This is a genomic window from Pseudonocardia kunmingensis, from assembly GCF_006716445.1.
Classification (GTDB): domain Bacteria; phylum Actinomycetota; class Actinomycetes; order Mycobacteriales; family Pseudonocardiaceae; genus Pseudonocardia; species Pseudonocardia kunmingensis.
In genome coordinates, this window is sequence record NZ_VFPA01000008.1 from 1 (window position 1) to 57,671 (window position 57,671).

Below are 57,671 nucleotides of genomic sequence, written 5' to 3' on the forward strand. Positions count from 1 at the left end.
CGCCGCGGCGTCCTGCCGATGGACGGGTCGGCCTACCGCAGGCTCGACCGCGTCGACACGGTCGTGCTGGACAGCGACGTGCTGTGCGCGGGGCCACCGGTGGTCGTCACGGCCACCGCCGAGGCCGAGGGGTGGGACGAGGACCGCGTGTGGTCCGCCGCAGCACGACTGCTCGACGGTTCCGAGGGCGCCGAGGGCTCCGGGGGTGACGGGCTGCGACTCGCCGATGCACGTCCGCCGTCGTCGGACGTGCCCGGCGGGACCCGGCACCGGGTGCTCGACCGGGGCGTCGCCGTCGGCACCGTGACGGTGGCACGCGAGCTCGACCCGCTGGCCGAGCCGCTGCTCGACGCGGCGCGCGAGGCCGGACACCGGGTGGTGCTCACCGAGCACGTCGGCGTGCGGGAGCTCGCCGCCCTCGCCGACGAGGTCGTGGCACCCGGTGAGGCGTTGGCCGGGACCGTGCGCCGCCTGCAGGCCGCGGGACACGGGGTGCTCGCGGTGTCCGCGCTCGACGGTCCCGGCCTGCTCGCCGCGGACGTCGGGATCGCTCCGATATGCCCGGACCGGCCGCCCGCGTGGGGCGCCGATCTCGTGACCGGGCCCGGCCTCGGCGAGGCCTGGCGGGTGGTCACCGCGACCGCCGCCGCCCGTGCGCTCAGCCGTCGGGTGGTGAACACCGGGCTGACCGGCAACGCGCTCGGCGCGCTGCTCGCCGCAGTCGGCCACCCGCGGTACGGCCAGCGCGGCGCGACCACCCCTGGCAAGACGGCCACGGCGGTGACGCTGGCGATCGGCTCCTGGACCGCGCTGCGACTGGACGCGCGGCCACTCCCGGCGCCGAGCACGCACACCGCCTGGCACGCGATGGAGCCCGAGCAGGTGCTCCGGCGGCTGGCCGACGCCCCGCCGGAGCCGGCCGGCCGGAGACCGTCGCCGCTGCGCCGGTTCGTCGAGCTGCCGGGTGTCGGGCTGCCGGCCCGGTACCTCGGCACCGTCGCCGCCGAGCTGGCCGACCCGCTCACCCCGGTGCTGGGCACCGGGGCGGCCGCGACCGCGCTGCTCGGCGAGGCCACCGACGCGGTCCTCGTCGGCGGCGTGACGGTCGCCAACGCTCTGCTCAGCGGCCTGCAACGGCTCCGAGCAGAGACAGCCATCGAGTCGCTGCTGCTCGAGCAGGAGATCGTCGCCCACCGGCTGACCGACGGCGGGCGGGAGGACGTGCCCGCCACCCGACTGCGGGTCGGCGACGTGCTGGTCGTGGAGCCGGGCGACGTGGTGCCGGCCGACGCCCGGCTGCTGGAGGCGTTCGATCTCGAAGTCGACGAGTCCGTCCTGACCGGCGAGTCGCTGCCGGTCGCGAAGTCGCTACCGGCCACGCGCGGCGCCGAGCTCGCCGACCGCACCTGCATGCTCTTCGAGGGCACCACGATCGTCGCCGGCACGGGCCGCGTCGTGGTGGTGGCCGTCGGTCGGGACACCCAGGCCGGCCGCGCCGCAGCGGCCGCCGCCGGTGCCGCGCCGCCGCCGGGCATCCAGACCCGCCTCGGCGAGTTGACCCGCGCGGTCCTGCCGCTCACCCTCGCCGGCGGCGCCGCGGTGACCGCGCTCGGCGTGCTGTGGCGGCGGCCGCTGCGCGAAGCGGTCGCCTCGGGCGTCGCGGTGGCTGTCGCCGCCGTGCCCGAGGGCCTGCCGCTGGTGGCGACCGTCGCGCAGCTCGCCGCCGCCCGCCGGCTGTCCCGGCGCGGCGTCATCGTGCGCAGCGCCCGGGTGCTGGAGGCGCTGGGACGCGTCGACACCGTCTGCTTCGACAAGACCGGCACGCTCACCGAGAACCGGCTCCGGGTGGTCCGCGTCGTCCCGCTCGGCGATGGTCTGGGCGACGAGGAGCTCCTGCACCTCGCGGCCGCCGCCGCGAGCAGCGAGGACGAGCGGGCACACGAGACCGACCGGGCGGTCGCCGAAGCCGCGGCCGCACGCGGTGTGGTCTGTGCTGAGGAGCCCGATGCGGCGCTGCCGTTCACCGGGGGGCGGGGCTTCTCCGCGGCAGCGCGGGCGGGTCGGCTCCTGGTCAAGGGCTCCCCGGAGGTGGTGCTGGCCCGGTGCGCCGACACCGGCTGCGCCGCCGAGACCGTGCGGACCCTCGCCGCCGACGGGCTGCGGGTGCTCGCGGTGGCCGACCGAGATCTGCCGGCGGACGGTGGTGTTCCCGGCGACCTCGACGACGCCGCGCAGGAGCTCACCCTCCGGGGGATGATCGCCCTCGCCGACACGGTCCGACCCTCCGCGGTGGACGCGGTCACCCGGCTGGGCGCCGCCGGCGTGCGGGTCCTCGTCGTCACCGGCGACCACCCGCAGACCGCCGCTGCCATCGCCGCTCAGGCCGGCGTCCCTGACGCCGACCGCGTGATCACCGGCTCCCGGTTCGCCCGGGCCGGTGACGCCGAACGTATGCGGCTGGTGCAGGAAGCGGCGGTCTTCGCCCGGGTCTCCCCGGAGCAGAAGGTGTCGATCGTCGCGTCGCTGCGCCGAGCTGGGGCGACGCTGGCGATGACCGGTGACGGTGTCAACGACGCTGCGGCGATCCGGCTGGCCGACGTCGGTATCGGCATGACCGGCCCGGAGTCCCCGGCCGCCCGTCGCTCGGCGGATCTGGTACTCACCGATCCGGATCTGACGCGGCTCGTCGACGCGATCGGCGAGGGCCGCGCCATGTGGTCGCGGGTGCGGGATGCGGTCTCGGTGCTCGTGGGCGGCAACGCGGGCGAGGTGGCTTTCACCGTCCTGGGCACCGCCCTCGGTGGGCGCGCACCGCTCGGCACCCGCCAACTGCTCCTTGTCAACCTGCTCACCGACATGTTCCCGGCACTGGCGGTGGCGGTCGCCGCGCCGCGGCGGCATTCGGCGAACGCCGACGCGCAGGCGAGTGGGCCGCTGGACGGCCATCCGCTGGAGACCGAACTGCTGGCCGGCCCGCAGCACGGTTTCCGAGCCGCGGTCCGGCAGACGATGCTGGTGCGGGGGGCCGCGACGGCGGCCGGGGCGAGCGGTGCGTGGGCCGTCGGCCGCCTCACCGGCACCCGAGGCCGGGCCGGCACGATGGGCCTTGCCGCGCTCATCACCACCCAGCTCGGCCAGACCGCGTGGGCCGGCCGCCGCAGCCCGCTCGTGCTCGTCACCGCAGCCGGTTCCCTCGCCGTGCTGGCGGTCGTGGTGCAGACCCCGGGTGTCAACCGGTTCTTCGGCTGCACCGCCCTGGACCCGCTGTCCTGGCTCGTGGTGCTCGGCTGGGCGGCCGCCGCCACCGCAGGTGCCGAGCTGGTGCCCCGGCTGCTCGATCCGGAACGAGCGCCGCCTGCGGACCGGTGAGGATCCACCATCAACTGCGGGAGCAGAGCGCGGGGGAGTGTGTGAGCTCCCCGGCCCGGTCGGTTCGTGCCCCCTATTGCCAGATGCCGATCAGGACACCGAGGGAGAGCAGCTTGGCGAGCCAGTCGCCGGCGTGGATCGCTGCGGGTTTCCAGGGTGTGTGTTCGTGCACGGTGGCGCCGACCCAGAGCGTGGCCGGGAACCCGATCCACAGGACCGGCCCCAGCAGCAGCTCACCGGCCCAGGTGTCTGCCATCGGCCGCGGCGATGACCGTCGTCCGCTGAGCGCCGATCAAGGACCGTTCGACCTGGCCCGCGGGCCGTCGGCCGTGCGGATGGGTCGGTGGCGCATACGCGGTGCGCTCGCGGGGGATGAATCGATGTGAGGGTCGATCACGAGTTGGAGCTGCCCCATCCGGCGACACCTGATACGGCCGCACCCGATGTGGCGGTGTCCGGGACGGTGTTGCAGGGCCGGTACGTGCTGGGGCCGGTGATCGGGGTCGGCTCGTCGGCGGTGGTGCGTCGTGCTCGCGACCTGCAGTCGCGGGCGATGGTTGCGGTGAAGCAGTTTCGCCCCGGGGCCTCGGTGCAGGATGTGCGCCGGCAGGCCCAGGAGTTGTCGGTGTTGGGCCGGCTGCGCCATCCAGGGCTGGTGCGGCTGCGGGACGCGGGCACTGAGCACGGGTCGTCATGGGTGGTGACCGACCTGGCGGAGGGGCCGAGTCTGGCGGAGCGGATCCGCGTCGGCCCGGTGTTGCCCCCTCGGCTTGTGTGTCGGCTCGGCTCAGAGCTGGCAGACGCGCTCGCGTACGTGCACATGCGCGGAGTGGTGCACCGCGACGTCAAGCCGGCGAACGTGCTGCTCGACCAGGGTCGGGCGCGACTGGCGGATTTCGGTATCGCGGTCGCGGTCGACCGCACCGCCACGACGGCGAACGGGGCGATCGTCGGTACGGCTGCCTACCTGTCGCCGGAGCAGGTCCGTGGGGAAGGTGTCGGGCCCGCCGTCGATGTCTATGCGTTGGGGCTTGTGCTGTTGGAGGCGTTGACCGGGCGCCGCGAGTATCCGGGCCCGATGGTGGAGTCGGCGTTGGCGCGGCTGCATCGGTCACCGCTGGTCCCCGAGGCCGTTCCGGCCACTCCTGGCTGTCTGATCCGGGCCATGACCGCCGACGATCCCGATCAGCGTCCCGCTGCCGCTGAGATCGCCGAGGAGCTGACGGCCCCACCGGCGGTCACACCGGCGGGCCGTCATCGCCGGCACCGCTATCGTCCGCAGCGGCGTCGGCGAGGCTCGGTCGTCGATCAGCTCCGCGGAATCACCTTCGGTGCCGCCGGCTCCGGATCGGGAATCGACCCGGGGCGCACAAAGGTTGCGAGGCGGGACCCGGTGTGACGTCAATGATGTGATCGCCGTGAACGGGTATTTCTTGCGTGCGGGCTCAGGCCGCTGAACACGGACGCGGGCGTCTGTCCGCTTCTCCGTGGACATGTCTCGCGGATACCCGTATCGCTGGCCGTCCGGACGCTGGCAGAGATGTGAGCCTGGAACGGCCCCGGGTACCCGACGGGCATGCAGCAACACGAACTGGTAGCGGCCGTGGCCGACGGCGTCGGCGCCGGCAAGCACGACGCCGAGCGTGGGGTCCGCTGCACGCTGCAGGTGCTCGGCCGGCGGCTTGCCGGCGGGCAGACCCGCAACCTGGCCGCGCAGCTGCCCTCCGACCTGGCCACCGTGCTTCCTGCGGACGGGCCGGGCGAGCGTTTCGACGTCGAGGAGTTCTACCGGCGCGTCGCCGAGGCCGAGGGCGGATCGTGGACGCCGCAGCAGGCGCGCCGGCACGCCCGTGCCACCCTCGCGGCGCTCAAGGCGGGGCTGACCGGGCACGAGTACGACCACCTCGCGGCACAGTTGCCGCCTGACTACGCCGACCTGCTGAGTACCGAATCCGTCCAGCACCACTGAGCGCAACGAGGAGGACCGACATGGCTGCCTGCGAAGTCTGTGGCAACGACTACGACATGGCGTTCGAGGTGCATGCGCAGGGCGCCGTGCACGTCTTCGACAGCTTCGAGTGTGCGATCCACGCCATGGCGCCGGTGTGCGAGCACTGCGGCTGCAGAATCATCGGTCACGGCGTGCAGGCCGGGGGCCGCTTCTTCTGCTGCGCGCACTGCGCGAACGGCGCTGAGCCAGGCGCCGGGTTGCGCGACCGGGTCGACGCGACGACAGGCTGATCGGACGGGAGCCCGTGCGGAGCCGGCGCGACCGGCGGAGCCGAGCTCGCTGCTGAGCTGCGTCCCCGCCCCACCGCGACGCGCCTCCGGACGCTCATCCGGTGGTCAGTAGATCGTCCTCGAGCGCCGCCAGCAGGTCGGTCCTGCGCGCGGGTGGCCGCGGTGCTGCGAGGTCGAGGGTGGCGATGTGCTCGGCGAGATCGCCGTCGTCGAACACCGAGCCGGGCGGCTCGAGCAGGTGCACGGCGCGCATCAGCCGGACCCATACGTGCGCGTCCGCCATCGAGGCCGCGCCGGCGATCGGCATCGGGACGGCGGTCGGCGGGGCCGCGGGCCCGGGCGGGAGGCCGATCGTGGCCCGCCAGCGGTTGGCCCGGGCACGGTCGTGCCGGACGGAGTCCCACCAGTGCGTCTCGGCGACGGCTGCCAAGCCGTGCCCGATCAGTGTGCTCTGGACGGTCCCCGGGTCGGGTTCGACGCGCAGCCCGTCGGCGACGATCTCGGCCTGCGCGAGGGCGAGGGACAGACCGCGCCCGAAGGTGGGATCGGTGATCGCGAGGGCGTCGCCGATCGGATACACCCCGAGCAGAACCGGGCGCCCGTCACGCAGCGGGGAGCGCAGCGTGTTGCGGATCCCGCCCATGACCGCGACGCCGGAGATCGGCGCCACGTGGTCCGGGTCCGCCCACGGTGCGATCGGCGGTACGGTCCGGGCAGCGCGGTCGAACAGGTCGGGATCGCGCAGCCGCTCCAGCGCCCGGTCGTGGGTGTGCCGCGCGATCGCCACGGCGACGGACGCGTTGTCGCAGAGGAAGGCGAACGCGCACACGCCGTCGAGGACCAGGACGGTGGCGTTTCCCCGGGCCATGCGCGGCATCGCCGCGGGGTCGAGGACCCGGAAGAAGCGGGTGTAGTACACGAGCTCCGTGTCCTCGACCCGCTCGACGACCTCCGCGCCCGCCTCGCGCGCCCACCGGGGCAGGGCCGTGCGGCGCCCGGTCGCGTCGAGCACGACGTCGGCGTCGAGGGTGCCGTGCTCGCGGGTCGTCACGCCGTCGGCCTGCGGCGGTGTTCCTGGTCGCCAGCGCAGGCCGGTGACCGTGACGCCCGTTCGCAGATCGACCCCGGGTTGCTCCTCGACGCAGTGGCGCAGCACGCACTGGTAGAGGCTGCGCCGGCAGGCCAGTGGCACGAGGTCGGCCAGCAGCGCGGGGTCGGCCGCGCCGGCGGCGGTGGGCGGTGCGTAGCCGGCCAGCGGGTGCTCGACGGCGCCGCCCGCGAGCAACGCCGCCAGCACATCAGGCATCCGCCGGGCGAGGATCGCGCGGCCGAGCGCCATCGTGCTGTGCGCCTGCCGGGCCTGCGGGACGGTCGGGCGGACCCACTCCTCGGGGGTGGCGGGCGGTGGCGCCGGGTCACGTTCGAGGACTGTCACCTGGTGGCAGGTACGGGTCCTCGGCGGCGTCGAGGTGGTCGTCGCCGGCCAGGCCGTCGATCTCGGCGGCCCGAAGCAACGTGCCCTGCTCGCCACCCTGGTCGCGGCCGACGGGCGCGCCGTCTCGGTGGAACGGCTGATCGACCTGCTCTGGGGCGAGGACCCGCCCGCGAAGGCGCTGGTGTCCCTGCAGTCCTACGTCGCCAGGCTGCGCCGCGTCCTCGAACCAGATCGCGATGCCCGCGCGCCGGCCCGGACCCTCGTCACCCGGGCGCCGGGCTACGCGCTCCTGCTCGACGGCCACGACGTCGACGCCCGGCGGTTCGCCCGGTTGCTCGCCGATGCCCAGGCCTCGAACGCCGATCCGGGGCGGGCGGCGGGGTTGTTGCAGACCGCGCTCGGCCTGTGGCGTGGTGATGCGTACGGCGGGGTCGCCGACACGTGCGCCGCGCTGCGCACCGAGGCTGCGCGCCTGGAGGAGCTGCGGCTCACCGCGGTCGAGGAGCTGTGGGCGGCCCAGGTCGCGCTCGGCAACCACGGCCGGGCCGTCGCCGAGCTCGAGCGTCTCGTCGACGCGCATCCGCTGCGTGAGCGGCTGTGGACGCTGCTGGCCCTGGCCCAGTACCGGTCGGCCCGGCAAGGTGACGCCCTGGCGACCTTACGGCGGGCCCGCCGGCGTCTGGCCGATGAGGTCGGTCTGGACCCGGGTGTCGAGCTGCGACGACTCGAGGAGGCGGTGCTCCGGCAGGACCCCGCGCTCGCCCTCACACCTTCGGCCGGGGTGCACGGACGGCCCGCCGCCGAGTCCGTGGCGCTGGTCGGTCGGGAGGCGGAGCTGGCAGCGGTGTTCCAGGCGCTGGCCGACGCGGGGGCACGGCAGGGACGGGTGGTGCTGGTCAGCGGCGAGCCGGGGATCGGGAAGACCACTCTCGCCCGGGCCGTGGCCGTGCACGCGAGCGCCGCCGGGCTCCGATGCGGCTGGGGCGGTTGGGAGTCCGACGTGGCGCAACCCCTGTGGGGATGGAAACGGGCAGTTCAGCAGCTGTTGGGTGACGCCGGCGTGCTCGAGTACCCCGACGCCGCGAACGTCGACATCGCATCGTCGACGTTCCGGGTGGCCGGCGCCTTGGTCGACGCGCTGCGCACCGGCCCGGCCTCGGTGATCATCCTCGACGACGTCCACTGGGCCGATGCGGACAGCCTGCGCCTGCTGCGTCGCGTCGCCGCCACGATCGTCGATGTGCCCCTCGCGCTCCTGGTCACCCACCGGGACGCCGAGGCCGACATCAGTCCGCCGGTCGCTCACGTGCTCGCCGATCTGGCCAGGCTCGACCCGGTACGGGTGCGGCTGACGGGACTTACCGACGCCGCGACCGCCGCTCAGGTCCGCCACCGCACCGGCATCGACGTCTCGGCCGAGGTCGCCGCCGCGATCCACGAGCGCACCGACGGCAACCCGTTCTTCGTCAACGAGTTCGTACGGCTCCTGGCCGGCGCGGGCGAGCTGTCCGACCCCACGGGCCCGTCCTGGCGGGGCGTGCCGGGCGGGGTGCGCGACGTGGTCAGGCAGCGGCTCGCCCAGCTGCCCGACCAGGCCGGCGAGCTGTTGGCGGCCGCGGCGGTCCTCGGTCGGTCGTTCGACCTGGACGTCGTCGAAGAGGCGGTCGGCACGCCCCAGGACGCGGTCGAGGAAGCGGTCGAGGCGGCTCTGGTGTCCGGCCTGCTCGAAGAGGAATCCGTGGGCCGCTACCGGTTCACGCACGCGCTCGTTCGAGACGCCGTGTACGGCACACTGCCCGCTCCCGCCCGCTCCCGCATGCACGCCCGGGCCGCGCAGGCGCTGGAACGACGGCGGATCGGCCAACTCGCCCGGCACGCGGCCGAGCTGGCCGAGCACTACCGGATGGCGGGAGCGGTACACGCCCGGTCGGCGTGGATCTTCGCGAGCCGCGCGGCTGCCCACGCCGCCGGGCACGCCGCGCACGCGGAGGCGGTGCGGCTTTTCACGATGGCCGCCGAGGCGCAGGTCCAGGACGAGCTGGCCACCCCGCAGGAGCGGGAGGCGGTACTGGTGGGACTGGGTCGGGCGCTGCTGTGGATGTCCCGGCCCATCGAGGCCTGGGCTCCGCTCGCCGAGGCGGCTGCTGCCGCGTTGGCTCGGGCTGATGCCGTCGCGGCGGCACGGGCCCTGCTGCCGATCACCGAGCGCACGATCTGGACCTGGCGCGACTACGGCCGTCCCGACGAGGAGGCCATCCGGCTGTGGGAGGACGTGCTGGCCGGCCTTCCCGAGACCGAACCGCTGCTGCGGGCGCACGTGCGCGCAGCGCTGGCCGTCGAGCTGCTGTACGTGCCGGGGTCAGCGGCGCGCTCGACGCGCCTGGTCGATCAGGCCGTTGTGGCGGCGCGCAGGGCCGACTCGCCGCACGATCTGCTCCGCATCCTGCAGCTGGCGCACCTCGTGCTGGTGCGACCCGATCTGCTCGACCGCAGGATCGCGATCGCCGACGAGCTCGTCACCCACGCGGCCCGGCTGGACGACGCGGCCGAGCTGGCGGCCGCGCTCTGCAAGCGGGCCGTCGACCGGGCCGAGTCCGGACGCTGGGAACAGGCGTGCACGGATCTGTGCCGCGCGAAGCGGCTGGCCGAGCGACACCAGATCGTGCCGGTTCTGCTCATCGCCGGTTGGGGCCTCGCCCTCGCCATCCAGGCGACCGGGGACTTCGCCGGCGCCGAGGCGGCCATCGAGCAGATCGAGACGCTGCAGTCCACCGTCTCCATGGGCGCGGTCGGCGTCGGGCTGCTCCAACGGGCCACGATCCGGATCGTCCAGGGCAGGCTGGCAGAGCTGGAACCCGAGCTCCGGGCCGCCGTCGAGCAGCGGCCCGCACTCCGGGACCTGCACGCACTGGCGTTGATATCGGGCTCACGCGAGGACGAGGCGCGAGAGCTCCTCGGCGACTGGCCCGAGCAGCCCCCACTGTTGTGGGACTACTTCTGGATCTCCCTCACCGCGATCCGCGCGCAAGTGTGGCTCGCGTTCGGAGACCCACAGGCCGTCGCAGACCTGCGTCGCCGGCTCACCCCCTACGCCCGTCGCCTCGCCGTCGCCGGCATGGCAGGGGGATTCCTCGGAAGCATCAGCCACACCGTCGGCAGGCTCGCACTCGCCGACGGCGACCGCGACGCGGCCGCCCACTACCTGCAACTCGCCCTCGACACACACCGTGGCCTCGGATTCCCGCGTCTCGCCGCCCTCACCGAGGAGGTACTGCCCCTAACCGCCGAGGGTCATGGGCGCGGCTGAGCAAGGCGAGCGAAGAGGTTCTGGGCTCGCTGGGCGATTCGTGCGATCTCGTCGTCGGTAGGCGTGTGGTTCTGGTCGAACATCTGCATTTGCAGGGCAGGGCCGGTGAGGCCGCTGGCGGCGACCTGCTCGTGGGTGATGGGTTGGACGACGTAGTGGATGTGGCCGGGGACCGCGCCCGCATGCGACCAGAGGCAGGTGTAGACCTGCTCGGCGTCGACCAGCGTGCGCGCGACGTGTGCGGTGAGCCTGAGCAGCGGGCCGAGCTCGATGGTTTCTTCGTCATCGAGGTCGGCGATCGAGATGACGTGGCGTTCTGGTTTGACGATCAGAGTGCCGAGTCCGAGCGGACCAACGCAGTGCTCGACGATCCACCGCGAGGTGCGGTGCAACCTTCCGCCGGGCAGCGGGTCGCGTCCGGTGAGGAGCCCGCAGGCAAGGCAAGACATGAAGCAAGGCTCTCAGTCTTGCCGGAAGGATCCTCTCCGACAGCCCTTCCCGGGCAGCGTCGGCTGCTTCGGTGAGGTCCGTGGTGACCGATCGGCCGACGCCGGCATGCCCGAGCCCCAGCTGATAGCGCGTGAGGGATCCCGAGCTGCGATGGGGTCCGGTGAGAGCTACCGGGAGAAGACCGGGCTGCGGTGAATCGCCCAACCCCGAGAGGGGATCTCGACATGGTGGTTCTCGGTGGTCGCGGTGCCCAGCACCGGCTGTGATCGTTCCTCGTCGGGTGGGAACCGAACGGTCTGCATCGTGGGGTTGACTCGGACGCGGAACGAACGACCGTCGCCGGCGACCACGTAGCTGACCGCCCCGGCGCGTGTGCTGATGTCCTCGAGCGCGCCGGTGGTCAGCCATGTGTTCGCGCGCCGGAACGCGCCGAGCCGCCGCACGGTTGCAAGCAGATCATGCGCGAGGCCGTCGAGTCGCTCCACGTCCGAAGGAGACATTGCGGGTCGCAGAAGGCTGTCCGGGCCTCCGCGAACCCACGTCGAGGTTGTGGCGACCTCGTCGCCGTAGTAGATGCCGGGGATGCCGGGCAGGGTGAGCAGGAGGCAGAAGGCGGCGGGCAGCAGCGAGGGCGCGATGACGTCGGCGAGGCGGGGAAAGTCATGGTTGCCGAGGAACGTGTGTGGTGAGCTGCGCGAGCAGCAGTTGTGCCGGTGCAGCCGCAGCGTCTCCACGATCCGGCCGGTAGATCCGCCCGCGAGCCACTCGCGAACCCCGTGCATCAAGGCGTACTCGGTGGTGCTGGACAGCGTCGTGCGGTTGACCACCGCCGGGTGGTCGTCGTCGAAGACCTGCCCGAGGAACGCCGATGCCACGCGATGAGGCGGCGGCGCAGAGCGCGTCCAGATCCGCTACCCCGCCGAGCCGGTCGTCGATCTCCCGGTGGCTCACCGTGTCGTAGCCGTGGGCCACCGATGCGAATACGGGTCCGAGCAGCAGCCCGTCCGCGCCCAGCGACTCCATGTGCGGCAGCCACTGGGCCACTTCCCGCAGCGATCGTCGTCGGGTCCGGTCGGTGCCGCTCTGATCGGCGTCGAGGAGGCCGAGCGGGAAGGCGTGCCACACCAGAGTCGGTTCACTCGGTCCGGTCACGCGCCCCGCCTTCCCCGGTTGTGGTTCCTTCCCCAGTTGTGGTCACTGTGCCACCCGCTGTCGTGGTCGGCTCGGGATGGATGGGGGAGCGTGCCGGCGGGCGGGTGCAGGCCAGCGCGAGCAGGGACTGGTCACCGTGGTGCCGGGTGACGATCTGCAGCCCCACGGGGGCGCCGTCGCGGGTGAACCCGGCCGGCATGCTGAGGGCCGGGTGCCCGGAGAGGTTGAACGCCCAGGTGAGGGCGACGCTCATGTGCTCGCCGGGCCCGTCGTGCCCGTGTGGTGGCCCGGGAGTGGTGGGGGTGAGCAGCAGGTCGGCGTGCGCGAACAGGCACTCGAGGCGGCGGTTGTTGTCGGCGCGCATCTGGTCGGCGTGGACACGGTCGGCCGGTCGGGCCGCGGGATCGCGCAGGGTGGTCCAGGCTGTCGCCGGGTCGGCCAGCCCGACGGGTAGCTCGCTCCACCGGAGCTGGGCTCGGGCGACGAGCTGCTCGGCGGCGGCGCGGGCGATGACCACGACCTCCTCATCCAGCTGCGGGTCGGCGTAGCCGAGGTCGGCCGACCAGACCGCGGTGCGCGCCGGCGGGGTGGCCGGTAGCCGGCCGAGGACGGCCTCGGCCCAGACGAGCAGGTCGTGCGGGTGTCGGGCCAGCGGTGCCGCCACGGCCAGTCCGGTGGGCTCGGCGTCCGGGAGCAGGCCTGTGGTGGGTTTGTAGCCGAAGATGGCGCACCATGCGGCCGGGATCCGCGATGAACCGGCACCATCGCTGCCGGTCGCCAACGGCACCACCCCCGCGGCGACGGCGGCCGCGGAACCGGCGGACGATCCGCCCGGCGACAGGTCGGGGCGCCACGGGTTGCGGGTCGGGCCCCGGTCGGTGTGTCCCCAGGTCTGCGGGCCCGGCCCGCGCGGGGTCGAGGTGGCGCCGATGGCCACGGCGCCGGCGGCGGACAGGCGCCGGGACTGCAGAGCGCGGGTGTCGGCGCGGCCCTTCACCGCGATCGGCACGCCGGCCAGCGGTCCCACCGGCTGTCCGGCACCGATCCGCTCATCGATCGCCGCGGCTGCCGCACGGGCCTCTGCTGCGGTGACGTGGGTGAACGCGCGCAGCCAGCCGTCGGTGGCGGCGAGTCGGTCCAGGGCCGCCTCGATCAAGGCGGATGCGGTGACCTGGCCCGTCACCACCGCGTGGCGCTGTTCGCTCGCGGAGCGGGTGGCCCAGGACCGGGGCGCGATGCGGGACGTGACGGGCTGGATCCTTCCGCTGGGCAAGGCAGGATGTCCGGGAGAAGATGAAGGGTAGGGGATCCGCCCACGCGCCAACGACGCGTGACTATGCGCCGGACCGGCGCTCGACAAGGTGGATCCGTCACCTTCAGCGGCCTGTCAGCGCCGGCCCGCCGCGGGTCCGGCGATGCGAGCGGCCCGAGTACCGCCGTGATGCGGCCGCCGAGCCCTGTCCGCCGACGGCATCGACGATCCCTACCTCCGCATGACGGCGCTGGAGGCCCTTGCCGATGCCGAGGTGGGTCTCGGCCGGTACGGGCCTGCCGTCGACGCCTACGACCAGGCCGTTCGCCTCGCCGGCGACTACGGGAACACGACCACCCGCACGAGCGCGCTCACCGGCCTCGCGCGAACCCACGCCACGGCGGGACGGCCTGCGCACGCGGCGAGCTGCTACGAGCAGGCGCTGGAACTGCTGCCCCGGCCCGACCCCGCCGGACGGGCGGAATCCCTCGTCGAGGAGCTGACCACGGTGCTGCACGCCCTGGGCCGGCTCGACCTCGCCGAGGCCTACCGCGCCCACGGACATTGACGATCCGCTGTGCCGCAGCGGTCGACCGCGGCCGTACCCTGCACGCCGACGACATGGAGGTGGCGGATGGCCCGCAAGCGTGACCGCAAGGAGGTCGATCTCGCCGTCGAGGCGATCGGCGGCCTGCTGATCGAGGCCGTGCAGGCCACGATCACCGACCGGGTGCCCGGCCCGGCGCGGGAGTGCGCCGAGGAGTTCGCCGCGATCGATGACGGGGTGGCCCCCGACGACGAGGGTGGGCCCACGGGGCTGATGGCCACGCTGACGCTGGTCCGGTGGCTCAGCTCGGCCCGGGAGGAACTCCTGGACCGGCCCGCTCGGGTGGACGAGGTGCTCGCCTGGATCGAGGACGCGCTGGGACGGCGGTACCGGGCGCGGGCTCGCTACACCTCCGGGATGCTGGAGAGCGAGGCCGGCGTCCGCGAGAGCATGGAGTACGTCGATGCGTTGCAGGAGGACTTCCTGCCGTCGTTGATCTGGCTGGTCGCCGGTGTGGTCGCGGTCTACCACGAGGGCGATGTCGGGTGGCTCCGCCGGCTGCACGGGCCGGATCAGGTGCTGAGCCGGGCCCCGCTGGGTCTGTGATCGCCCCGCGCCGGCCACCCGCGGATGCCATGCCGAAACCAGGTGTGCGACCGGGTTGAGCCGGCGGTCGCGATGTGATCAGGGCCGCTGCTGGTCGCCCGTCAGCGGCACGGCGGTGACGTCGGCGAAGGCGTTGAAGCCTGCAGCCCCGCACGGCTGCTCCGCGGTCTCCATGCCGTAGCTGAACACCCCGGCCAGCCACGGCTGCCCGGACCGGTCCCGCACGACGGCGGGGCTGCCGCTGTCGCCGATGCAGCCCTGCACCGGATGCGTGGGTGGCGGGGTGCGCGGGTCGCGGGTGCAGAGCACCGACGGCCCGTGGATGGTGGCCGGAGTGAGTGCCGCGCAGTCCGCGTCCGGGCGCACGGCCAGCTCGCCGCGTTGCAGGACGTCGCTGGTCCCGGACCCCGGTGCCGTGATCCCGTGGCCGTAGAAGACCAGGTGCTCGCCCACCGCCGGGGGTGAGGTCAGCACGCGCAGCGGCGGCACGCCGGGCACGGGCGCGTCGAGCCGCACGGCGGCGAGGTCGTTCTTCGCGCTGGAGAGCTCCGGCCGGTCGGGGGCGACGGGCGAGGCGAGCAGCCCGTAGCCGTGCGCGGGTTGCACGGACCGGATGCCGCGCACCACTCCCGGGTCGGAGGACAGGACCGCGGCGCCGATGTGCACCTCGCCGGTCGCCGGGTCGACGCCGTCGAGGCAGTGCGCGGCGGTGAGCACGACATCCGGGCTCACCAGCGCGCCACCACACGATGATCGCTCCAGCAGCGGCCCGGGGCCGCGCAACGCGAACGTCGCGATCCAGGGGGCGTCGTCCGGGTCGGACACCGGCGTGCCACCCGACATCGCCGCCGCCGGGCCCGCGCTCCCGAGCAACGTCCCGATCAACAGGCTCCCGATCGACAGCACCCCGACCGTGATCCGGCTCCCGGCTCCCACGCCGACTCCTCTCATGCCTTCCGAACGGGACCGATCGTGCGGCTCGGGACCCGGTGGGTGCCTCGGCCGCGCGGCTGATCCGCCCTGATCGGCATCGCCCGGAAGTACGAGTCGGGTCAGCAACCCTCCCTCGAGGCGGGGGCGTTGTCGTCGGTGGCGAGGTCGGCGATCTCCTCGGGGGTACTCGTCGACGACGAGGTGCCCGGCCGCGGCGATGACGCGAAGCTCCACACCGAACGTGCGCCGCACGACGGGAGCCACCGTTCGTGGGCGACCGACCACCTGTCGAGCTGGTCGGCACACCAGCCCGCGATGGCCTCGCGCCCCGGCTCCGACCGTGAGACCCCCACGAGCTGGCGCACCACACGCAGGACGTGCCCACTCTCCTCGGATCGTCGGTCGTCTTCGAGGTCACCGCGCCGGGTCGAGGGTGCGGACCGGCGCGCTCGTCAGGGGAGTCGCATGGTCCTGAGCTGCCGGCGGGAGGTGATGCCGAGCTTGCGGAAGATGTTGCGCAGGTGGGCGTCGATCGTGCGCGGGCTCAGGAACAGCTGGGCGCCGATCTCCTTCGAGGTGGCACCGGTCGCGGCCAGGCGGGCGATGTGCCGCTCGTGAGCGGTGAGCGCATCGGCCGGCTGGACGGTCCGCTTGCGCGGTTGCTCGCCGGTCGCGCGCAGCTCGCGGGCGGCGCGCGCGGCGAACGCCTCCATCCCCATGCCCGACAGCAGATCGTGCGCGGTGCGTAGCTGCTCCCGCGCATCCTGGCGCCGACCTTCACGGCGCAGCCACTCGCCGTAGACCAGGTGAGCACGAGCGCGGTCGGTCACGATCCGGGAGCCCCCGAGCCGCCGGATCGCCTCGCGGTACAGGTCCTCGGCGGCCGTCCCGGTGCTCATCAGAGCGCGCGAGCGTGCCTCGATCCCCAGCGCCCACGGGGTGCCGCTGGCACGAGTGCGCGAGCCGAGCCGCTCCAGCGCGGCGGCCGCGCGGGCCGGTTCGTCGGTCCGGACGGCCGCCTCGATCAGCTCGGGCAACGCCATGCTGCTGTGCACCAGCTCGTCGAACTCGCACGGCCCCGCGGCGGCGGCGAGCGCGACGCGGTAGTTGCCCAGGCCGTTGTGCAGCACCGACAGCGCGTACTGGGCCAGGGTCACCACCATGCCGTCGCCCCGTCCCGTCGCCTCCCGGACCGCGGCGGCGCACAGCTCGGAGGCCTCGGCCTGCCGGCCGCGCCAGGCGGCGAGCATGAGCTCGGCATGGGGCAGCGGCGCGGCCCCGGTCGCCTCCGTGATCGCTGCGGACTCGGTGACCAGTGCGGCGGCCCGGGCGAGCTCGCCGGCGCGCACGAGGACGGTGGCGTGGAAGTTGATCGCGGTGGAGAGCATGGCCAGCGCGCCCGCTTCGCGAGCGAGCCGGACACGGAGACTGGACAACAGGTGGACGATCTCGTCGTCCCACAGCATCGTCGCGACGCGGCAGGCCAACCACAGCCAGCGGCGGCTGCCGTCCACCGCGCGCGGATCCTGCTCGCGGAGCACCTCCAGGGCCCGCCGCAGAACGGGCACGCTCGCCTCGTACCCGTGCGTGAACCGGGTCACCAGCCCGTCGAGCAGGAGATCGACCAGTCCCGGCGGCGTCGACGCTGCCGGCGCGGCCAGAGCGGCTTCGGCTGCCTCCAGCACGCCGCGACCATGACCGAGCACACCCGCGATGACCGCCGCCTCGAGTGCTTGCAGATGGGTCTCGCGGGCCAGCCCGGCGTCCAGCGGGGTGAGCATCTTGGCGGCGTCCATCAGCATCCCCGGCACCTCGTTGCCGCGCGTCTGGACGAACGCGATCTGCACGCGCAGCAGCTCGGACCGGGCACGTGTCAGCGCGTCCAACGGACCGGCGGTGGCGATCGTCAGCAGCTGCGAGGCGGCCTCGGGCGCCCCGGCGTCGTGCATGGCGTGCGCGGCGGCCAGCGCCCGGCGAGCTCGGTCGGAAGGCTCGGGGGTCAGCGCCGTGGCTCGCTCCAGGAACGCCGCCGCCGCGGCGAACCCGCCGCGGGCCCGGGCCCGGCCCGCCGAGCGCTCCAGCTCCACGGCGACCGTCTCGTCCGTGCCCGACACCGCCTGGGCACGGTGCCAGGCACGGCGGTCGGGGTCGGCCTGCGGATCGGTGACCGCGGCCAACGCGCGGTGTGCGCGGCGGCGGTCCTGTGCCGTGGCGGCCCGGTACACCGCGGAGCGCACCAGCGGATGGGCGAACCGCACCCTGGTGCCGAGTTCGAGAAGTCCGGCCGCCTCCGCAGGTGCGGCTGCCTCGGCGCTGATGCCCAGCGACTCGGCCGCCCGCCACAGCAGCGCCGGGTCGCCGAGCGGCTCGGCCGCCGCGACCAGCAGCAGCAACTGCGTGTGGGCGGGCAGGCTGCCCGAGCGGCGCCGGAAGCTCTCCTCCACCCTGCGCGGCACGCTGAGCGCGTCCGGCAGCCCGAACCCTCCCGCCAGTTCGGCCGGCTCCGCGCCGCGCAGCAGCTCCAGCAGGGCCAGCGGGTTGCCGCGCGCCTCGGCGATGATCCGGTCGCGCACCCCCTCGTCCAGCGGCGCGTGGACGGCGCGGGCCAGCAGCGCCCGCGCGTCCGCCTCGTCGAGTCCCTTCAGGCGCAGCTCGGGCAGCCCGGCGAAGGGCCCGGGGCCGTTCGGGTCGCGCACCGCGAACAGCAGGGCCGCCCGTTCGGCGTCGAGACGCCGGGCCACGAAGGCGAGGGTCTGGGCGGAGACCTTGTCGAGCCACTGCGCGTCGTCGACCAGGCACAGCAGTGGTCGTTCCTCGGCGGTCTCGGCGAGGAGGTTGAGGGTGGCCAGCCCGACCAGGAAGCGGTCAGGGGGGTTGCCGGTGTGGAGGCCGAACGCGACGCCGAGTGCCGTCCGTTGCGGGTCGGGTAGCGCGTGGAGCCGGTCGAGCAGCGGTGCGCAGACCTGGTGCAGGCCCGCGTAGGCGAACTCGATCTCGGACTCCACGCCGACGGCGTGTTCGACCCGGAATCCGGTCGCGGCGTCGCGGGCGTGCCGGAGCAGCGCCGTCTTGCCGATGCCGGCTTCTCCGCGGATCACGAGTGCGCCGCTGCGTCCGCTCCGGACCTGGGCGAGCACCTGCTCGACCGCCTCGCGCTCGGCGCCCCGGCCGAGGAGCAGCATGTGCTTCTCCCGCGGGCGCCAACCACCGTCTGCCAGATCCGCTCCTGTCCGAGTGCGCCGAGTCCCCGACCCGCGACCACACTAGGCGATCGCTGCCGAGGCGAACGCGACCGCCACGAGCACGGTGCGGCCTTCGCGCCGCTCGTGAGGTGCGGACGTTCGGTGACGACGGGCGGCGACGAGGGCGGCGACGGCGTAGGCGACTTCCACCGACGCGAACGTGGCGCCACCGGTGCGAGCGTGATCTCCACCGAAAGCGCCCTGCTTCGTGCCCGAATGAAGCCTCCACACAGATCGACAAGGAGTTCGTACATGACCGGACAGATGAAGGCCGTCGTCGTCTCAGAGGTGAAGGGCCAGTGGGAGCTGCAGGACCGCGACGTGCCGGAGGTGGGGCCGAACGACGTCCTGGTGCGGATCCGGGCGTGCGGGATCTGCGGTACCGACCTGTGGATCACGGACGGCGTGCTCGCGTTCCGGGACTTCCCCCTCGTCCTCGGGCACGAGGCCGCGGGCGAGGTCGTCGCCGTCGGTGCGGGCGTCACGAAGCGCAAGGTCGGTGACCGGGTCGGGGTCTTCATGGCGCAGAAGATGTGCGGGGTCTGCGACTTCTGCCACGAGGAGCACCCGAACAGCTTCGTCACCGCGGCCAACTGCGCCGGCCCCACGCTGACCGGGGTCACCGTCGACGGCGGGCACGCCGAGTACGTCGCGGTCGACGCCGGTGGGACGGTCCTGCTCCCCGACGGGGTGTCCTACGAGCAGGCCGCGCCGATCATCTGCGCCGGCTACACGGTGTGGGCCGGTCTGCGCCGCGCCGAGCCCAAGCCGGGTGCGCGGGTGGCGGTGTCGGGCATCGGCGGGCTGGGGCACCTGGCGGTCCAGTACGCGAAGGCCGCGGGCTTCCACGTCACCGCGCTCACCCACAGCGCGGACAAGCAGGACCTCGCGCGGCAGCTCGGGGCGGACGAGGTCGTGGCCGACGGTGCCGGGCTCAAGGCGGCCGGCGGCGCCGACGTGCTGCTGCACACCAACAGCTCGCACGGGGCCGTCGCGGACGCGATGGGCGGTCTGCGGCCGTGGGGGAAGGTGGTCCTGATGGGCATCGGCACGGACGAGCTGAACCTGCCGGCGCTCGCGTTGACCTCGAACAGCTACCAGGTGATCGGCTCGGCGCACAACACCATCGAGCACCTGGTCGAGGCCCTCGACTTCGTCGCCCGCGGCGAGGTCTCGACCATGATCGAGACCTTCCCCAAGGAGCGCGCCGAGGAGGCCCGCGCCAAGGCCGCCGCAGGCGACGTGCGCTTCAAGGCCGTCATCACCTACTGAGCAGGCGCTGAACACGCCATCAGGGGAACTCCAGGTTCCGCAGCTGCCGGCGGGAGGTGATGCCGAGCTTGCGGAAGATGTTGCGCAGGTGCGCGTCGATCGTGCGCGGGCTCAGGAAGAGCTGCGCTCCGATCTCCCTCGTCGTCGCCCCGGTGGCGACCAACCGCGCGATCTGCAGCTCGTGCGCGGTCAGCGCAGCGGCCGGCTGAGCGGTCCGCTTGCGCGGCTGCTCGCCGGTGGCGCGCAGCTCACGGGCGGCGCGCGCGGCGAACGCCTCCATCCCCATGCCCGACAGCTGGTCGTGCGCGGTGCGCAACTGCTCGCGCGCCTCCTGGCGCCGGCCTTCGCGGCGCAGCCATTCGCCATAGACCAGGTGGGCGCGGGCGAGGTCGGTAGCCATCCGGCACCGGCCCAGCCGCTCGATCGCCTCGTGGTACAGCTCCTCGGCTGCCCGCCCTGTGCTGACCAGAGCCCGCGAGCGCGCCTCCAGCCCGAGCGCCCACTGCGAGCCGCTGGCGCGGGTTCGCGAGCCGAGCCGCTCCAGTGCGGCGGCCGCACGCTCCCGCTCGCCACTGCGGACAGCGGCCTCGATGAGCTCGGGCAGCGCCAGGTTGCTGTGCTCCAGCTCGTCGTACTCGCACGGCTGCGCCGCGGCGGCGAGCGCGGTGCCGTAGCCGCCGAGGCCGTTGTGCAGCACCGCCAGCGCGTACTGGGCGAAGGTGACCGCCGGGCGCTCCTCCCGCCTGGTCGCCTCCTGGACGATGGCCCCGTACAGCTCGGAGGTCTCGGCCGCCCGGCCGCGCCAGGCGGAGAGCAGCAGCCTTGCGCCAAGGCCGTTGTGCAGCACCGCCAGCGTGGACTGGGCGGGGGTGACCGCTGCGCCCTCGCCCCGCCCCGTCGCGTCCCGGACGATGGACGCGTACAGCTTGGAGGTCTCGGCCGCCCGGCCGCGCCAGGCGGGGAGCAGGAGCCGGGCGTCGGGCAGCGGCGCGTCGCCGGTCGCCAGCGTGATCGCGGTGGCCTCGGCGGCCAGCTCGGCGGCCCGGGCGAGCTCGCCGGTGTGCACGAGGATGGCGGCGAGGTAGGTGAGCGCGGCGGGCAGCCTGGCCAGCGCGCCGGCCTCGCGGGCGAGCCGGACGTGGCGCCTGGCCAGCGCGTAGACCTGCTCGTCGTCCCACAGCGCGACCGCGACGCGGCAGGCCAGCCACAGCCAGCGGCGGCTGTCGCCCTCGTCCACCGCCGTGATGCGGGGATCGTGATCGGAGCTGTCGACCGCCTCCAGCGCCCGACGCAGGACGGGCACGCTCGCCTCGTACCCGCGCAGGGACCTCGTCACCAGCCCGTCCAGCAGGAGATCCGCGACCCGTGGCGGCGTCGACGGTGCGGGTGCGGCCCGGGCGGCTGCGGCGACCTCCGCCACCCCGAGGCGGTGGGTCGTCGGCCCGGGCAGGAGGGACGCCTCGACCGCCTGCAGGTACGTCTCGCGAGCCAGCGTGGCGTCCAACGGGGTGAGCGTCCTGGCGGCGTCCAGCAACATGCCGGGCACCTCGCTGCCCCGCGTCAGATGGAGCGCGACCTGGGCGCGCAGCAGCTCGACCCGGGCGCGTTGCAGCGCGTCGAGCGGTCCGGCCGCCGCGACCGTCAACAGTTCCAGGGCCGAGGCGGGCGCGCCGGCCTCGTGCTCGGCGTGCGCCGCGGCCAGTGCCCGGCGCGCCCGGCCGGCCGGGTCGGGCGTCAGCCGCACCGCTCGTTCCAGGAACGCGGCCGCCGCGGCGAACCCGCCGCGCGCTCGCGCCCGCCCGGCCGAGCGTTCCAGCTCCGCCGCGACCGTCTCGTCGGTCTCCAGCACCGCCTGCCCGCGGTGCCAGGCACGGCGGTCGGGGGCGGCCCGCGGGTCGGTCGCGTCCGCCAGTGCGCGGTGCGCGCGGCGGCGGTCCGGCGGTGCGGCGGACCGGTAGACGGCCGAGCGCACCAGCGGATGGTGGAACCGCACCCCGTCGCCGATCTCGAGCAGGCCCGCCGCCTCCGCGGGCGCGGCGGCGTCGTCGGGGTCGATCCCGAGGTGCGCGGCGGCGCGCCGCAACAGCGCCGGGTCGCCCAGGGGCTCGGCCGCCGCGACCAGCAGCAGCATCTGCGTGTCGGTGGGCAGGCCGGCCGACCTGCGCTGGAAGGCGTCCTCGAGCCTGCGCGGCACGCTCAGCGCGTCCGGCAGCCCGAACCCGCCCGCCAGGTGTGCCGGCTCCGCGCTCCGGGGCAGCTCCAGCAGCGCCAGGGGGTTGCCGCGCGCTTCGGTGAGGATCCGGTCCCGCACCCTCTCGTCGAGCGGCGACCGGACCGCCCCGGCCAGCAGCGCCCGCGCGTCCGCCTCGCCGAGTGGGTCCAGGAGCAGCTCGGGCAACCCGGTGAAGGGCTCGGCGGGGCTCGGGTCGCGCACCGCGAACACCAGCGCCACCCGCTCGGCGTCGACCCGCCGCGCCACGAAGGCGAGGGTCTGCGCGGACACCTCGTCCAGCCACTGCGCGTCGTCCACCAGGCACAGCAGCGGCTGTTCCTCGGCGACCTCGGCCAGGAGGTTCAAGGCGGCCAGCCCGACCAGGAACCGGTCCGGGGGGTCCCCGGCACGCAGGCCGAACGCCACACCCAGGGCGGCCTGCTGCGGGTCGGGCAGCGCGCCGAGCCGGTCCAGCATCGGAGCGCACAACTGGTGCAGGCCCGCGAACGCGAACTCCATCTCGGACTCCACGCCCACGGCGCGCTCCGCCCGGAACCCGGACGCGGCGACTCGCGTGTGCTCCAGCAGCGCGGTCTTGCCGATGCCGGCCTCCCCGCACACCACGAGTGCGGCGCTGCGCCCGTTCCGCGCCCGGGCGAGCAACCGTTCGAGCGCCTCGCGCTCGTGGCGCCGGCCGAGAAGCATTGCTCTCTCTCCCGTGGCCGTCGGCCGGCGCCGGGGCGGGCGGCTGCCCGCGTCCGTTTCGGCCCGGCTGACCGAACTCTGCGAATTATGATCTTCAGGCGATTCTCCCACCGGTATCCGGCCCGCCCCCGAGCACGGTCGGTTCGCCCCTCGAGCATCGGTCCGGGCCGGCCGAGACTGCCTCGATGTGGTCAGGAGGAGAGCTGCATGGTCCGCAGTTCGTGGCGGGACGTGATGCCGAGCTTGCGGAAGATGTTGCGCAGATGGGCCTCGATGGTGCGCGGGCTCAGGAACAGCTGGGCGCCGATCTCCTTGGAGGTGGCGCCGGTGGCGACCAGGCGGGCGATGTGCAGCTCGTGCTCGGTGAGCCCGGTCGCGGGCCGGTGGGACCGTTCGCGCGGCTGGTCGCCTGCCGCGCGCAACTCGCGGGCGGCCCGGGCGGCGAACCCGTCCGCGCCCATCGCCGTGAGCTGGTCGTGGGCGGTCCGGAGCTGTTCGCGGGCATCGCGACGGCGGTTCTCGCGGCGCAGCCACTCGCCGTAGACCAGGTGGGCGCGGGCGAGATGGGCTGCCATCCGGGTGTGGCCGAGGTGCTCGATCGCCTCGCGATAACCCGCCTCGGCGGCCGGTCCGGCGCTGGTCAGCGCGCGTGACCGGGCTTCGAGACCGAGCGCCCACGGGGTGCCGCTCGCGCGGGCCCGCGGGCTGAGCTCCGCCAGCGCGGCCGCGGCGCGGTCCGGCGCACCGGAGCGGACGGCCGCCTCGATCAGCTCGGGCAGGGCCTTGGTGCTGTGCACAAGCTCTCCGGACGCCCACACCCGCTCCGCGGCGTCGAGCGCGGCGGCGTAGCCGCCCAGCCCGTTGTGCAGGACCGCCAGGTTGGAGTTCGCGATGGTGACCGCCGTGCCCTCGCCCCGCTCGTTCCCGTCCTGGACCGCGGCCGTGTGGAGCGTGGACGCCTCGGCGCGCCTGCCGCGCCAGGCCGCGAGCATGAGCCGGGTGTGGGGCAGCGGTGCGGCTCCGGTCGCTCGCGTGATCGCGTCGGTCTCCGCGATCAGCTCGGAGACCCGGGTGAGCTCGCCGGCGTTCGCCAGCACGGTCGCGTGGAAGGTGAGCGCGAACGGCAGGGTGGCCAGCGCCCCCGCGTCGCGGGCGAGCCGGAGGTGGCGATCGGCGAGGGCCTCGGCGGCAGCGTCGTCCCACAGCGCCATCGCGATGTGGCAGCTCAACCACAGCCAGCGGAGGTCGCCGGCGCCGGGTGCCATGCCGAGGAACGTCTCCAGCGTCCGGCGGAAGCCGGGCACGCCGGCGTCGTAGCCGTGGAGGTAGTAGGTCACCAGGCCGTCGAGCAGGACGTCCACCGGCCGGGGCGGCGCCGGTGGGGCGGGCGCCCTCCGGGCGGCCTCGGCCACCTCACCGATCCCGCGGCCGCAGGTGCGGGCACCGGCCATGATCGACGCTTCGAGCGCCTGGAGGTAGGCCTCGCGGGACAGCGCGGCGTCGAGGGGGGCGAGCCGCTCGGCGGCGGTCAGCAGCATCCCCGGCACGTCGTTCCCCCGCGTGACGTGGAACGCGACCTGGGCGCGCAGCAGATCGACCCGTGCCGCGTGCAGCGCGTCCAGCGGGCCTGCGGCCGCGACCGCCAGGAGGTTCGACGCGGCCTCGGGGTCGCCTGCCTCGTGCGTGGCGGCCGCCGCGGCAAGTGCCCGGCGGGCCCGGCCGGACGGCTCGGGGGAGAGGTCGGCCGCCCGTTCCAGGAAGGCGGCGGCCGAGGAGAGCCCGCCCCGGGTCCGGGCCCGGTCCGCCGAGCGTTCCAGTTCCACGGCGGCCGTCTCGTCGGTGCCCAGCACGCTCTGCGCGTGGTGCCAGGCCCGGCGGTCGGGCTCGGTCCGGGGGTCGGTCGCGGCGGCCAGTGCCTGGTGGGCCCGGCGCCGGTCGGGCGGCGCCGCGGCCCGGTAGACGGCCGAGCGGGCCAGCGGGTGCGGGAACCGGACCTGGGTGCCGATCTCGAGCAGCCCGGCCTCCTCGGCGGGTGCCGCGGCGTCGGCGCCGACGCCGAGGTGGGCGGCGGCGCGCAGCAGCAGCGCGGTGTCACCGGTCGGGTCGGCGGCGGCGGTCAGCAGCAGCAGCCGGGTGGCGGCGGGCAGGCTCTCGGATCGCTGCCGGAAGCTCTCCTCGACCCGGTCCGGGACGCTCACCGCGTCGGGTAGCCCGAAGCCGGCGGCCAGCGCCGCCGTTCGCACCGGCCGGCTGCCGCGGGCCAGTTCCCGCAGGGCGAGGGGGTTGCCGCGGGCCTCGGCGAGGATCCGGTCGTGCACCCGCTCGTCGAGCGGGGCGGGAACCGCCTCGGCGAGCAGCGTCCGCGCGGCGGCGTCGCCGAGCCGGGTCGGGAGCAGGTGCGGCAGGCCGGTGAACGCCTCGGTGCCGGCGGTGCCGGGCGCGGGGTCGCGCCGGGCGAGGATCAGCGCCAGGTGCTCGGCCTCGGCGCGGCGCGCGACGAAGCCGAGGGTCTGCGCGGAGGCCGGGTCCAGCCACTGGGCGTCGTCGACCAGGCACAACAGGGGTTGCTCGGCGGCGGCCTCGGCGAGCAGGCCGAGGGTGGCGAGCCCGACCAGGAACCGGTCCGGCGGGTTGCCGGTGGTCTGTCCGAGCGCCACGCCGAGCGCGGTCCGCTGCGGGTCGGGCAGGGTGGCGAGCTGGTCGAGCAGGGGTGCGCAGAGCTGGTGCAGAGCCGCGAACGCGAACGGCATCTCGGCCTCGACACCGGTCACCTGCAGCACCCGGAACCCGGACGCGGCACCACGGGCGTGCTCCAGGAGCGCGGTCTTGCCGATGCCCGCCTCGCCGTGCACGACCAGCGCGCCGCTGCGGCCGTCCCGGGCCCGGGCGAGCAGCTGGTCGACGGTGGCGCACTCGGTGCTCCGGCCCAAGAGCTGCACGTGTCCTCCCGCGCGAAAGCCTAGCGCCGGCGGTGGAGACCGTGATCGCGGCGAGAGCGCCCCGACCGCAGCGACGGGCTGCCGGCAGGTCGTGCCGGCAGCCCGTCCCGTTCGGCGATCTTCTACAGGGCGATCAGGACGGCCTTGTGCTTCGTGAAGGCGTCCATCACCTCGGGCCCGCCTTCGCCGCCGATTCCGGACTGCTTGAAGCCGGCGAACGGCATCGGTCCGGTGGTCATCTCGTGATGCGTGTTGACCCAGACCGTGCCGGCGTCGATGCCCGCGGCGAGCCGGTGTGCGGTGGCGAGGTCCTTGGTCCACACCGAGGCGGCCAGCCCGTACTCGGTCTGGTTGGCCCTGGCGATCGCGTCGTCGATGTCGGTGAAGCCCATCAGGGCACCGACCGGGCCGAAGATCTCCTCCCGGACCACGCGCATGTCCGGCGTGACGTCGCCGAGCAGGGTCGGGGTGACGAAGAACCCGTGGTCGCCGTACCGCGTGCCACCCGTCAGGGTGCGGGCACCTTCCTGGGCGGCGATGTCGAACCAGGACGTCACGCGCTCGAAGTGCGGCCGGGCGGCGAGCGGCCCCATCATCGTCGCCGGGTCGAGGGGATCGCCCACGACGAACCCGGCCATCGCGGTGATGAGCCGTTCGGTGAACTCCGCGCGGACGCTGTCCGCGACGATGAGGCGGGTCCCCGCGACGCAGGCCTGGCCGCTGCCGGCGAGCAGGGCGACCGCGGCACCGCGGGCCGCCACCTCGAGGTCGGCGTCGGCGAACACCACGACGGGCGACTTGCCACCGAGCTCCAGGGTGAGGCGCTTCAGGTCGGCGCTCGCCACCTCGTGCACGTGCCTGCCGACCGCGGTCGAGCCCGTGAACGCGATCTTGGCCACCCCGGGGTGGCGGACCAGGGACTCGCCCGCCTCGCGCCCCGGGCCCGTGACGACGTTCACCACGCCAGGGGGCAGGTCGGTGTGCTCGTCGAGCAGCTCGGCGAACCGCAGCGTGGTGAGCGACGCCCACTCCGGCGGCTTGAGCACCGCCGTGTTGCCTGCCGCGAGCGCCGGAGCGAGCGTCAACGCGAGCTGCACCATCGGGCCGTTCCAGCCCCAGATGAAGCCGACGACCCCCAGGGGTTCCCGGCGGGTGTAGCCGAGGCGGTTGCCCGGCATCGGGACGGTGTGGCCGCCCAGCATGGTCGGCCATCCGGCGTAGTGCCGGTAGGTCTGGGCGGCCACGGCCATCATCTGGCGCGTCATGGTGATCGGCCCGCCCATGTTGGCGGACTCGATGGTCGCCAGTTCCTCGGCGTGCTCCTCGGCGACGGCGGCGATCTGGAGCAGGATCCGGCCGCGGACGGCGGGGTCGATCCCCGACCACGTCGGGTCGGTGAACGCCTTCTGCGCGGCGCGGACGGCGATGTCGACGTCCTCGGCGCCACCGCGGGGGATGCTCGCGAGCGGTGCCTCGGTGGTCGGGTCGGTGTTCGGCAGGGTCTGCCCGGACACGGCGGGCACACGGCGGCCGCCGATGATCATCTGTCGGTCACCGCTGCGCGCGAACGCGGGGATCGCGCGCCGGGCCGCCTCCGAGATCGGTGGGGTGCCGCCTGCGGTGATGGTGGTTTCGACGGTCATGGTCGTTCCTCTCGGTAGTTCTTCGGGTCGAAGGTCAGTGCGCGTCGGTCGCCGCGGGCGGGGTGGAGGCGGTGAGCCGCCCGGGGCGCACCACGAGCAGCAGGACGGCATTGGCCGCCAGGAGCGCACCGGTGATCACCAGTCCCATCGCGACCGTGCCGGCGCCCAGCACGCCGACCAGCGGGGCGGCGATCGCGCCGACGCCGAACTGCACGGCGCCGAGCAGTGCCGCGGCGGTGCCGGCGGCCTCGCCGTGCCGGGACAGCGCCAGCGCCGGCGCGTTCGGCACCGCGAGACCGGCCGCGGCCAGGACGAGCCACAGCGCGACCACGAGGGCGGGCATCCCGCCGAAGCCGGTGGCGGCGCACAGCAGCACCAGCAGGCCGGCGACCGCGCCACCGGCCACGGCACCGGTCAGGATCTGCGCGGGGGCGAACCGGCGCAGTAGCCGGACGTTGACCTGGGTGGCGCCGACCAGACCGATCGCACCCGCGCCGAAGACCAGCCCGAACTGCTGCTCGGTCAGGCCGTACTGCTCCTGGAACACGAACGACGACCCGGCGATGTAGGCGAAGTTGGCGGACAGGGACAGCCCGGCGACGAGGATCAACCCGACGTAGACGCGGTCGGTCAGCAGCCGCCGGTAGTCGCGGACGGTGCCGCGGACGCTTCCGCCCCGGCGCGCGGTCACCGGCAGGGTCTCGGGCAGCAGCCGCGCGGTGACGAGCAGGATCGCCACCCCGTACACCGCGAGCAGCGCGAAGATGCCCCGCCACGACGTCACGCCGAGCACCAGCCCGCCCACCGTCGGCGCCAGGATCGGGGCGGCGCCCATCACCAGCATCAGGCGCGACAGCAGCCGCGCGGCGGCGTGGCCGACGAACAGGTCACGCACGATCGCCATGGCGACGACCGTCGCCGCGGCGCAGCCGAGGCCCTGCAGCACGCGCAGCACGCCGAGGACGGCGATGTTCGGCGCGATCACGCAGAGCACGGACGCCACGACGTGCAGGGCCATACCGGCCAGCAGGGGAGTGCGGCGGCCAACGGCGTCCGCGACCGGGCCGACGAGGAGCTGTCCCAGGGCCAGCCCGGCCAGCATCCCGGTCAGCGTGAGCTGCACCGAGGCTGCAGTGGTCATCAGCTCGCCGGTGATGGCCGGGAGCGCGGGCAGGTACAGATCGACCGTGAGCGGCCCGCTCGCGGTGAGGAACCCGAGAACGAGCACCAGCCGCAGCCGCTCCCGGGAGGTCATGCGCTCGCCCGCGGTCGACCCGGTCGGGGCCGCCGCCGCGGGGCGCTCGCTCGTTCCGCTTGTCATGCCTCGAGGTTCGCGCCGGCGGCCCGGGTACCGCGTCGGTGAAGAACGCCGAAGTCCGGCTACGTAGGTAGTACCGATGCGTGAGTCGGTCGCGCTGTCGGTGCGTAAGGAAGGACGGGCCGGCGGCGCGGGGTGCGCCGCCGGCCCGTCCGGTTCCGGGGGTAGGGGTGGGTGTCAGCGCCGCCGGTTGGCGGGCTCCAGGGCAGCGGAGAACGACATGTTGTCCGCCTCCGGGTTGAGCGTGACGCCGGGCGGGACGATCTCGTCGATGCGGTCCAGCACCTCGATGGGCAGCGCGACGTCCGCCGCAGGGAGCTGCGACTCGAGGTGCTCCATGGTGCGCGGGCCGATGATCGCGGAGGTGACCGCGGGGTGGCGGACGACGAACGCGATCGCCATCTCGATCAGGGTCAGCCCGGCCTTCTCGGCGAGCACGGCGAGTGCCTCGACCGCGTCGAGCTTGCGCCGGTTGGCCGGCAGCGTCGGGTCGAAGCGGCCGGGGAAGATGTGCGAACGGCCCGTGCCGGGCGCTTCCGTTCCGGCCCGGTAGCGGCCCGTGAGCCAGCCCATCGCCAGCGGGCTGTAGGTGAGCACGCCCATGCCGTAGCGCTGGGCGGTGGGCAGGACGTCCGACTCGACCTCGCGGGTCAGGAGGTTGTACGGCGGCTGCTCGGTGCGGAAGCGTTCGCGGCCGCGTCGCTCCGCCACCCACTGGGCCTCGACGATCTCGGACGCGGGCACCGTGGAGGCGCCGAAGGCGCGGATCTTGCCCTGGGACTGGAGGTCGGAGAGGGCGCCGAGCGTCTCGTCGACGTCCGTCGTGGGGTCGAGGCGGTGGATCTGGTACAGGTCGATCCAGTCGGTGCCCAGCCGTCGCAGGGAGTTCTCGACGGACTGGGTGATCCAGCGGCGGGAGGCGCCGCCGTGGTTGGGCCGGTCGTCCCACGGCAGGCCGACCTTGGTGGCGAGCACGACGTCGTCGCGCCGCCCGCCGGTCAGCGCCTTGCCGAGGATCTCCTCCGACTCGCCGAACGAGTACACGTCGGCGGTGTCGATGAAGTTGATCCCGGCCTCCAGCGCCCGGTGGATGATCCGGATCGACTCGTCGTGGTCGGGGTTGCCCGCGGCGCCGAACATCATCGCGCCGAGGCACAGCTCGCTGACCGAGATGCCGGTGCGTCCCAGTGGCCGGTACTCCATGGCTGCTCCTGTGGTGGGGAAGGGGTGGTCCTGCCCCGAGGGTCGCGCCGGCGGCCCCGGTCCGCGTCGGTGGAATCCACGTCCCTTCGGCTACCTAGTCTGGTTCTGTGAGGTGATCCCGCACGTCCGCCTCCCGACCTGCAGCTGCCGTTCCGCGCGGCCGACGTGTCTGCGGTGCTCGCCGCCTTCCTGGATGTCGTGCGCACGAACTGCCACGAGCCGACACGGCAGTGGAAGGCTGGCCTGTTGCAACGGAGCTTCGGGCCGGCAGGCGGAGAATCGCAACGCCCGCGGGGTGCATAACGGGAACGCGTGTCCCGCTCCGGCGCGCTCAGACGGCGAACCACACGCCGACCATCTCGTCGGACAGCTCCCAGAGCCGGCGGGCGTCGTCCATGTTGCGCATCGGGGGCCAGAACTCGAGCCGGCCCGGCGTCCACGGATGGCTGACCCACCCCTGGTTCGTGAGGGGCGGCGCGGTGACCGCGTGGCGTGGTAGGCGTGGACCTGTGAACTCCGACAGGATCTTCTCGCTGGTGGTGCCGATCATCCGGCCGATCGTGGTCAGGAGGATCGGTGGGACGCGGCGCCGGTACTTCGAGGCGATGCCGCCGCCCACCGGCCGGGTCGTGTTCCTCGGCGACAGCATCACCCAGCAGGGGATCTGGGAGGACCTCTTCCCGGAGCTGCCCACCACGAACCGGGGGATCGGCGGCGAGGCGACGGCGGACCTGCCGGAGCGCCTGGACACCGCGATCCAGCAGCCGCTGGCGGTGTCGCTGCTCATCGGGACGAACGACCTGCACGGTCCGCGCCGCGGTCGCGCCGTCCCCGGCATCGCCGCGCGGATGGAGGAGATCGTGCGGCAGATCCGGGAGCGGGCGCCCGAGGCGGTGCTGCTGGTCAACAGCGTCACGCCGCGGACGTCGTTCTTCGCACCCCGGATCCGGCAGCTCAACGGGCTCTACCGCGAGATCGCGGAGCGCCACGGCGCAGCGTATGTGGACCTCTGGCCGACCCTGGCCGACTCCGCCGGGGGGATCCGCCGCGAGTTCACCACGGACAACCTCCATCTGTCTCCCGCCGGGTACCTCGCGTGGGCGGAGGTGCTCCGCCCCCACCTCAGCCGGTTCGCCGTGCGCTGACGGCCGCCCCCGTGCGGATCGAGGCCACCACACCACCGTCGACGAGCAGGTCGGTGCCGGTGGCGAATCCACGACCTGCCGATCCACGGCTGAGAGACCCCGAAGCGCCCGATGGGGGGATCGACGATCCGTGGCTGACCGCGTCCACCAGCGGTAGGAACGAAGGACGCACCGAGAGCTGGAGGCAGGCCATGATCGACCGGGCCGGACTGGCGGCGTTCCTGCGCCACCGCCGCGAGTCGCTGCAACCCGAGGACGTCGGCCTCCCCCGTGGGCAGCGGCGCCGGACCAGCGGGCTGCGCCGCGAGGAGATCGCCTCCCTCTGCCACATGTCGACCGACTACTACGCCCGGCTCGAGCGCGAACGCGGGCCCCAGCCGTCCGAGCAGATGATCGCCTCGATCGCCCAGGGCCTGCACCTGTCCCTCGACGAGCGCGACCACCTGTTCCGCCTCGCGGGGCACCACCCGCCCGCCCGCGGCGCGGACAGCGAGCACATCAGCCCCGGGATGCTGCGCATCCTCGACCGCCTCGCCGACACCCCCGCCGAGATCGTCACCGAGCTCGGCGAGACCTTGCGCCAGACCCCGCTGGGCGTCGCCCTCACCGGCGACACGACCCGGTACACGGGTCCGGCGCGCAGCAACGGCTACCGCTGGTTCACCGACCCCGCCTCCCGGCGGCTGTACGCGCCCGAGGAGCACCCGTTCCTGTCCCGGATGTACGCCGCGGGCCTGCGCGAGATCGCCGCTGTGCGCGGTCCCGGTTCCCGGGCGGCGTACCTGGCCGACCTGCTCCTCGCGCAGAGCGAGGAGTTCCGGCGCGTGTGGGACGACCAGGAGATCGGGATCCGGCCGCACGACACCAAGCGCTTCGTCCACCCCGAGCTCGGCCGACTGGAGCTGAACTGCCAGCGGCTGTCCGACCCGCAGCAGTCGCACCACCTGATGGTCTACACCGCGGTCCCGGGCAGCGAGAGCTACGACAAGTTGCAGCTGCTCTCGGTCATCGGCACCCAGATGGTCGGCTCGGATGTGGGGGACGGGCCGGTTCCGGGGTCTCCCGGGGGGAGGCCGGCCGGACGGTGATCCCGCTCCCGACGCCCGTGCGTTCCCGTCAGCCGATCAGCTTGTCGAGGGTGATGGGGAGGTCGCGGACCCGGATGCCGGTGGCGTTGAAGACCGCGTTCCCGACCGCGGCGGCGCTGCCGACGGTGCCGAGCTCGCCGAGACCGCGGGCTCCCGCCGAGCTGAACGCGGTGTCGGTGTAGTCGAGCCACGACACGTCGATCGGTGGGATGTCGGCGTTCACGGCCACCAGGTAGTCGCCGAGGTTCCCGGCGGCGAAGCGCCCGCTCTCCTCGAGCGGGTTGCTCTCCAGGAGCGCCCCGCCGATGCCCCAGACGATGCCGCCGACGAACTGGTTGCGCGCCGTGCGGGCGCTGAGCACGCGTCCGACGTCCGAAGACGCTGGTGTACCGGTTGACCCGGATCTCGCCGGTGTAGCGGTTGACCCGCACCTCGCAGAAGTGCGCCCCGAAGCCGTGCGCCGCGAGGCTCTGGTCGTGCGGAGCCGCCGGCGGTGTGACGACCTCCACCGCGGGCTGCCGGGCCACCCCGAGCAGGTCGGCGAACGTGGCGGAGTCGGCGCCCGCCTCGATGCGCCCCTCCCGGTAGGTCAGGCCGGCCGGGTCGCGCCCGTGGAAGGGCGATCCCACCGTCTGGACGGCGAGGTCGGTCAGCGCCGAGATCAGCGCCTGCGCGGCCGACTGGATCGACGGCGCCAGGATGCCGGCGGCGCGGGACCCGACGGCGGGCGCGCCGAGGGGCAGGCCGGAGTCGCCCAGCTCGGCGGTGACGCGTTCGATCGGCACGCCGAGCGCGTCGGAGGCGACGATCGAGACCATGGTGTAGGTCCCGGTGCCGAGGTCGGGGGTGGAGGCCGAGACCACCACCTCCCCGGTGTCGCGCAGCTGCATCCGCACCGTCCCCGGGACCGAGTGGGCGGGGTAGCTCGCGCTGGCCATGCCGGCCCCGATCTGCCACTCGCCCTCGACGCGGGCGCCGGGGACGGAGTTGCGGTCGGCCCATCCGAAGCGCTCGGCCCCGATGCGGTAGCACTCGGCGAGGCGTCGGCTCGTCCACTCCTGCCCGGTGCTGGGCACGGTCGTCGCGTCGTTGCGCAGCCGCAGTTCGAGCGGGTCCACGTCCAGGGCAACGGCGAGCTCGTCCATCGCGGTCTCGAGGGCGAACGCGCCCGGCGCCTCGTTCGGGGCGCGCATCGCCCGCGTGGACGGGGTGTCCATGGGGATCAGCCGCTGGTCGATCGCGAGGTTGCGGGTGCGGTAGAGGGCTGTGGTCGTGTCGGTCGCCGCCCTGAGCGGCCAGTCACCGACCGTGGACATCTCGGCGGCGCTCTCGTGCGAGACCGCGTTGAGCGTGCCGTCGCGGTCGGCGCCGAGCCGGACCCGCTGGGTGATCATCGATCGGTGCCCGCCAAGGATCATGCTCTGCTCCCGGGTGAGGGTGATCCGGACCGGGCGGCCCAGCTCACGGGCGGCCACCGCGGCGAGCGCGGCCTCGCTCCAGGCCGGCACCCGGCCCCCGAAGCCACCGCCGACGAACGTGCTGATCACCCGCACCCGCTCCGGGGGAACCCCGGCGCGTGCCGCGACCATGACCGCGAACAGCGGGGGGATCTGGCAGCCGGAGTAGACGGTGAGGTGGTCGTGCTGCCACACCGCGGTCGTGCCGAGCGGCTCCATGGGCAGGTGGCTCTGCGGCTGCTGGGTCACGGTCGTGTCCACCACCACCGCGCTGGCCCGCAGCGCGGCGTCGATCGAGCTGACGCCGGGCGCGAGCACGGTCGGGTTGGACGGCGGGCCGCCCGGCTGCGGGGCCTGTGCGGGCACACCGGGCAGTCCCGCGGACAGGGAGGTCCGGGCCGGTGCCTCGTCGTAGGAGGCGGTGACCAGCGCGGCGGCGTCCCGGGCCTGCTCAGGAGTCTCGGCCACCACGAGCCCGATGATCTGCCCGCGGAAGCGCACCTCCCGGTCCTGCAACGGAACGTAGCTCTCGCCGAACCCGGGCGGCGCGGGGTAGAGCCGCAGTGGCGCGAACGGGGTGTGGACCGCGACCACGCCCGGCGCCGCGTGGGCAGCGTCGATGTCCATCGAGCGGACCTGGCCGCGGGCGATCGCGCTCACCACGACGTGCCCGTGGAGGGCGCGGTCGACGGGGTGGTCGGCGGTGTAGCGGGCGGCGCCGGTCACCTTGAGGCGGCCGTCGACCCGGGCGACGTCGCTTCCGATCGGAGTGCTCACGGCTGCCCTCCCAGGGCGACGAGGGCGCGGACCAGCGTGCGGCGCAGCAGGGCCGGCTTGAACACGTTGTGCGGGAGCGTGCGGGCGTCCTCGGCCACCGGGGCGACGGCCGCCTCGTAGGTGGCGAGGCCGGCCGGCTGACCGACGAGCGCCCGTTCCACCGCACCGAGGCGCCACGGGCGGGTACCGACCCCGCCCGCGGCGACACGGGCGTCGCGGATCCGGCCGCCGGCGAGGTCGAGCGCGACGGCCACGGAGGTCAGGGCGAACTCGTAGGACTGTCGGTCGCGGATCTTGAGGTACATCGACCGGGTGGCCCACGGCAGCGGCGGCACGGTCATGCCGGTGAGCAGCTCACCGTCCCGCAGGTCGTTCTCGACCTGCGGGCTCTCGCCGGGCAGCCGGTAGAAGTCCGCCAGCGCGACGCTGCGGGTGCCCTGGCGGCCCTCCAGGTGTACCTGCGTGTCGAGCGCGACGAGCGCGACCGCGACGTCGCTCGGGTGCGTGGCCACGCACGTCCCGCTGGTGCCCAGCACCGCGTGCATCCGGTTGTGCCCGGTCAGCGCGGCGCAGCCGCTGCCCGGCTCGCGCTTGTTGCAGGCCGTGGTCAGGTCGCGGAAGTAGCCGCACCGGGTGCGCTGCAGCAGGTTGCCGCCCATGCTCGCCATGTTCCGCAGCTGCGGTGACGCGCTGAGCTCGAGCGCCTGGCTGATCATCGGGTACCGGGTCCGGACCCTCTGGTCGCGCGCCACGTCGCTCATCCGCTCCAGCGCGCCGATGTGCAGGCCCTCCCCGTCGACCGTGATGCCGTCCAGCGGCAGCCGGTTGATGTCCACCACCCGCGACGGGGCCATCACCTCGAGCTTCATGAGGTCGACCAGCGTGGTGCCGCCCGCGAGGTACGCGCTGCCCTCGTGCGCGTCCCCCAGCGCCGCGCGCACGGACCCGGGGCGGGTGAAGTCGTAGGCGCGCATCAGCCCATCACCTCGCGACCGGACCTGACGGCCTCGACGATGCCCGGGTAGGCGCTGCACCGGCAGATGTTGCCCGACATCCCCTCCCGGATCTCCTCGTCCGAGCCGGCCCGACCCTCCTCGACCAGCGACACCGCGGACATGATCTGTCCGGGGGTGCAGAAGCCGCACTGGAAGCCGTCGTGGTCGATGAACGCCTGCTGCATCGGGTGCAGCTCGTCGCCGTCGGCGAGGCCCTCGATCGTGGCCACCTCGGTGCTGTCCAGGGTCGCCGCCAGCGTCAGGCACGACAGCACCCGGCGGCCGTCGACCTGGACCGTGCACGCGCCGCACTGGCCGCGGTCGCAGCCCTTCTTCGTGCCGGTCAGCGCGAGCCGTTCGCGCAGCGTGTCGAGCAGGGTCGCGCGCGGATCGGTCTGCAGCCGGACCTGGTCGCCGTTCACGCGCAGGGTGAGCTCGACCAGGTTCTCGCCGGGAGTGGACACGGTCGGCGTGTTCACGTTCTCGACCACTCTCGGTGCCACGACGACCGCCGCTCCGGCCGCGACCGCACCGGCACCACCGAGGAACCACCTGCGGGACAGGTTCCGCGCGCCGCGCGGACGTCCTCGTGACCGATCGGTTGAAGGCATCGCTTCTCCTGACATGCGCTCCGAAGGCGCAGGGCTGGACGGCCATCGCGGAGGGAGCCGAGGATGACCAGCCGTCCGGGGCGGACGGCACTGACTCCGATGCTGGAGTCGCCCGCACAGCTCAACCAGGACCCGCTGATCCACCCTTCAGCAGCCTCGGCTGCGGGTCGGGTGAACCGGGTCAGAGGACTATGTCGGCCAGGCGGGTGATCTCGTCGAGGTCGTCGGTTCCGGGGCCGAGGATCAGTTCGTCGGCGCCCAGGGCCTCGAACTGCTCGACGGCGTCGCGCAGTGATTCCGCGTCGGTGTGCAAGTTGCCGACGACGATGTCCTGGTACTCGCCGGTAGCGGCGTAGTAGTCGGCGATGTTGGCCCGACCGCGGCCGGGATCGCCGAGCGCGAAGTAGTTGTGGGCGACCAGCCGGGGCTGTCCCGGCCGGCCGGCCGCCCGCCACGCGGCACGGGCAGCGACGAAAGCGGCGGACGCCAGGGCCGGCGGCACCGATCCGGCGATGTAGCCGTCCGACGACTCGGCCATCCGGCGGTAGGCGGCCGGGGCGAAGGCGCCGAACAGCAGCGGCACCTGCCGTCTTCCGGCCGGAACCGCGGGGTTCGGGCTTCCCGGAACGGGTTCGCCGGCCCACATCGACCGGTAGGTCGCCAGGTCGCGGTCCATCCGGGCGCCCCGGTCCCGGGGTCCGTGCCCGGGCACGACGAAGTCGTCCTCGCGGATGCCCACCCCGATGCCGAGGGTGAGCCGGCCGCCGGAGACGCCGTCGATCGACGCTGCCTCCTTGGCCAGCAGCGCGCCCGGCCAGGTGGTCGCCAGCAGTACCTGGCTGAGCAGCCCGATCGTGGTGGTGGCCCCGGCGGCCGCGGCCAGCGCGACGGTGTCCATCACGCCCGGATAGGCGACCCGGCCGGTGGTGCCCAGGGTGGCGAAGCCCGCTTCCTCGGCTCGGCGGGCCCAGGCGGGGATCACGGGGGCGTGGACGTCGCGGACCTGGTTGGGCAATCCGATGCCGATGCGCATCGAGACGCTCCTTGGCTGTACGGGTGTCGACGGTGCGCGGGCCGTGGACCGGCGCGCCCCGTGACCCTGGCCGGGCGTCCATACACCCGGGTTGCAACCGTCAGACAGCGCGCGCCGGGGCGGCCAGGACGGCGACGGCGTCGTCGAGTGTCGGCGGCTGTGCGGGAGGGGCGCCTTCGTACCAGCCGTGCGGCATGATCGACCGGAGGAAGGTGCCGGCCGGCCGGATGGCGCTGCGCGCCTGGTGGGAATGGACGACGTCGCGGAGCAGCGCGGCGCCTGCCGCATCGCCGGCCGCGTCCAGGGCCAGGGCCCCGTTGTGCAGCACCGCCAGCTGGTTGCTCAGGTCGCCTTCGTCCAGGAACCGCCGCAGCGAGCTCCGCAGCAGGGGCAGTGCTTCGCCGTCCCCCGCATCGACCAGGGTCTGGGCCAGCATGAACTCGCTGAGCGCGGCCGTCCAGACCCGCCCGGAGGCCTCGGCGAGCCGCACGGCGGCCCGCAGCCGGTGCCGGCCGTCGGCGATCCGGCCGGCCATGACGAGGGCGGCGCCCCACGCCATCTCGGTGGCCGGGATCAGCCAGGTGGTCTGCGTCTCGGTGGCGATGGCGTGCGCCTCGGCCGCCGCGGTCAGTGCGATCGCCGGGTCGCCTCCCGGCAGCTGGACCAGGGCCTGGTAGTAGCGGACCTCGGCGAGCAGGCTGCGATGCCCCGGTTCCGCGCCCACCGCCAGGATCGCCTCGGACAGCATGCGCCGTGCCCTGGTGACGTCGCCGGTGAAGTACAGCAGGCCGGCCGACGCGGTCCTGGCCCGCACGACGTCGCCGAGCGGGGCGTCCGGCGCGGCGGCCAGAGCCGCGGTCAGCACCCGGTTGCCCTCGGCGAGCAGGCCGCTGCGGATCCAGAACCACATGAGCCGCGCGGCCGTACGCAATGCCTCGACCGGGGCGTGCGTCAGGTCGTGCGCGAGCCCCGCGCGCAGGTTCGGCAACTCCTGACGCAGCGCCGCCATCGTGGTCGCGGACCGCACGCCCTGCAGATCGCCCGCGGCCCGGGCGACCAGCTCGCGGACCCAGACGGCGTGGCCGGCCCGGGTCGCCGCCGGATCCCGGTCCACGGACCGGCAGTACGCCCGGATCGTCTCCAGCATCCGGTAGCGCGCCGTGCCGCCGCCGGGCTCGGCGGTGACCACGGACTGGTCGACCAGCGAGACGAGCGCGCCGAGCCCGGCGGCGGCGGAGGCCGCGGCCTCCACGGGAAAGCCACCCTCGTACGGCCAGAGCCGCACCGCGAGGTCACGCTCGTCGCCGGAGAGGAGATCGAAGCTCCAGGCGACGGCCTCCTGCAACGTCGCGTGCGGGGTCATCGTGCCGTGCGGGATCCGGCCCAGCACGGTGAAACGGTCGTCCAGCTGCTCGATCAGCCCCCGTACGCCGAAGGTCCGCACCCGCGCCGCCGCCAGCTCCAGGGCCAGCGGCAGGTGGTCCAGCGCGTCGGCGAGGCGGCGCAGGTCCCGGCGGTCGGCGTCGTGGCCGAACCAGCCGGGCCGGCCCGCGCGGATGCGATCGGTCAGCAGCGTCACGGCGTCGTCGGCGGCCAGCGGCCCGAGCGGCAAGATGTGCTCGCCGTCGACGCCGAGCGGGCTGCGGCTGGTGGCCACCACCCGCAACACGGGAATCCGGTCGAGCAGGTCGACGACGAGCCGGGCCACCTCGCCGGCGAGGTGCTCGCAGTTGTCGAGCACCAAGGGGTCGCCGTGCAGGCGCAGCCGCTCGACGAGCGCCTCGTACGGGTCCCCGGCGAACCCGGTGACGCCGACCGCCGCGGCGACCGCCGAGACCAGGAGGGCGGGGTCGGCCACATCGGCGAGCCGGACGACGCCGTCCCGCCTGGCCCATTCCACGGCCAGGCGGGTCTTGCCCGCCCCGGCGGGCCCGACGACGGTGACGAGCCGATGCGTGGCGACGAGACGGTCCAGCAGGGCCAGATCGGCGTCCCGGCCGATGAACGACGACAGCGGCCGAACACCGGGCGCCAGGGCCGGGTCCTGTGCCAGGATCCGGCCTTCGAGCTGCCGCAACTCCGGTCCGGGGTCGACACCCAGTTCCTCGGCCAGCAGGGTCCGGACCCGGCGCACCGCGTTCAGGGCGTCGGCCTGGCGCCCCGAACGGTAGAGCGCCAGCGCCAGCAGCTGCCAACGGCGTTCGCGGTACGGCGCGGCGTGCACCAGCAGCTCGAGCACGGCCACCGCGCCGGCGTGGTCGCCGGTGGCCAGCAGCGCCGCGGCGCCCTCCTCCTGGGCGCTGTCGCGCTGTTCCACCAGGGCGGCACGGATCGCGGTCGTCGACTCGTCGTCGGCCAGATCCTCGTACGGTGTGCCGCGCCACAACCGCAGCGCCGCGTCGAAGGCCTCGTGCGCCTCGGCGCGGCGGTCGCCGGCCACCAACGCACGGGCGCGGACGAGGTGGCCGCGAAACCGTGCGACGTCGGTGTCGGCGGCGAGGAGCCGGTAGCTACCGGCGGAGCGCTGCAACGCCGTGCCCGGCAGCACCCGGCGCAGCCGGGAGACGTACACCTGCAGGGCGCCCGCGGGATTGCGTGGCCGGCGGTCACCCCACAGTCCTTCGACCAGGCTGTCCTCCGAGACCCGCCGCCCTTCCGCGGCGATCAGGATCGCGAGCAGCCTCCGGGGCAGCCGGCCACCGACGTCGACCGGCTGATCGCCCGCACGGACCTCGAGCGGACCCAGCACCGCGAACGTCAGCACCGCACCATGTAAACCCATGTCATCAACGGCGCGGCGGCCGCCCGCATCCTCGTTGTAGGCGGTGTGAAAGGTACGGCCCCGACGCTGCTCCCATGCACCACGAGAAGATGGCCGACAGCTGCGACATGATCGGCGTGCACGACGCGATGCGGCGGGAGTTCGCCGCTCTGCCCGCGCTGGTCGCCGGCGTGCCGGCGGGTGACGCGGACGGCACCGTCGTCGTCGCCGGCCACGTCCTGATGATGGTCGACTTCCTGCACGCCCATCACACCAGCGAGGACGACCACGTGTGGCCCAGGCTGCGGGAGCGTTGCCCCGACGACGTCGGGCCCCTCATCGAGACGATGGACCGGCAGCACGCCTTCATCGACCGCGAGCTGCAAGCGCTCGCCGCGGAGAGCCGGCGTTGGCGGGTCTCCGCCGACGCCACCGACCGGGATGCCGTCGCCGGCGTTGCGGAGCGTCTGTTGCCCGCGCTGTACGAGCATCTGGCGCTGGAGGAGGAACGGATCCTGCCGCTCATCGATCGCTACCTGACCGAACGCGAGTGGAAGGCGAACGCCGAGGCGTCGCTGGGCAAGGTGACCTTCGCGCGGCGTCTGCTGATGCTGGGCATGGCCCTGCACGGGGCGAACGAGGAGCAGGCCCAGCTCCTGCGCGCCGCCGTCCCCGCCGTCGTCTGGCATGCCGGTCGCCCGCTCGGGACCCGTCTCTACCGCAGCCACCGTGCGCGCCTGGCCTCCGCGAGCCGGGGTTCGGATCTCTGATCCTCGACCACTCGCTCACGCGCGAGCTGCGGTTGTGATCAGCACGTTGACGCGGTCGTGCCCGGTCTTCTCGTCGAACGGTCTGCCGCAGGTGATCAGGGTGAGCCGTGCCGCCCGCTGACCGTCACCCGCCGAGGCGGTGCAGCTCGCGTTGCACGGTCACCACGTGCGCGCGTGCCAGGTCCCCGGCCTGCGTGGGGTCGCGGTCGAGGATCGCCTCGGCGATACCGCGGTGGTCGCTGTGCGCGCGGTCGCGTCGACCCGGCATGCCGATGACCCGCAGCGAGTACTCCCGGAACTGCGGCTGGATCGAGTCCCACAGGTGGAGCAGCAGCGGGTTCTCCGCAGCCGCGGCGATCCGGCGGTGGAAGCGGGCGTCGAGCGAGACGAACTCGTCGTGGCCGAGGCCGGGTTGCTCGGCGGCGTCGAGCACGGCCAGCAGGGCCGACCGATCGGCGTCGGAGTGGCGCTGCGCGGCCAGCTCGGCCGTCTTGCCCTCGATCGCGATGCGGGTCTCGAAGAGGTCGCGCATCGTGTACCCGTCGCGCAGGGCCTGGTCGACGGCCGTGGGTGGCGGGCGGTCGTTGACGACGAAGGTCCCCACGCCCTGGGTGCTGCGCAGGTACCCTGCGGCCTCCAGGGTGCGCACCGCCTCCCGCATCGAGCTGCGGCCCACCCCGAACTGGTTCGCCAGCAGGTCGCCGGAGGGCAGCTTGGAACCGACCGGGTAACTACCGGAAAGGATCAGGGTGGTCAGCTGCTCCGCGACGGTGTCGGCGAGCTTGCTGCGCGGGCCCCTGTTCTCCGTCATCGTGATCCCCCACGCGCTCAGGCCGTACGGTAGCGCTCCACCTGGTCGAGATCGATCTCGATCCCCAGCCCCGGCCCGGTGGGGACGTCCAGGTGACCGTCCCGGAGCTGGAACGGCTCGACCAGCAGCTCGTCGCGCAGCGGGTTGGGCGTGCGGTCGAACTCGATGACCGGCTCGTTCTGCAGCGGGATCGGCCGCAGCGTGTAGGGGGAGAGCGGGAGGACGCTGCACATGTGCAGGGCGGCCGCGAGCGCCACCGCGGAGCCCCACACGTGGGGGACGGTGCGGACGCCGTGGGCGGACGCGAGCGCGGCGATGCGCTGGGCCTCGGTGAAGCCACCGCAGACGCACAGGTCGGGCTGGACGATGTCCACGCGTGCCTGCTCGATGAAGTCGCGGAAGCCGAACCGGGTGAACTCGGCCTCGCCACCGGAGATCGGGACGTCCACGGCGGAGCGCACCCGCGAGTACCCGCCGCGGTCCTCCGGGATGACGGGCTCCTCGAAGCAGGCGAACCCGTGCTCGTCGAGCACCCGCCCCACGCGGACCGCGGTCGCGGCGTTGTAGGCGTGGTTGGCGTCGGCGAGCAGGACGACGTCGTCGCCCACCGTCTCGCGGACCGTGCGGATGCGCGCCGCGTCCTGCGCGATCGGCAGCAGCCCGATCTTCATCTTCAGCATGTCGAACCCGTCCGCGACGTGGCCGGCGACGGCGTCGGCCAGGCCCGGCAGGTCGCGATCGGCGCGGAACTCGGGATCGGTGTAGTACCCGGTCGTGCCGTACGCCTTGACCCGCTCGCGGAACCGGCCGCCGAGGAGGGTCGAGACCGGGGCGCCCAGCGTCTTGCCCAGGAGGTCCCAGAGCGCGACGTCGATCGCGCTGATCCCTTCGACGTAGGTGCCCTTCTGCCCGAAGTCACGGGTCCGGGCGTAGAGCGTCTCGCCGACGACGGCGGGCATGGCCTCGGGCATCGCGAGGACCTGCGGGGCGAGCACGGCGTCGATGCAGGCCTTCACCGGCTCGGCGGGGCCGTACTGGCCGCCCTCGCCCCAGCCGACGACGCCGTCGGTGGAGGTGATCCGCACCAGCATGCTGGTGCGCTCCGGGAACGCGGCTTGCGACGAGTAGAACCGCCGCTCTCCCAACGGCACCCGCAGCACGAACGTGTCGATGCGCTCGATCTTCATCGGTCCTCCACGGTGACAGCTCTTCAGAAGACAGTAGCACCAGCTCACATAGCTTGACCGCAGTCGTGCGACGCTCGTAGCGTCTAGTCATCTGAAGAGTTCCATCGGAAGGACGGGGTCGATGACGACCTGGCTGATCGTCGTGTACCTCGCGGTGTTCGTGGGGATCGCGCTGCTGATCGTGCGTGTGAAGATCAACCCTCTGGTCGCCCTGCTGCTGGGGGCCATCGCGCTCGGGCTCGGGACCGGTGTGTCCCCGGCGGCGGTGGTCGACGGCCTCAACGAAGGGTTCGGCCAGCTGATGGCCGAGGTCGGCCTGCTGATCACCCTCGGGGTGATCATGGGCGTGCTCATGTCGAGCTACGGCGCCGTGGAGCGGATCGTCGGGGCGATCGTGTCGTTGTTCGGCCGGCGCGGGTCGCCCTACGCCTTCGGGGTCACGCTCTCGACCGTCACACCGTCCATCTACTACGACGTGCTGCTGGTCGTCGTCGCCCCGATCGCCCGACGCGTCGCCCTGCTGTCGGGCCGTCCCGTGGCCGCACTGGCCGGACCGGTCGCGCTCGGACTCGCCGCGGGGAACGCGCTCGTCATCCCGGGCTCGGCCATGCTGGCCTACCTCGGACAGCTGTCGCTGGACCCCGGCGCCCTCCTCGTCCCGGGCTTCGCACTGGCGATCCCTGCCGCGGTCCTCACCGTCTGGCTCTACGTCCTGGTCATCGAACGGTTCGGGTGGTGGTCCCCGGAGCGCGACGAGGAGCCGGCCGCGGCCACCGGTGGGGCCGCCACCGTGCCTGCCGCCGGCCCCGACCGGACGGTGAGCGCGGGACCGTCGACCGCCGCGACGGCCACGGGGGTCCGCCAACGGGAGCTCCCCTCGCTGCTCACCGCGATCGCCCCGCTGCTGGTGGTGCTGGTCCTCGTCGTCGCGGGGATCGTCCTGCCCGACCTGGGTGTGGCCTCGCCCGCGCTGGACCTGCTCGGTGCGCCGGTGATCGCGTTGCTCGCGGGCGCGCTGACCGCGCTCGCCGTCGCGGTGCGCCGCGTCGGCCTCGAGGGCCAGGCCAGGATCGTCGAGAACGCCCTGGAGACCGTCGGCACCATCCTGGCCGTCACCGCGGTCGCCGGCTCGCTCGGCGTCGTGATCGCCGCGACCGGCATCGAGGACGTCCTGTCCGGCCTGTTCGCCGCGAACCGGGCGATCCCCCTGCTCGTGATCTGGCTGGTCGCCGCGACCATGCGGGCCGCGATCGGCGGCCAGACCGTCGCCGGCCTGACCGCCATCGGGATCATCGGACCGGTCGTCGCCGACCTCGGCCTCAGCCCCGCGCTCGTCATCCTCGCGGCCGGCGCCGGCGGCTGCTTCGGCGGGCAGTTCAGCGACAACGCGTTCTGGATGTTCCGCAGCCTGTTCGGGCTCTCCACCCGTGGCACGCTCAAGACCTACACCCTCGCCCAGTCGATGCTGTCCGTGATCGCGCTCCTGCTGGTCCTCGCGGCGGACCTGGTGGTTTGAGCCGGGGGTTCGAGGAGGCTACGAAGAGTCGAGGGGCTCAGTTGCCTGGAACAGCATGGCGCGGAGGCGCGGGTGGCGAGCTCGTGATCTTCCCAAGCCGTCTTCGGCTGTAGCTCGTGCTGGGGGTGCGGGGGCGCGAGTCCCCGTCGGCGGCCTCGCGTCGGTCCGCATCGATGCCGGCCGGATGAGAGCTCGCGTTGCTGCTCGAGGTGGCCGGCTCGCTCGTGGTGGCGTGATGGTGGCGCCAGTCGGTGCGAGAGCCGCGATTTCCAGGTGCGGGGTTGGTCTTGAGGCGTGGGGCCTCCCCGGGGCCGTCCGACGCCGCCGGACTCGATCAATCTCCCTTCGTGCTCGCCGCGACGAGCAGCGCCGTCATCATCCGGCGCATGACCGCGGCCGACTCCTCCACGGACAGGCCCTGGTAGTCCCGGCAGCCCATCCAGGACGGCCAGGTCGAGGCCAGCTGCAGTGCGTTGGAGAGTTCGTTGCCCGCGGAGCCGGCCGCCGCGATCTCCCCGGCGAACAGCTCCTCGAGCTCGGAACGCAGTCGGGCCGTGTGCCGGATCCGATTGATCTGGAGCTGCCGGGACGACGACAGCCGCGCCTGTGCAGCCCGGTACATCCCGGCCCCGGCTTCCAGCATCTTGGCGCGCTGCTGGCAGAACAGCTCGATCCGCTCGGCCAGCGGAAGGTCGAGCGGGATCTGCCCGCGGGCGGCCTCCTGCGACTGCGCGATCTTCGCCCCGGACTCGGCGAACAGCGACTCGATGTCCTTGAAGTGGAACCAGAACGCGCCGATCGAGACCCCCGCCCGCTCGGCGACGCGGGCCGCGGTGGGCTGCAGGTCGCCCTCGAGCAGCAGGGCCACGTGGGCGTCGACGAGGGCTTGGCGGGTCCGCTCGGACCGCAGGGCCCGCCCGTCCCGGCGCTCGGCCCGGGCGGGCGTGCCCTTCCCGGGCCGCGGCGGAACCGCGTCCGACGAAGCCGCCACCACCGGTTCTCCTTCCGCCGCTGCACCCGGGAATCTACGCGGGGCGCGGGCCCCGGCTGGTCAGCGGCCGTCGTTGAACAGCTCGGTAGGGAAGTCGCGGGTCTTGGACAGGGTCCAGTGCGGTGGGCGCTTCTCCTTGAACGCAGTGACGCCCTCGGGCGCATCGGCGTGCTGGCCGGCCCAGCGGAACAACCGCCGCTCCAGCTCCAGCGCCGCGGCCTGGTCGGTCTCCTGCAGGAAGGCGCGGGTGACCAGCTTGGTGATCGCCGCGGACACCGGCGCCACGTTCTCGGCGATGTCCTTTCCGGTCTCGACGGCAGCGGCGAGCACCTCCGCGGCCGGCAGAGCCTTGGCGGCCAGGCCGACCTCGGCGGCCTCCCGGCCGCGGAAGATGCGCGCGGTCAGCAGGAGCTCCATGGCCCGGGAGAAGCCGATCTGGCGGGGGACGCTCCACATCAGGTCGGCGTCGGGGACGACACCGCGCCGGTTGAACACGAACCCCAGCTTGGCGTCCTCGGCGACGTAGACGATGTCGGCGCGCAGCGCCATGGTCAGGCCGGCGCCGACCGCGGCGCCGTTCACAGCCGCGATGACGGGCGTGCGCAGCTTCTCCGCGCTGCGCTTGGGCCCGGGCACCTTGGCCGCAGCGTCCTCGCGGCGCAGTGAGCCGTCGAAGGTCTGACCGGCGGGACGCAGTCCGGCGCCGGCGCAGAACGCCCGGCCGGCGCCGGTGAGCACGATCGCCCGCACGTCATCGTCGTCGTCGAAGGTGGCGAACGCGTGCGCCATCTCCTCCGACATCAGCCAGTCCCAGGAGTTGAGCACGTCGGGCCGGTTGAGCATGACCACGCCCACCGGGCCGTCCCGCTCGACGAGGATGGATTCGTAGGTGACGGTCGGTGCTGCCATGGCTGACTCCCTTGTCGTCCGGTTGCCGATCACAGTCCGATGCGGTCGGCGAGGGTGCGGCGGTGCGCACCGGTGTCACCGAAGAGCACGAGCGAGGTCTTGGCCCGTTTGAAGTACAGGTGGGCGTCGTGCTCCCAGGTGAAGCCGATGCCTCCGTGGATCTGTACGTTGTCGGCGGCGGCCCGGAAGTAGGCCTCGCCCGCCACGGCCTTGGCCAGCGGCGCGACCGCCGGCAGCTCGGCGGGGTTCTCCGCGGCCGCCCAGGCGGCGTAGGCGACCGCGGCGCGCGCCCCCTCGAGCTCGACGAGGACCTCGGCGCACTTGTGCTTGATCGCCTGGAACGAGCCGATGGGCCGGCCGAACTGCCGGCGCACCTTGGCGTAGGCCACGCTCGCGTCCAGGCAGGTCTGCGCGCCGCCGACCATCTCGGCGGCGAGCAGCACACCGGCGGTGTCCAGCGCGCGCTCCAGTAGGTGCGCGCCGGTGCCCACCGGGGTGCAGGGGACGTCGTCGAAGCGCAGCAGGGCCAGCGGGCGGGTCTGGTCGAGAGTGGGCTGCGGGGCGCGGGTGACACCGGGTGCGGTGGGGTCGACGGCGACGACGACGGTCGAGTCGCCGGTGCCGGCGACGGCCAGCACGAGGTCGGCCGACATCCCGTCCAGCACGGTCGACGCGCTGCCCGAGAGCTTCCGACCGGTCACGCTCATCGAGCGGCCCGCGGAGTCCCAGCCGGCTCCGGGAGCCAGCCACGCGACCGTGGCCACGGTGGAGCCGTCGGCGATGCCGGGCAGGTGCCGGGCCCGGGCATCCTCGTCGTCGGTGGCCAGCAGCAGCGGCAGGGCCAGGCCCAGGGTGGCCAGCAGCGGGCTGGGCAGCACCCCGGCGCCGCACTCGTCGAACACGTGCGCCAGCTCCTGCACGCTGTACCCGGCGCCGCCGTACTGCTCGGGCACGGCCAGGTCGAGGACGCCGAGCTCGCCCAGGCCGCGCCAGATCGCCGGGTCGAACGCGGTGGGGGTGCCCATCAGCTCGCGCACGCGGGCCATCGGCACGCTGTCGGCGAGCCAGCGGCGGACGGTGGCGCGCAGTTCCTGCTGCTCGGTGGTGACGGCGAGACTCATCGCGCACTCCCCACCGGGGCCGGGTCCTTGGGCAGGCCGAGCACGCGTTCGGCGACGATGTTGCGCTGGACCTCGGCGGTGCCGCCCCAGATGGTGTGCGAGCGGGTCACGAGCAGTTCCTCCTGCCAGTGGTCGAGCTCGTAGTCCGGGCCGACGACCAGCGCGTCCGGGCCGAGCAGGTCCATCGCGATCTCGGCCAGCCGACGCTCGTACTCCGACCAGCGGATCTTGGTGGTCGAGCCGTTGCCCAGGCCCGCCCCCGAGCGGCCCGCGGCCAGCTCGGCGACCAGCTGCAGCCCGGTGTAGCGCAGCACCTCCACCTGGGAGTAGGCCCAGGCCAGCTGCTCGCGCACGCGCACGTCGTCGATGAGCCCGCGCTTGCGGACCTCCTCGACCAGCCGCCAGAACTGCCGCATGAAGGCCAGGTGCTGGGTGGTGGCGCGGCCGCCGCGCTCGCTGCCCAGCGTCGTCATCGCGACCCGCCAGCCGTTGTCCAGGCCGCCGATGACGTTGTCCAGGGGGGCGCGGGTGTCGGTGAAGAAGGTCTCGGAGAAGTGCGCGAGCCCGGTCATCCGGGTGATCGGCCGGAACTCGATGCCGTTCGGCTCGTCGTCGACGGTGATCGGGACCAGGACGTAGGAGATCCCGCGGTGCTTGGCGGCGTCGGGGTTGGTCCGGACCAGGGTGAAGATCATGTTGACCTTGAAGAACCCGGAGGTCCACACCTTCTGCCCGTTGATCACCAGGTGGTCGCCGTCGACCACCCCGCTGGTGCGCAGGCTGGCCAGGTCCGAGCCGGCCTCGGGCTCGGAGAAGCCCTGGCAGTAGTCGTGCTCCCCGGAGATGATCGGGGGCAGGAAGCGGGCCTTCTGCTCCTCGGTGGCGTGCGCGATGATCGCCGGGCCGACCAGGCCCTCGCCCATCCCGCGGGTCAGCCGGGGCACGTCGGCCCGGGCGAACTCCTCGTTCATGATCGCGACCTCGACGCCGGACAGCCCGCGCCCGCCGTACTCGCGGGGCCAGGCCACGCACATGTACCCCGCCCCCGTGAGGGTGTCGGCCCAGCGACCGAGCGCCGCCGCCAGTTCGGGTGCGGGCTCGCGCGGGACCTGGACCCCGCGCATCTCGTCGGGGGCGTTGGCCGCGAGCCAGTCGCGGACCTCGGCCCGGAACTCCTGCGCGGCCGGGCTGTAGTCGATCGGTGACGGTGCTGGTGCGGGTCCTGTTCCTGCGCTCATCGGCGTCTCCCGGTCACGTCGGCGGGGCGGGGGCGTGGGGTGTCGGTGTCCGCGGTCGGGCGATCGGCGATCACCCCGGCGGCGCGGAGCTGCGCGATCCGGGTGTCGTCGTAGCCGAGCAGGCCGCCCAGGACGTCGTCGTTGTGCTGGCCGAACAGCGGTGCGGCCCGCCGGTGGCCGCCGGGCGTGCGGTCGAACCGGAACCCCAGTGCGCTGTAGGCGCGGTTCCCGACCAGCGGGTGGTCCAGCTCGGCGATCATCCCGGCGTGGCGCATCGCGGGGCTCGCGGCGATCTCCCGCCCGCCCAGCACGGGGGCGGCCGGCACGCCGGCGGCCTGCAGCCGCTCGGCGACCTCGATCTTGTCCCGGCCGGCGGTCCAGGCGGCGATCTCGGCGCCCAGTGCGTCCTGGTCGGCGAGTCGCTGCGCGGCGGTCGCGCCGCGGTCGACCAGGTCCGGGCGGCCCAGCACCGCGCACAGTGCCCGCCACTGGTCGTCGGTAACCACCGCGATGACGACCCACTCGTCCTCGCCCCGGCAGCGGAAGGCGTCGTGCGGGGCCGAGCCGTCACGGTGGTTGCCGTCGGGTCGCCAGGTCGCGCCGGTGGCGAGCTGCTCGAGCACGTACTCGCCGATCCAATGGGCGGCCGCCTCGACCTGGGGGACCTCGACCCGGCACCCCTTCCCGGTGCGCTCGCGCAGCTCCAGCGCGGTCAGCACCGCGGCGACCGCGTTCAGCCCGCCGGTGGGGTCCATCAGGGCGGGGCCGGTGAGCACGGGGGTGCCCTCCGGGTAGCCCATCAGACCCGTCATGCCGGTGGCCGGCTCCATGGTCTTGCCCATGCCCTGGTGGCCCGACATCGGTCCACCCCGCCCGAAGGCCGGCATCTCGACCACCACGATGCGGGGGTTGACCCGGCTCAGGTCGGTGAAGCCGGCACCGAGCCGGTCCAGCACGCCCGGGGTGAAGTTGGCCAGCACGACGTCGGCGGTGCGGGCGAGGTCCTGCATGACCTCGGCTGCACCGGGCACCTTGAGGTCCAGCGCGATCGAGCGCTTGTCGAGGTTCTGTGAGTTGAACAGCATGTTGCGGTTCTGCGGGTCGTCGCCCGGGTCGAGGTCGGGGTAGTAGCGGGGGGCCCCGCGGACCCGGGTGCCGCGCCAGGAGTCGGGGTGGCTGGGGGCCTCCACCTTGATGACGTCGGCGCCGAGGTAGGCCAAGCAGCGGCCGGCGAACGGCCCGGCCCACGCGGTGCTGAACTCCAGCACCCGCACGTCCGACAGCGGTCCGGCCATCACCGGGCACCCCCCGCCGGCTCCGCGACCTGAAGCCGCGGGCTCGGGCCGGGGACGTCGGCATCGACCGGGCCGTCGGCGTCATCGACGACGAACAGCCGGCGCAGCGCCGACTCGCCGTCCCCCACCTCGCTCAACATCGAGCGCAGCCGCCACTGCTCCGACTCGACCAGCTCGGCGAGCCCGGTCACCTTCTCCGCGCTCACCCTGCCGCGCTGCAGCCCGGCCACCACGTCGTCGGCCGCCATGCCCGCTGCCCGCTCCTGCAGCCGCGCCACCACCGCCGGCCAGTTCGCCAACCGGTCGCCGGAGGTGGTGAACCGCGGGTCGTCGAGCAGTTCGTCGAGCCCGAAGACGTGGCACAGGCTCGGCCAGTTGCGGATGGCGAACAGCACCACCCAGGCGTCGCGGCAGCGCAGCACGGCCAGGAAGCCGGGGTAGGCGGCCCGGGTCTCCTCGGTGCCGTTGTAGCTGGCCTGGCTGACCAGGTTCTGGCCCATGGCCGCGGTGGACTCGAACACGCTGGCCCGCACCTGCTGGCCGCGCCCGGAGCGGCGGCGCTCGTGCAGTGCGGCGAGCACCGAGATGTAGGCCGTGGTGCCGGTGGCGTAGGAGGCGCGCTGGCCCAGGCCGTAGATCGGCTCGCGGTCGACCGAGCCGGTGGCGTTCATGACCCCGGAGAGGGCCTGGTGCACCATCTCCGAGCCCTGCCACCGGGCGTAGGGGCCGTCGGGCGGGAAGTCGCCCAGCTCGCAGTCGACCACCGTGGCAGCCAGTGGGACCGGCAGCGGCGCCCCTTGGTCGCGCAGCACGACGTCGACGCCGTCGAGCAGTCCGGCCCCCGGCCAGGCGGCTGCCCGCTTGCCCTGGTTGAGGTGGCGGAACAGGTAGGACTCGGTACCGTCGGGCGACAGCGGGGGAGTCCGCCGCGTCGGCGTGCCCTCCGGCGGCTCGACGAGCACGACGTCCGCGCCCTGCATGGCCAGCAGGCGTCCGGCGTACTGGCCGGCGACCGACGACGAGAAGTCGACGACACGGAGCCCGTCGAGGGGCCGCGGGCGGGGCACGGGTTCAGGCGACGATGACATCGTCCTCGGTCCTCTCGGTGCGGACCGCCCCGGAGCTCATCCGGTCGCGCAGCGCGTCGCCGATCCGGTAGACGCACAGCACGACCACGCCGAGCAGCACGCCCGGAGCGATGATCTGCAGCGGGGCGGACAGGATCTGGGAATAGGCGTCGGACAGGTCGCTGCCCCAGCTCGGCGTCGGCTTCGCCACGCCGAGGCCCAGGAACGACAGGACGCCCTGGATGACGAAGGCCAGTCCGGTGTAGATGGTCAGTTGCACCACGACCGGGCGCAGCGCCAGCGGCAGCACGTGCCGCACCAGCACGATCGGCGCCGGGACACCGGACAGCCGGGCGCTCTGCACGAACTGCCGCTCGCGAAGCGCCAGCACGCCCGACCTGGTGAGCTGGGCGGTGTTGGGGGCGAGCACCAGCCCGATCGCCACCATCGACGTGGTCAGTCCTGGCCCGAGCGAGCCGGTGATGGCCACGGCCAGCACCATCGTCGGAAACGCGATCATGATGTCAGCCAGGCGCATCAGCGCGGTGCCGGTGAATCGCGGCCAGAACCCGGCGACCGTCCCCCAGGTCACGCCGACCACGAGGGTGACGCCGACCGCGATCAGCACGCCGCCGAAGGCGTTGCGCCCGCCCCAGATCAGCCGGCTCAGCACGTCGCGGCCGAACTGGTCGGTGCCCAACAGATGCGCCGCCGACAGTCCGCCGTTGCGATTCACCAGGTCCTGGGCCAGCGGGTCGTACGGCGCGACCCAGGGGGCGAGTAGCGCGGCCAGCAGCAGCGCGCCGAGCACGGTGACCGCGACGACCAGGCCGGGGTGCGGCCGGGCGCGCTTGGTGGGGCGGGCCGTGCCGCCTCTCTTCGCAGCGGGGTCCGCGACGGTGGTGGTCATGTCAGGCCCCCCGGCTCGCCGGGTCGACGATCCCGGCCATGATGTCCACCACCAGGTTCACCACCAGCGCGATCGCCACGTACACCAGCACGATCCCGAGGATCAGCGGGTAGTCGCGCACCCCGATGCCGTTGATCAGCGCGCTGCCCATGCCGGGCAGCACGAAGATCTTCTCCAGCACCAAGGTCACGCCCAGCTGCCCGAGTGCCAGCAGGGCTACCACGTTGAGCACCGTGGGCAGCGCCGCCCGGAAGGCGTACTGCCAGGTGATGACCCGCTCGGGCAGGCCCATCGCCCGCGCCGTTCGGCAGTAGTCGCTGGCCAGCGCGTCGACCATGGCCGCGCCGACCTGCCGGATGACGATCGCGCTGCCGCCCAGGATCATCGGCAGCACCGGCAGGATGACGTGGTAGAGGTTGCCGACCGGGTCCTCGGTGAGCCGCGGGTAGCCCAACCGGGGCAGCAGACCCAGGCCGACCGAGAAGATGCTGATCAGAACCAGGGCCAGGAAGAAGTCCGGTACAGCCAGTCCGAGGCCCGACGTGCTGCGGATCCACCGGCCGACCGGACGATCGGCCCGCCGAGCGGCGTAAACACCGATCGGCACGGCCACCGCGATGGTGCCGAGGATCGCCAGCACCACCAGCTCGATCGTCACCGGCAGCGCGTTGACGATCAGGTTGATCACCGGTTGACCGGTCTGGAAGGACATCCCGAGGTCGCCGAGCAGCGCGCTGCCCAACCAGCCGAAGAACTGCTCGGGCAGCGGCCGGTCAAGGCCGAGCTGCCGCTCGACCACGGCGATGGCCTCCGGTGTCGCCTCCTCGCCGAGCTTCGCGTACGCCGGACCACCCGGGATGATCTTGACCAGGAGGAAGGTGAGCAAGCCCGCGCCCACGGCTGTGGGGACGAACAGCAGCAGCCGGCGAAGCACGAAGCGGGGCAGGCCGCCGGCGGCGAGCCGGCCACGACCGTGCCCGACGGCGGGCTCCGGATCACCGCCGCCCGGTGGGGCCGGGTCGGTCGGCTTCCCGGCCAGCGTCGCGGACTCGTGGGCGGCCACGTCAGCCCGCGCTCATCACGCCGAGGGCGGTGAAGTCGGCCTCGCCGTTGATCGCGAACGCGTCCGGCCCGCCGGCGACCCGGTCGGTCCACGCCGCCACGTAGGGGGTGAAGTACAGCGGCACGATCGGCAGCTGGTCCTGCAGCACCTGGGTGGCGTTGCGCAGCGCCGCCTCCAGCTGGTCGGGCGTGGTGGCCGCGTTGAGCTGGGCGAGGGCCTCGTCGCCGCCGGGCACCGAGACCTTGCCGGCGTTGCCGGAGGACGTGGTGGCCAGCAGCCGGCGGTAGATGGTCAGCCAGTCCGGGCCGGAGTTCATACCGGTGGAGAAGATGTCGTACTGGTGGTCGGTGTAGAAGCTCTTGGTCGCGTCCGGCAACGCCTTGGCCTCGAAGTTCACCGTGATCCCCGCCTCGGCCAGCTGCTGGGCGATGAGCACGGCGTTGTTCTGGAAGTTGGCGCCGTCCAGGGACACCCCGCGCAGCGTGACGCCGTCCGGGTAGCCGGCCTCGGCGAGCAGCTGCCTGGCCTTCGCGAGGTCGCGCGGGTAGGCGCCGTTCAGGTCGTCGAAGTGGTACGGGTGCCCGGGCGGGTACGGCTGCACCGAGCCCACGTCGCTCAGGCCGTCGTTGGCCGCGGCGGCGACGGCCGTGCGGTCGATGGCGTAGCTGATCGCCTGCCGCACGCGGACGTCCTGCAGCGGGCCTTGGCTGCGGTCGACGTTGAGGTCGCTGATCGCGACGCCGATCTCGTTGCTGAGGGTGACCCCGGGCACGTCGCGCAGTGCCGCGGCGGCACTGGATTCGAGTCGGTAGCCGTAGTCGGCTTGGCCGCCCGTCAAAGCGGCCACCTGGGCCGACGGGTCGGTGATGATCTGGACGGCGATTGCGGCCACCTTGCCGGGCGGAGGCCCTGCCTCCTGGTAGCCGTCCCACCGGGTGAGCCGGATGGAGCTGCCCGGCACGAACTCGGTCAGCTGGTACGGGCCGGCGCCGACCGGCTTGGACCCGAACGCGGTGCCCTCCGCCTCCCGCGCGCGCGGCGAGGCCAGCAGGCCCAGCCGGCTGCCGAGCAGGTCGACCAGCCCGGAGGACGGGCTGGACAGCGTGAAGACGAGGGTCTGCGGGTCCGGCGCGGTGACCCCCTCCAGCCCCGGCACGGTCTGGTTGCCCAGCGCGATGCACTGCTCGAGGCTCTGCGCCGCGGTGGTCGCGTCCAGTGGCGTGCCGTCCTGGAAGGTCAGCCCGGACCGCAGGGTCAGTGTCAGGCTCAGCCCGTCCGGGGCGGTCTCCCAGGCGGTGGCGATGCCCGGGGTGAGTTCGCCGGTGACCGGGTTGGACCGGATCAGGGGGGCGTAGACGGCCCACATGTAGGCCAGCTCGGAGCCGTTGAGCGTCCCGCACGGGTCGAACTGGTTCGGGGTGGAGCCGTGCACGACGTTCACGGTGCCGGCCGGGTCGGGTGCACCGCCGGCAGTGCCGGAGGGATCGGCGCCCCCGGACGAGCAGGCGGCCGCGGATGCCACTGCCAGCAGTCCGGCGAGCAGGCGGTTCCGGCGGCGGGGGCGGCGCCGGGTCGGGAGGGCAGGGGGCATGGGGCACTCCTTCGTGCGGGCTGGTGCGGCGGATCCCGACGGGACGGGCGGCTCAAGCTGCGGTGAACGGCGTGGCCCGGCCGTTCCGGATCTGCGGCCAGAAGTGGCAGGCGGTGCGGTGCTCGTCGGCGCCGTCGGTGCTGTCGGCGGAGAGGGTTGGAGCTTCCCGGGCGCAGCGCGGTTGCGCGAACGGGCACCGGGTGCGGAACCGGCAGCCCGACGGCGGGCGGCGGGCGTCCGGGATCTCGCCGGGCAGCAGCGTGCGCTCGCGGCCCCGGCCGGCGCGCGCCACGGACGGCACGGCACTGATCAGCGCCTGCGTGTAGGGGTGGCGGGGCTCGCCCAGCACCGCCCGTACCGGGCCCACCTCGACCAGTCGGCCCAGGTACATCACGCCGACCTGGTCGGCGAGCCGGGCGATCGAGGTCATGTCGTGGGAGATGAACAGGTAGGTCAGGTCGTGCTCGGCGCGCATCTCGTCGAGCAGGCGCAGCACGCCGGCCTGCAGCGAGATGTCCAGGGCGGCGACAGGCTCGTCGCACATCACTACGGGGGCGCTGGCGGCGACGGCGCGTGCGATCGTGACCCGCTGGCGCTGCCCACCCGACAGCTGCGCCGGCCGGCGCTCGGCCTGCTCCGGCCCCAACCCGACCCGACCGAGCAGCTCAACCGCGCGAGCGCGGAAGCGGCCCGGGACCCTCAGCGAGCGCGGCGCCAACGGCTCGGCGACGCTGCGCCACACGGGCAGGCTGGGGCTCAGCGCCAGCATCGGGTCCTGAAAGATCATCTGGACCCGACCGGAGCGGCCGACCGTGGCCGGCACGTCGGTGGGTACGCCGTCCGCGTCGGCGATGCGGACCCGCCCGGAGGTGACCGGGGTGAGCCCGGCGACGGCGGCGGCCAATGTGGACTTGCCCGAGCCCGACTCGCCGATGATGCCGAGCGTCTCGCCACGTCGGATGCTGAGCGAGACGCCGTCTACCGCGCGCAGCGGGTCACGGCGGCCGCCGTAGGTCACGACCAGGTCGTCGACGGCCAGCACCGGTGTGCTCGCCGGCGTGCTCACGCCGCCACCCCGACCAGGTCGAGCTCGGCATGGCGGACGCACCGCGTCATGCCGCCACTGGCCGTCGGTTCCAGCGGTGGCACTGCAGCCTCGCAGGCGTCGGTGCGGAACGGGCAGCGGGGGTGGAAACGGCAGCCGTGCGGAGGGCGCGCCGGGTTCGCCGGCGTACCGGCGATGCCCGCCCAGTCGCGGGCCCGGTCCAGGTCGACGTCGGAGGCGCGCAGCAGCGCCGACGGGTAGGGGTGGCGAGGGCGGCGCAGCAGCTCGACGGTGCGGTCGTCGTTGACCACCTGCCCGCAGTACATGGTCACGACCCTCGAGCAGAGGTCGCTGACCACGCCCAGGTTGTGGCTGATCAGCACGACGGACAGGCCGCGCTCGTCGGCGAGCCGGCGCAGCAGCGCGATGATCTGCGCCTGGATGGTGACGTCCAGAGCGGTGGTGGGCTCATCGGCGATGAGCAGCGCCGGCCTGCAGACCAGCGCCATGGCGATCATCACCCGCTGGCACATGCCGCCGGACAGCTCGTGGGTGTAGGCGTTCAGCGTCCGCCGCGGCGAGGGCAGCCCGACCTGCGCGAGCAGTTCGACGCCCCGCTCGCGCGCGGCCGCGGCCGGCACGTCCGGCTCGTGCGCCCGCACGACGTCGACGATCTGCTTACCGACGGGTCGCGCCGGGTGCAGCGATGCCCGTGGCTCCTGGAAGATCATGCTGAGTCGAGTTCCGCGCAGCCGGCGCAGTTCCTTCGCGCTCGCGCTGACGAGGTCGGTCCCGTCGAACGTGATGTGCCCGCCGAGCTCGGCGCCGCGCGGGAGCAGTCCCATAACGCTGAGCCCGGTGAGCGTCTTGCCGGAGCCGGACTCCCCGACCAGGCCGACGACCTCGCCGGGCGCGCAGGAGAACGAGACGTCCGACAGCAGCGGCACCCCGTCGATCGCCAGTTGCAGCCGGTCGACCTCGAGCAGGTTCGATGATCGGTCGTCCGGCCACTGCCGGGCGGCCGCTGCCGCTGTGCCGACGTGTGCCATGGCCGGTCCTCCTTGACCTCGGTGGGCGAACTGCGCAGATGGGCCCCCGCGTGCGGCCGCCTCCTCGCGCTCCAAACATTCTGTACTGTGAGTACAGATAGTCGCTCCCCGACGCCGTCGTCAAGTCCTTCGTCGCAGCTCGTGGCCAGGTGACGGTCTCCCCGAGGATGCGCCGACCAACGTATTCATAGGTGAAGTTGGATTTGTTCGGACTCGTGCGGCGAGGGGTTGTGGCCCTGGCCGTCACCGGCGGCCTGGTGCCGGTGGTCGAGGGAGCGACGCGTCCCGTGCTGTGGCACTCAGTGCCATCCAGGCGACACCTGTCGCGTCCCCGGATCCCAGCGTTTGTCGCCGGACGCATGTCACCGGCGCGTTGACCGAAAAGACTCGACGGCATGAGCGCGGATGTCGTCGTCGTCGGTGCGGGTGTGATCGGGTCCTCGATCGCGCGCGAGCTCGTCAGGTCCGGTCGCCACGTCGTCGTCGTCGACAAGGCGGGCGGTGTGGGCCACGGCTCCACGAGCGCGTCGAGCGCGGTCGTGCGGTTCAACTTCTCCACCCACGCCGGTGTCGCGACGGCGTGGGAGTCGCAGTTCTGCTGGCGGCACTGGCCCGACCACTTGGGGTGCGACGTCGGTGCGCCGGCCCGGTTCGAGCGCAGCGGCCTGGCGATGCTCGACGTGGACCTCGCGCCGCGCGCCGGCTACGTGCGACTGTTCGACGAGGTGGGCGTGCCCTACGAGGAGTGGGACGCGGCCACCCTCCGCGCGCGGATCCCGGGCATCGACGCCGGCCGGTACTGGCCGCCCAGACGTATCGACGACGAGAGGTTCTGGGCACCCGCCGTGGACGAGCTGGGCGCGGTTTTCACGCCCGACGCCGGGTACGTCACCGACCCGCAGCTCGCGGCCCAGAACCTGGCAGCGGCGGCCGTGCGCGGCGGTGCGGAGTTCCGGCTCCGGCGGGCCGTCGTCGGGATCGACACCCGCGGTGACCGGGTGACCGGCGTCCGGCTCGACGACGGCAGCGTCGTCGCGTGCGATGCGGTCGTCAACGCGGCCGGTCCGTGGTCGGGGAAGCTGAACGCGCTCGCCGGCGTCGGGGCGGACTTCACCGTCGGCCTCAGGCCGCTGCGCCAGGAGGTGGCACACGTCGGCGCCCCGCGCGGCTACGCCCCGGTCGACGCGCCCGGCATCAGCATCGCCGACATGGACCTGGGCACCTACCTGCGCAGCGAGGCGGGCGGTGGCCTCCTGGTCGGGGGCACCGAACCCGAGTGCGACCCGCTCCAGTGGCTCGACGATCCCGACGACGCACGCCCGACCCCGACCGCGGCCGTCTTCGAAGCCCAGGTCACGCGCGCCGCCCGCCGGCTCACCGACCTGACCGTGCCGCACCGGCCGCGCGGCGTCGTC

44 protein-coding genes and 2 pseudogenes (1 of these 46 running past the window's edge) are annotated in these 57,671 nt (G+C 73.7%); 13 read left to right on the plus strand and 33 right to left on the minus strand.

Going from position 1 to position 57,671, the window contains the following annotated elements; translation table 11 throughout:
- Nucleotides 1–3,369: cation-translocating P-type ATPase (locus tag FB558_RS40650; RefSeq protein ID WP_142064454.1), on the plus strand; the 3,369-nt coding region annotated here is incomplete at its 5' end.
- 73 nt (nucleotides 3,370–3,442) lie between these two features.
- Here the strand turns inward: FB558_RS40650 and FB558_RS40655 are convergent.
- The gene (locus tag FB558_RS40655) at nucleotides 3,443–3,625 is read right to left on the minus strand and encodes a DUF1761 domain-containing protein (RefSeq protein ID WP_142064457.1); all 183 of its coding nucleotides are present in this window, start codon (nucleotides 3,623–3,625) and stop codon (nucleotides 3,443–3,445) included.
- Between the two features lie 126 nt (nucleotides 3,626–3,751).
- On the opposite strand from FB558_RS40655, the gene FB558_RS40660 reads away from it, so the two are divergent.
- From FB558_RS40660 to FB558_RS40670, 3 genes are all read left to right on the plus strand, one after another.
- Complete coding sequence (locus tag FB558_RS40660) at nucleotides 3,752–4,768, plus strand: serine/threonine-protein kinase (RefSeq protein ID WP_170231795.1); 1,017 nt, start codon at nucleotides 3,752–3,754, stop codon at nucleotides 4,766–4,768.
- Between the two features lie 177 nt (nucleotides 4,769–4,945).
- On the plus strand, nucleotides 4,946–5,338 hold the full coding sequence (locus FB558_RS40665; protein WP_142064463.1) for a DUF2267 domain-containing protein: 393 nt from the start codon (nucleotides 4,946–4,948) through the stop codon (nucleotides 5,336–5,338).
- 20 nt (nucleotides 5,339–5,358) lie between these two features.
- The gene (locus FB558_RS40670) at nucleotides 5,359–5,610 is read left to right on the plus strand and encodes a hypothetical protein (protein WP_142064466.1); all 252 of its coding nucleotides are present in this window, start codon (nucleotides 5,359–5,361) and stop codon (nucleotides 5,608–5,610) included.
- Between the two features lie 94 nt (nucleotides 5,611–5,704).
- Here FB558_RS40670 and FB558_RS40675 read toward each other — a convergent pair whose 3' ends face one another.
- Nucleotides 5,705–7,045, minus strand: coding sequence for a hypothetical protein (locus FB558_RS40675; RefSeq protein ID WP_142064469.1), 1,341 nt, complete (start codon nucleotides 7,043–7,045; stop codon nucleotides 5,705–5,707).
- Between the two features lie 34 nt (nucleotides 7,046–7,079).
- Here FB558_RS40675 and FB558_RS40680 point away from each other — a divergent pair, with 34 nt between their 5' ends.
- Entirely contained in the window at nucleotides 7,080–10,352 is a 3,273-nt protein-coding gene (locus FB558_RS40680; protein ID WP_142064473.1) for an ATP-binding protein, read from the plus strand.
- Here the strand turns inward: FB558_RS40680 and FB558_RS40685 are convergent.
- The 4 genes and pseudogenes from FB558_RS40685 to FB558_RS40700 form a co-directional block, all read right to left on the minus strand.
- The gene (locus FB558_RS40685; protein ID WP_142064476.1) at nucleotides 10,337–10,801 is read right to left on the minus strand and encodes an HIT family protein; all 465 of its coding nucleotides are present in this window, start codon (nucleotides 10,799–10,801) and stop codon (nucleotides 10,337–10,339) included. The genes FB558_RS40680 and FB558_RS40685 overlap by 16 nt on opposite strands.
- Nucleotides 10,802–10,969: 168 nt before the next feature.
- Nucleotides 10,970–11,677 (minus strand): alpha-amylase family glycosyl hydrolase, encoded by a 708-nt coding sequence (locus tag FB558_RS40690; RefSeq protein ID WP_246107132.1) that lies wholly within the window; start codon nucleotides 11,675–11,677, stop codon nucleotides 10,970–10,972.
- Nucleotides 11,678–11,726: 49 nt separating this feature from the next.
- Nucleotides 11,727–11,825: pseudogene (locus FB558_RS45880) on the minus strand (hypothetical protein); the annotation flags it as partial.
- Nucleotides 11,826–11,937: 112 nt separating this feature from the next.
- Nucleotides 11,938–13,227 (minus strand): amidase family protein, encoded by a 1,290-nt coding sequence (locus tag FB558_RS40700; RefSeq protein WP_211367202.1) that lies wholly within the window; start codon nucleotides 13,225–13,227, stop codon nucleotides 11,938–11,940.
- Between the two features lie 220 nt (nucleotides 13,228–13,447).
- On the opposite strand from FB558_RS40700, the gene FB558_RS40705 reads away from it, so the two are divergent.
- Entirely contained in the window at nucleotides 13,448–13,774 is a 327-nt protein-coding gene (locus FB558_RS40705) for a tetratricopeptide repeat protein (protein ID WP_142064485.1), read from the plus strand.
- A gap of 66 nt (nucleotides 13,775–13,840) precedes the next feature.
- Entirely contained in the window at nucleotides 13,841–14,359 is a 519-nt protein-coding gene (locus FB558_RS40710; RefSeq protein ID WP_142064488.1) for a hypothetical protein, read from the plus strand.
- Between the two features lie 78 nt (nucleotides 14,360–14,437).
- Here FB558_RS40710 and FB558_RS40715 read toward each other — a convergent pair whose 3' ends face one another.
- Both FB558_RS40715 and FB558_RS40720 read right to left on the minus strand, forming a co-directional pair.
- On the minus strand, nucleotides 14,438–15,295 hold the full coding sequence (locus FB558_RS40715) for a S1 family peptidase (protein WP_211367203.1): 858 nt from the start codon (nucleotides 15,293–15,295) through the stop codon (nucleotides 14,438–14,440).
- Nucleotides 15,296–15,744: 449 nt separating this feature from the next.
- Nucleotides 15,745–18,474 carry a helix-turn-helix transcriptional regulator gene (locus FB558_RS40720; RefSeq protein WP_142064494.1) on the minus strand — a complete coding sequence of 910 codons (2,730 nt, stop codon included), beginning with the start codon at nucleotides 18,472–18,474 and terminating at the stop codon, nucleotides 15,745–15,747.
- Between the two features lie 312 nt (nucleotides 18,475–18,786).
- On the opposite strand from FB558_RS40720, the gene FB558_RS40725 reads away from it, so the two are divergent.
- Complete coding sequence (locus FB558_RS40725) at nucleotides 18,787–19,806, plus strand: alcohol dehydrogenase catalytic domain-containing protein (RefSeq protein ID WP_211367204.1); 1,020 nt, start codon at nucleotides 18,787–18,789, stop codon at nucleotides 19,804–19,806.
- 19 nt (nucleotides 19,807–19,825) lie between these two features.
- On the opposite strand, the gene FB558_RS40730 is transcribed toward FB558_RS40725, so the two are convergent.
- The 6 genes from FB558_RS40730 to FB558_RS43690 form a co-directional block, all read right to left on the minus strand.
- Nucleotides 19,826–22,723 (minus strand): helix-turn-helix transcriptional regulator, encoded by a 2,898-nt coding sequence (locus FB558_RS40730; protein WP_142064498.1) that lies wholly within the window; start codon nucleotides 22,721–22,723, stop codon nucleotides 19,826–19,828.
- Nucleotides 22,724–22,914: 191 nt separating this feature from the next.
- The gene (locus FB558_RS40735; protein ID WP_211367205.1) at nucleotides 22,915–25,662 is read right to left on the minus strand and encodes an ATP-binding protein; all 2,748 of its coding nucleotides are present in this window, start codon (nucleotides 25,660–25,662) and stop codon (nucleotides 22,915–22,917) included.
- A gap of 122 nt (nucleotides 25,663–25,784) precedes the next feature.
- Nucleotides 25,785–27,305: an aldehyde dehydrogenase family protein gene (locus FB558_RS40740; protein WP_142064501.1), complete on the minus strand. Its 1,521-nt coding sequence runs from the start codon at nucleotides 27,303–27,305 to the stop codon at nucleotides 25,785–25,787.
- Nucleotides 27,306–27,339: 34 nt separating this feature from the next.
- Nucleotides 27,340–28,626, minus strand: coding sequence for a multidrug effflux MFS transporter (locus tag FB558_RS40745; RefSeq protein WP_211367206.1), 1,287 nt, complete (start codon nucleotides 28,624–28,626; stop codon nucleotides 27,340–27,342).
- Nucleotides 28,627–28,800: 174 nt separating this feature from the next.
- Nucleotides 28,801–29,826, minus strand: coding sequence for an aldo/keto reductase (locus tag FB558_RS40750; RefSeq protein WP_142064504.1), 1,026 nt, complete (start codon nucleotides 29,824–29,826; stop codon nucleotides 28,801–28,803).
- A 331-nt stretch (nucleotides 29,827–30,157) separates the two neighbouring features.
- Complete coding sequence (locus FB558_RS43690) at nucleotides 30,158–30,376, minus strand: hypothetical protein (protein ID WP_170231797.1); 219 nt, start codon at nucleotides 30,374–30,376, stop codon at nucleotides 30,158–30,160.
- Between FB558_RS43690 and FB558_RS40760 the strand changes: the two genes are divergently transcribed.
- Both FB558_RS40760 and FB558_RS40765 read left to right on the plus strand, forming a co-directional pair.
- A complete protein-coding gene (locus FB558_RS40760; RefSeq protein ID WP_170231798.1) occupies nucleotides 30,363–30,971 on the plus strand; it encodes a DUF459 domain-containing protein in 609 nt (202 codons plus the stop codon). The genes FB558_RS43690 and FB558_RS40760 overlap by 14 nt on opposite strands.
- A gap of 191 nt (nucleotides 30,972–31,162) precedes the next feature.
- Nucleotides 31,163–32,059: a helix-turn-helix transcriptional regulator gene (locus FB558_RS40765; protein ID WP_142064512.1), complete on the plus strand. Its 897-nt coding sequence runs from the start codon at nucleotides 31,163–31,165 to the stop codon at nucleotides 32,057–32,059.
- A 28-nt stretch (nucleotides 32,060–32,087) separates the two neighbouring features.
- Here FB558_RS40765 and FB558_RS45885 read toward each other — a convergent pair whose 3' ends face one another.
- The 6 genes and pseudogenes from FB558_RS45885 to FB558_RS40790 form a co-directional block, all read right to left on the minus strand.
- Nucleotides 32,088–32,420 carry a molybdopterin cofactor-binding domain-containing protein gene (locus tag FB558_RS45885; RefSeq protein ID WP_425468172.1) on the minus strand — a complete coding sequence of 111 codons (333 nt, stop codon included), beginning with the start codon at nucleotides 32,418–32,420 and terminating at the stop codon, nucleotides 32,088–32,090.
- 28 nt (nucleotides 32,421–32,448) lie between these two features.
- Nucleotides 32,449–34,293: pseudogene (locus FB558_RS40770) on the minus strand (xanthine dehydrogenase family protein molybdopterin-binding subunit); the annotation flags it as partial.
- Nucleotides 34,290–35,267, minus strand: coding sequence for an FAD binding domain-containing protein (locus FB558_RS40775; RefSeq protein WP_142064517.1), 978 nt, complete (start codon nucleotides 35,265–35,267; stop codon nucleotides 34,290–34,292). The pseudogene FB558_RS40770 and the gene FB558_RS40775, both read right to left, overlap by 4 nt.
- Entirely contained in the window at nucleotides 35,267–35,914 is a 648-nt protein-coding gene (locus FB558_RS40780; protein ID WP_211367207.1) for a (2Fe-2S)-binding protein, read from the minus strand. Before FB558_RS40780 ends, FB558_RS40775 begins: the two co-directional genes overlap by 1 nt.
- Nucleotides 35,915–36,080: 166 nt before the next feature.
- Complete coding sequence (locus FB558_RS40785) at nucleotides 36,081–36,932, minus strand: LLM class flavin-dependent oxidoreductase (protein WP_142064522.1); 852 nt, start codon at nucleotides 36,930–36,932, stop codon at nucleotides 36,081–36,083.
- A gap of 100 nt (nucleotides 36,933–37,032) precedes the next feature.
- Nucleotides 37,033–39,696, minus strand: coding sequence for an AfsR/SARP family transcriptional regulator (locus FB558_RS40790; protein WP_211367208.1), 2,664 nt, complete (start codon nucleotides 39,694–39,696; stop codon nucleotides 37,033–37,035).
- Between the two features lie 92 nt (nucleotides 39,697–39,788).
- Between FB558_RS40790 and FB558_RS40795 the strand changes: the two genes are divergently transcribed.
- Nucleotides 39,789–40,463, plus strand: a complete 675-nt coding sequence (locus FB558_RS40795) for a hemerythrin domain-containing protein (RefSeq protein WP_142064528.1) — start codon at nucleotides 39,789–39,791, stop codon at nucleotides 40,461–40,463.
- Between the two features lie 124 nt (nucleotides 40,464–40,587).
- Here FB558_RS40795 and FB558_RS40800 read toward each other — a convergent pair whose 3' ends face one another.
- On the minus strand, nucleotides 40,588–41,274 hold the full coding sequence (locus FB558_RS40800; protein ID WP_142064531.1) for a FadR/GntR family transcriptional regulator: 687 nt from the start codon (nucleotides 41,272–41,274) through the stop codon (nucleotides 40,588–40,590).
- Nucleotides 41,275–41,291: 17 nt separating this feature from the next.
- Nucleotides 41,292–42,461 (minus strand): mandelate racemase/muconate lactonizing enzyme family protein, encoded by a 1,170-nt coding sequence (locus tag FB558_RS40805; protein WP_142064540.1) that lies wholly within the window; start codon nucleotides 42,459–42,461, stop codon nucleotides 41,292–41,294.
- Nucleotides 42,462–42,582: 121 nt separating this feature from the next.
- On the opposite strand from FB558_RS40805, the gene FB558_RS40810 reads away from it, so the two are divergent.
- Nucleotides 42,583–43,977 (plus strand): GntP family permease, encoded by a 1,395-nt coding sequence (locus tag FB558_RS40810; RefSeq protein ID WP_142064543.1) that lies wholly within the window; start codon nucleotides 42,583–42,585, stop codon nucleotides 43,975–43,977.
- Between the two features lie 334 nt (nucleotides 43,978–44,311).
- Here FB558_RS40810 and FB558_RS40815 read toward each other — a convergent pair whose 3' ends face one another.
- The 11 genes from FB558_RS40815 to FB558_RS40865 are packed head-to-tail and all read right to left on the minus strand — an operon-like array spanning nucleotide 44,312 to nucleotide 56,256.
- The gene (locus tag FB558_RS40815; protein ID WP_142064546.1) at nucleotides 44,312–44,968 is read right to left on the minus strand and encodes a TetR/AcrR family transcriptional regulator; all 657 of its coding nucleotides are present in this window, start codon (nucleotides 44,966–44,968) and stop codon (nucleotides 44,312–44,314) included.
- Between the two features lie 60 nt (nucleotides 44,969–45,028).
- Entirely contained in the window at nucleotides 45,029–45,877 is an 849-nt protein-coding gene (locus FB558_RS40820) for an enoyl-CoA hydratase-related protein (protein WP_142064549.1), read from the minus strand.
- Nucleotides 45,878–45,906: 29 nt separating this feature from the next.
- Nucleotides 45,907–46,998, minus strand: a complete 1,092-nt coding sequence (locus FB558_RS40825) for an acyl-CoA dehydrogenase family protein (protein WP_142064552.1) — start codon at nucleotides 46,996–46,998, stop codon at nucleotides 45,907–45,909.
- Nucleotides 46,995–48,236, minus strand: a complete 1,242-nt coding sequence (locus FB558_RS40830) for an acyl-CoA dehydrogenase family protein (protein ID WP_142064555.1) — start codon at nucleotides 48,234–48,236, stop codon at nucleotides 46,995–46,997. Before FB558_RS40830 ends, FB558_RS40825 begins: the two co-directional genes overlap by 4 nt.
- The gene (locus FB558_RS40835; protein WP_142064558.1) at nucleotides 48,233–49,531 is read right to left on the minus strand and encodes a CaiB/BaiF CoA transferase family protein; all 1,299 of its coding nucleotides are present in this window, start codon (nucleotides 49,529–49,531) and stop codon (nucleotides 48,233–48,235) included. The genes FB558_RS40830 and FB558_RS40835 overlap by 4 nt, the downstream gene beginning before the upstream one ends.
- Nucleotides 49,531–50,598, minus strand: coding sequence for a CoA transferase (locus FB558_RS40840; protein WP_170231799.1), 1,068 nt, complete (start codon nucleotides 50,596–50,598; stop codon nucleotides 49,531–49,533). The genes FB558_RS40835 and FB558_RS40840 overlap by 1 nt, the downstream gene beginning before the upstream one ends.
- A 4-nt stretch (nucleotides 50,599–50,602) precedes the next feature.
- Complete coding sequence (locus tag FB558_RS40845; RefSeq protein ID WP_142064563.1) at nucleotides 50,603–51,508, minus strand: ABC transporter permease; 906 nt, start codon at nucleotides 51,506–51,508, stop codon at nucleotides 50,603–50,605.
- A gap of 1 nt (nucleotide 51,509) precedes the next feature.
- Nucleotides 51,510–52,571: an ABC transporter permease gene (locus FB558_RS40850; RefSeq protein ID WP_142064565.1), complete on the minus strand. Its 1,062-nt coding sequence runs from the start codon at nucleotides 52,569–52,571 to the stop codon at nucleotides 51,510–51,512.
- 1 nt (nucleotide 52,572) lies between these two features.
- Nucleotides 52,573–54,162: an ABC transporter substrate-binding protein gene (locus FB558_RS40855; RefSeq protein WP_142064568.1), complete on the minus strand. Its 1,590-nt coding sequence runs from the start codon at nucleotides 54,160–54,162 to the stop codon at nucleotides 52,573–52,575.
- Between the two features lie 52 nt (nucleotides 54,163–54,214).
- Nucleotides 54,215–55,228 carry an oligopeptide/dipeptide ABC transporter ATP-binding protein gene (locus tag FB558_RS40860; RefSeq protein ID WP_142064571.1) on the minus strand — a complete coding sequence of 338 codons (1,014 nt, stop codon included), beginning with the start codon at nucleotides 55,226–55,228 and terminating at the stop codon, nucleotides 54,215–54,217.
- Nucleotides 55,225–56,256 (minus strand): ABC transporter ATP-binding protein, encoded by a 1,032-nt coding sequence (locus tag FB558_RS40865; RefSeq protein ID WP_142064575.1) that lies wholly within the window; start codon nucleotides 56,254–56,256, stop codon nucleotides 55,225–55,227. The genes FB558_RS40860 and FB558_RS40865 overlap by 4 nt, the downstream gene beginning before the upstream one ends.
- A gap of 395 nt (nucleotides 56,257–56,651) precedes the next feature.
- Between FB558_RS40865 and FB558_RS40870 the strand changes: the two genes are divergently transcribed.
- A protein-coding gene (locus FB558_RS40870) for an NAD(P)/FAD-dependent oxidoreductase (RefSeq protein ID WP_142064578.1) crosses the window boundary here: on the plus strand, nucleotides 56,652–57,671 show its 5' portion. Its footprint extends 279 nt past the window's final position; the window shows 1,020 of its 1,299 coding nt (coding positions 1–1,020); the start codon lies at nucleotides 56,652–56,654; its stop codon lies beyond the right edge, outside the window.

What these genes read in the sequence shown, in the direction of transcription:
- FB558_RS40655 (WP_142064457.1), bottom strand. Translation starts at nt 3,625, where the DNA reads ATGGCAGACACCTGGGCCGGTGAGCTGCTGCTGGGGCCGGTCCTGTGG.
- FB558_RS40665 (WP_142064463.1), top strand. Translation starts at nt 4,946, where the DNA reads ATGCAGCAACACGAACTGGTAGCGGCCGTGGCCGACGGCGTCGGCGCC.
- FB558_RS40670 (WP_142064466.1), top strand. Translation starts at nt 5,359, where the DNA reads ATGGCTGCCTGCGAAGTCTGTGGCAACGACTACGACATGGCGTTCGAG.
- FB558_RS40685 (WP_142064476.1), bottom strand. Translation starts at nt 10,801, where the DNA reads ATGTCTTGCCTTGCCTGCGGGCTCCTCACCGGACGCGACCCGCTGCCC.
- FB558_RS40705 (WP_142064485.1), top strand. Translation starts at nt 13,448, where the DNA reads ATGACGGCGCTGGAGGCCCTTGCCGATGCCGAGGTGGGTCTCGGCCGG.
- FB558_RS40710 (WP_142064488.1), top strand. Translation starts at nt 13,841, where the DNA reads ATGGCCCGCAAGCGTGACCGCAAGGAGGTCGATCTCGCCGTCGAGGCG.
- FB558_RS40720 (WP_142064494.1), bottom strand. Translation starts at nt 18,474, where the DNA reads ATGCTGCTCCTCGGCCGGGGCGCCGAGCGCGAGGCGGTCGAGCAGGTG.
- FB558_RS40725 (WP_211367204.1), top strand. Translation starts at nt 18,787, where the DNA reads ATGACCGGACAGATGAAGGCCGTCGTCGTCTCAGAGGTGAAGGGCCAG.
- FB558_RS40730 (WP_142064498.1), bottom strand. Translation starts at nt 22,723, where the DNA reads ATGCTTCTCGGCCGGCGCCACGAGCGCGAGGCGCTCGAACGGTTGCTC.
- FB558_RS40740 (WP_142064501.1), bottom strand. Translation starts at nt 27,305, where the DNA reads ATGACCGTCGAAACCACCATCACCGCAGGCGGCACCCCACCGATCTCG.
- FB558_RS40745 (WP_211367206.1), bottom strand. Translation starts at nt 28,626, where the DNA reads ATGACAAGCGGAACGAGCGAGCGCCCCGCGGCGGCGGCCCCGACCGGG.
- FB558_RS40750 (WP_142064504.1), bottom strand. Translation starts at nt 29,826, where the DNA reads ATGGAGTACCGGCCACTGGGACGCACCGGCATCTCGGTCAGCGAGCTG.
- FB558_RS43690 (WP_170231797.1), bottom strand. Translation starts at nt 30,376, where the DNA reads ATGATCGGCACCACCAGCGAGAAGATCCTGTCGGAGTTCACAGGTCCA.
- FB558_RS40765 (WP_142064512.1), top strand. Translation starts at nt 31,163, where the DNA reads ATGATCGACCGGGCCGGACTGGCGGCGTTCCTGCGCCACCGCCGCGAG.
- FB558_RS40775 (WP_142064517.1), bottom strand. Translation starts at nt 35,267, where the DNA reads ATGCGCGCCTACGACTTCACCCGCCCCGGGTCCGTGCGCGCGGCGCTG.
- FB558_RS40780 (WP_211367207.1), bottom strand. Translation starts at nt 35,914, where the DNA reads ATGTCAGGAGAAGCGATGCCTTCAACCGATCGGTCACGAGGACGTCCG.
- FB558_RS40785 (WP_142064522.1), bottom strand. Translation starts at nt 36,932, where the DNA reads ATGCGCATCGGCATCGGATTGCCCAACCAGGTCCGCGACGTCCACGCC.
- FB558_RS40795 (WP_142064528.1), top strand. Translation starts at nt 39,789, where the DNA reads ATGCACCACGAGAAGATGGCCGACAGCTGCGACATGATCGGCGTGCAC.
- FB558_RS40800 (WP_142064531.1), bottom strand. Translation starts at nt 41,274, where the DNA reads ATGACGGAGAACAGGGGCCCGCGCAGCAAGCTCGCCGACACCGTCGCG.
- FB558_RS40805 (WP_142064540.1), bottom strand. Translation starts at nt 42,461, where the DNA reads ATGAAGATCGAGCGCATCGACACGTTCGTGCTGCGGGTGCCGTTGGGA.
- FB558_RS40810 (WP_142064543.1), top strand. Translation starts at nt 42,583, where the DNA reads ATGACGACCTGGCTGATCGTCGTGTACCTCGCGGTGTTCGTGGGGATC.
- FB558_RS40820 (WP_142064549.1), bottom strand. Translation starts at nt 45,877, where the DNA reads ATGGCAGCACCGACCGTCACCTACGAATCCATCCTCGTCGAGCGGGAC.
- FB558_RS40825 (WP_142064552.1), bottom strand. Translation starts at nt 46,998, where the DNA reads ATGAGTCTCGCCGTCACCACCGAGCAGCAGGAACTGCGCGCCACCGTC.
- FB558_RS40830 (WP_142064555.1), bottom strand. Translation starts at nt 48,236, where the DNA reads ATGAGCGCAGGAACAGGACCCGCACCAGCACCGTCACCGATCGACTAC.
- FB558_RS40835 (WP_142064558.1), bottom strand. Translation starts at nt 49,531, where the DNA reads ATGGCCGGACCGCTGTCGGACGTGCGGGTGCTGGAGTTCAGCACCGCG.
- FB558_RS40845 (WP_142064563.1), bottom strand. Translation starts at nt 51,508, where the DNA reads ATGACCACCACCGTCGCGGACCCCGCTGCGAAGAGAGGCGGCACGGCC.
- FB558_RS40855 (WP_142064568.1), bottom strand. Translation starts at nt 54,162, where the DNA reads ATGCCCCCTGCCCTCCCGACCCGGCGCCGCCCCCGCCGCCGGAACCGC.
- FB558_RS40865 (WP_142064575.1), bottom strand. Translation starts at nt 56,256, where the DNA reads ATGGCACACGTCGGCACAGCGGCAGCGGCCGCCCGGCAGTGGCCGGAC.